Origin of the sequence: Nocardioides pelophilus (assembly GCF_014180685.1) — a bacterium.
Lineage (GTDB): Bacteria > Actinomycetota > Actinomycetes > Propionibacteriales > Nocardioidaceae > Nocardioides > Nocardioides pelophilus.
In genome coordinates this window covers 1-43,466 of the sequence record NZ_JACEHF010000017.1, presented here as the reverse complement: position 1 = coordinate 43,466, position 43,466 = coordinate 1, and the positions used below count along the sequence as shown (strand labels likewise).

The 43,466-nt window shown below is 71.5% G+C and carries 44 protein-coding genes; 15 read left to right on the top strand and 29 right to left on the bottom strand.

What is annotated here, in order from left to right; all coding sequences use genetic code 11:
• The 5 genes from H0488_RS05775 to eno form a co-directional block, all read right to left on the bottom strand.
• Positions 1 to 502 (bottom strand): protein kinase family protein (locus H0488_RS05775; protein ID WP_512698535.1); only part of this gene is annotated, 502 nt, incomplete at its 3' end.
• A 57-nt stretch (positions 503 to 559) separates the two neighbouring features.
• Positions 560 to 1,501 carry a Ppx/GppA phosphatase family protein gene (locus tag H0488_RS05770; protein ID WP_312856227.1) on the bottom strand — a complete coding sequence of 314 codons (942 nt, stop codon included), beginning with the start codon at positions 1,499 to 1,501 and terminating at the stop codon, positions 560 to 562.
• A gap of 1 nt (position 1,502) precedes the next feature.
• On the bottom strand, positions 1,503 to 2,018 hold the full coding sequence (locus tag H0488_RS05765) for a DUF501 domain-containing protein (RefSeq protein ID WP_183098333.1): 516 nt from the start codon (positions 2,016 to 2,018) through the stop codon (positions 1,503 to 1,505).
• The gene (locus tag H0488_RS23945; RefSeq protein ID WP_183098332.1) at positions 2,015 to 2,602 is read right to left on the bottom strand and encodes an FtsB family cell division protein; all 588 of its coding nucleotides are present in this window, start codon (positions 2,600 to 2,602) and stop codon (positions 2,015 to 2,017) included. Before H0488_RS23945 ends, H0488_RS05765 begins: the two co-directional genes overlap by 4 nt.
• Positions 2,603 to 2,640: 38 nt before the next feature.
• Positions 2,641 to 3,918 carry a phosphopyruvate hydratase gene (eno, locus tag H0488_RS05755; RefSeq protein ID WP_183098331.1) on the bottom strand — a complete coding sequence of 426 codons (1,278 nt, stop codon included), beginning with the start codon at positions 3,916 to 3,918 and terminating at the stop codon, positions 2,641 to 2,643.
• A gap of 119 nt (positions 3,919 to 4,037) precedes the next feature.
• Here eno and H0488_RS05750 point away from each other — a divergent pair, with 119 nt between their 5' ends.
• Positions 4,038 to 4,943, top strand: a complete 906-nt coding sequence (locus H0488_RS05750; RefSeq protein ID WP_183098330.1) for a sterol desaturase family protein — start codon at positions 4,038 to 4,040, stop codon at positions 4,941 to 4,943.
• A 1-nt stretch (position 4,944) separates the two neighbouring features.
• Here the strand turns inward: H0488_RS05750 and H0488_RS05745 are convergent, their stop codons facing one another.
• Both H0488_RS05745 and H0488_RS05740 read right to left on the bottom strand, forming a co-directional pair.
• Entirely contained in the window at positions 4,945 to 5,388 is a 444-nt protein-coding gene (locus tag H0488_RS05745) for a nuclear transport factor 2 family protein (protein WP_183098329.1), read from the bottom strand.
• 18 nt (positions 5,389 to 5,406) lie between these two features.
• The gene (locus tag H0488_RS05740) at positions 5,407 to 6,129 is read right to left on the bottom strand and encodes a ferritin-like fold-containing protein (RefSeq protein ID WP_183098328.1); all 723 of its coding nucleotides are present in this window, start codon (positions 6,127 to 6,129) and stop codon (positions 5,407 to 5,409) included.
• A 110-nt stretch (positions 6,130 to 6,239) separates the two neighbouring features.
• Between H0488_RS05740 and H0488_RS05735 the strand changes: the two genes are divergently transcribed.
• A complete protein-coding gene (locus tag H0488_RS05735) occupies positions 6,240 to 7,835 on the top strand; it encodes a DEAD/DEAH box helicase (RefSeq protein ID WP_183098327.1) in 1,596 nt (531 codons plus the stop codon).
• 181 nt (positions 7,836 to 8,016) lie between these two features.
• On the opposite strand, the gene H0488_RS05730 is transcribed toward H0488_RS05735, so the two are convergent.
• From H0488_RS05730 to H0488_RS05715, 4 genes are read right to left on the bottom strand one after another with little or no spacing between them, the layout of a single operon-like run.
• Positions 8,017 to 8,940 (bottom strand): phosphotransferase family protein, encoded by a 924-nt coding sequence (locus tag H0488_RS05730; RefSeq protein WP_183098326.1) that lies wholly within the window; start codon positions 8,938 to 8,940, stop codon positions 8,017 to 8,019.
• Between the two features lie 2 nt (positions 8,941 to 8,942).
• On the bottom strand, positions 8,943 to 10,232 hold the full coding sequence (locus H0488_RS05725) for an MFS transporter (protein ID WP_183098325.1): 1,290 nt from the start codon (positions 10,230 to 10,232) through the stop codon (positions 8,943 to 8,945).
• Positions 10,233 to 10,285: 53 nt separating this feature from the next.
• Positions 10,286 to 11,071: a L,D-transpeptidase gene (locus H0488_RS05720; RefSeq protein ID WP_183098324.1), complete on the bottom strand. Its 786-nt coding sequence runs from the start codon at positions 11,069 to 11,071 to the stop codon at positions 10,286 to 10,288.
• A 2-nt stretch (positions 11,072 to 11,073) separates the two neighbouring features.
• Complete coding sequence (locus H0488_RS05715) at positions 11,074 to 11,865, bottom strand: ParA family protein (protein ID WP_183098323.1); 792 nt, start codon at positions 11,863 to 11,865, stop codon at positions 11,074 to 11,076.
• 61 nt (positions 11,866 to 11,926) lie between these two features.
• Between H0488_RS05715 and H0488_RS05710 the strand changes: the two genes are divergently transcribed.
• The gene (locus H0488_RS05710; RefSeq protein WP_183098322.1) at positions 11,927 to 12,688 is read left to right on the top strand and encodes an SDR family NAD(P)-dependent oxidoreductase; all 762 of its coding nucleotides are present in this window, start codon (positions 11,927 to 11,929) and stop codon (positions 12,686 to 12,688) included.
• 323 nt (positions 12,689 to 13,011) lie between these two features.
• Here H0488_RS05710 and H0488_RS05705 read toward each other — a convergent pair whose 3' ends face one another.
• Both H0488_RS05705 and H0488_RS05700 read right to left on the bottom strand, forming a co-directional pair.
• On the bottom strand, positions 13,012 to 13,626 hold the full coding sequence (locus H0488_RS05705) for a MarC family protein (protein WP_183098321.1): 615 nt from the start codon (positions 13,624 to 13,626) through the stop codon (positions 13,012 to 13,014).
• Positions 13,623 to 14,492 carry a PHP domain-containing protein gene (locus H0488_RS05700; RefSeq protein ID WP_183098320.1) on the bottom strand — a complete coding sequence of 290 codons (870 nt, stop codon included), beginning with the start codon at positions 14,490 to 14,492 and terminating at the stop codon, positions 13,623 to 13,625. Before H0488_RS05700 ends, H0488_RS05705 begins: the two co-directional genes overlap by 4 nt.
• Positions 14,493 to 14,521: 29 nt before the next feature.
• Between H0488_RS05700 and H0488_RS05695 the strand changes: the two genes are divergently transcribed.
• Positions 14,522 to 15,589, top strand: coding sequence for an NAD(P)H-dependent amine dehydrogenase family protein (locus tag H0488_RS05695; protein ID WP_183098319.1), 1,068 nt, complete (start codon positions 14,522 to 14,524; stop codon positions 15,587 to 15,589).
• 6 nt (positions 15,590 to 15,595) lie between these two features.
• Here H0488_RS05695 and H0488_RS05690 read toward each other — a convergent pair whose 3' ends face one another.
• On the bottom strand, positions 15,596 to 16,243 hold the full coding sequence (locus H0488_RS05690) for a DUF6758 family protein (RefSeq protein ID WP_183098318.1): 648 nt from the start codon (positions 16,241 to 16,243) through the stop codon (positions 15,596 to 15,598).
• 113 nt (positions 16,244 to 16,356) lie between these two features.
• Here H0488_RS05690 and H0488_RS05685 point away from each other — a divergent pair, with 113 nt between their 5' ends.
• On the top strand, positions 16,357 to 16,845 hold the full coding sequence (locus tag H0488_RS05685) for a DUF6174 domain-containing protein (RefSeq protein WP_183098317.1): 489 nt from the start codon (positions 16,357 to 16,359) through the stop codon (positions 16,843 to 16,845).
• Between the two features lie 40 nt (positions 16,846 to 16,885).
• Here H0488_RS05685 and H0488_RS05680 read toward each other — a convergent pair whose 3' ends face one another.
• From H0488_RS05680 to H0488_RS05650, 7 genes are all read right to left on the bottom strand, one after another.
• Positions 16,886 to 17,941, bottom strand: coding sequence for a MaoC family dehydratase (locus tag H0488_RS05680; protein ID WP_183098316.1), 1,056 nt, complete (start codon positions 17,939 to 17,941; stop codon positions 16,886 to 16,888).
• A 27-nt stretch (positions 17,942 to 17,968) separates the two neighbouring features.
• Positions 17,969 to 18,748 carry a MerR family transcriptional regulator gene (locus tag H0488_RS05675; RefSeq protein WP_183098315.1) on the bottom strand — a complete coding sequence of 260 codons (780 nt, stop codon included), beginning with the start codon at positions 18,746 to 18,748 and terminating at the stop codon, positions 17,969 to 17,971.
• Between the two features lie 4 nt (positions 18,749 to 18,752).
• Complete coding sequence (locus H0488_RS05670) at positions 18,753 to 19,547, bottom strand: ABC transporter permease (protein ID WP_183098314.1); 795 nt, start codon at positions 19,545 to 19,547, stop codon at positions 18,753 to 18,755.
• Positions 19,544 to 20,461 (bottom strand): ABC transporter ATP-binding protein, encoded by a 918-nt coding sequence (locus tag H0488_RS05665; RefSeq protein ID WP_183098313.1) that lies wholly within the window; start codon positions 20,459 to 20,461, stop codon positions 19,544 to 19,546. Before H0488_RS05665 ends, H0488_RS05670 begins: the two co-directional genes overlap by 4 nt.
• Positions 20,462 to 20,507: 46 nt before the next feature.
• Positions 20,508 to 20,690, bottom strand: a complete 183-nt coding sequence (locus H0488_RS05660; RefSeq protein WP_183098312.1) for a DUF5302 domain-containing protein — start codon at positions 20,688 to 20,690, stop codon at positions 20,508 to 20,510.
• Positions 20,691 to 20,763: 73 nt separating this feature from the next.
• Positions 20,764 to 21,885 (bottom strand): hypothetical protein, encoded by a 1,122-nt coding sequence (locus H0488_RS05655; protein ID WP_183098311.1) that lies wholly within the window; start codon positions 21,883 to 21,885, stop codon positions 20,764 to 20,766.
• A gap of 16 nt (positions 21,886 to 21,901) precedes the next feature.
• The gene (locus tag H0488_RS05650) at positions 21,902 to 22,792 is read right to left on the bottom strand and encodes a glycosyltransferase family protein (protein WP_183098310.1); all 891 of its coding nucleotides are present in this window, start codon (positions 22,790 to 22,792) and stop codon (positions 21,902 to 21,904) included.
• Positions 22,793 to 22,844: 52 nt separating this feature from the next.
• Between H0488_RS05650 and H0488_RS05645 the strand changes: the two genes are divergently transcribed.
• Together H0488_RS05645 and H0488_RS05640 are read left to right on the top strand one after the other, a co-directional pair.
• The gene (locus tag H0488_RS05645) at positions 22,845 to 23,906 is read left to right on the top strand and encodes a hypothetical protein (RefSeq protein WP_183098309.1); all 1,062 of its coding nucleotides are present in this window, start codon (positions 22,845 to 22,847) and stop codon (positions 23,904 to 23,906) included.
• Between the two features lie 93 nt (positions 23,907 to 23,999).
• On the top strand, positions 24,000 to 25,199 hold the full coding sequence (locus tag H0488_RS05640) for an acyl-CoA dehydrogenase family protein (protein WP_183098308.1): 1,200 nt from the start codon (positions 24,000 to 24,002) through the stop codon (positions 25,197 to 25,199).
• A gap of 60 nt (positions 25,200 to 25,259) precedes the next feature.
• Here H0488_RS05640 and H0488_RS05635 read toward each other — a convergent pair whose 3' ends face one another.
• Positions 25,260 to 25,790, bottom strand: coding sequence for a hypothetical protein (locus H0488_RS05635; protein WP_183098307.1), 531 nt, complete (start codon positions 25,788 to 25,790; stop codon positions 25,260 to 25,262).
• A gap of 142 nt (positions 25,791 to 25,932) precedes the next feature.
• On the opposite strand from H0488_RS05635, the gene H0488_RS05630 reads away from it, so the two are divergent.
• The 4 genes from H0488_RS05630 to H0488_RS05615 are packed head-to-tail and all read left to right on the top strand — an operon-like array spanning position 25,933 to position 29,286.
• Positions 25,933 to 27,192: a magnesium transporter MgtE N-terminal domain-containing protein gene (locus tag H0488_RS05630; RefSeq protein ID WP_183098336.1), complete on the top strand. Its 1,260-nt coding sequence runs from the start codon at positions 25,933 to 25,935 to the stop codon at positions 27,190 to 27,192.
• Positions 27,185 to 27,706, top strand: a complete 522-nt coding sequence (locus tag H0488_RS05625; RefSeq protein ID WP_183098306.1) for a DUF1003 domain-containing protein — start codon at positions 27,185 to 27,187, stop codon at positions 27,704 to 27,706. Before H0488_RS05630 ends, H0488_RS05625 begins: the two co-directional genes overlap by 8 nt.
• Positions 27,707 to 27,740: 34 nt before the next feature.
• A complete protein-coding gene (locus H0488_RS05620) occupies positions 27,741 to 28,916 on the top strand; it encodes an Mrp/NBP35 family ATP-binding protein (protein WP_183098305.1) in 1,176 nt (391 codons plus the stop codon).
• A 34-nt stretch (positions 28,917 to 28,950) separates the two neighbouring features.
• A complete protein-coding gene (locus H0488_RS05615; RefSeq protein WP_183098304.1) occupies positions 28,951 to 29,286 on the top strand; it encodes a sec-independent translocase in 336 nt (111 codons plus the stop codon).
• A gap of 63 nt (positions 29,287 to 29,349) precedes the next feature.
• On the opposite strand, the gene H0488_RS05610 is transcribed toward H0488_RS05615, so the two are convergent.
• The gene (locus H0488_RS05610; protein WP_183098303.1) at positions 29,350 to 29,892 is read right to left on the bottom strand and encodes a hypothetical protein; all 543 of its coding nucleotides are present in this window, start codon (positions 29,890 to 29,892) and stop codon (positions 29,350 to 29,352) included.
• A gap of 102 nt (positions 29,893 to 29,994) precedes the next feature.
• On the opposite strand from H0488_RS05610, the gene H0488_RS05605 reads away from it, so the two are divergent.
• The 3 genes from H0488_RS05605 to H0488_RS05595 all read left to right on the top strand — a co-directional run bounded on the left by H0488_RS05605 (position 29,995) and on the right by H0488_RS05595 (position 32,554).
• The gene (locus H0488_RS05605) at positions 29,995 to 30,681 is read left to right on the top strand and encodes a LysM peptidoglycan-binding domain-containing protein (RefSeq protein WP_183098302.1); all 687 of its coding nucleotides are present in this window, start codon (positions 29,995 to 29,997) and stop codon (positions 30,679 to 30,681) included.
• A gap of 44 nt (positions 30,682 to 30,725) precedes the next feature.
• The gene (locus H0488_RS05600; RefSeq protein WP_183098301.1) at positions 30,726 to 31,232 is read left to right on the top strand and encodes an Rv3235 family protein; all 507 of its coding nucleotides are present in this window, start codon (positions 30,726 to 30,728) and stop codon (positions 31,230 to 31,232) included.
• Positions 31,233 to 31,351: 119 nt separating this feature from the next.
• Positions 31,352 to 32,554: an SGNH/GDSL hydrolase family protein gene (locus H0488_RS05595; RefSeq protein ID WP_183098300.1), complete on the top strand. Its 1,203-nt coding sequence runs from the start codon at positions 31,352 to 31,354 to the stop codon at positions 32,552 to 32,554.
• 97 nt (positions 32,555 to 32,651) lie between these two features.
• On the opposite strand, the gene secA is transcribed toward H0488_RS05595, so the two are convergent.
• From secA to H0488_RS05575, 4 genes are read right to left on the bottom strand one after another with little or no spacing between them, the layout of a single operon-like run.
• Positions 32,652 to 35,582: a preprotein translocase subunit SecA gene (gene secA / locus H0488_RS05590; RefSeq protein WP_183098299.1), complete on the bottom strand. Its 2,931-nt coding sequence runs from the start codon at positions 35,580 to 35,582 to the stop codon at positions 32,652 to 32,654.
• Between the two features lie 24 nt (positions 35,583 to 35,606).
• Positions 35,607 to 36,008 (bottom strand): DUF4233 domain-containing protein, encoded by a 402-nt coding sequence (locus H0488_RS05585; protein ID WP_312856226.1) that lies wholly within the window; start codon positions 36,006 to 36,008, stop codon positions 35,607 to 35,609.
• The gene (folC, locus tag H0488_RS05580; RefSeq protein ID WP_183098298.1) at positions 36,005 to 37,375 is read right to left on the bottom strand and encodes a bifunctional tetrahydrofolate synthase/dihydrofolate synthase; all 1,371 of its coding nucleotides are present in this window, start codon (positions 37,373 to 37,375) and stop codon (positions 36,005 to 36,007) included. Before folC ends, H0488_RS05585 begins: the two co-directional genes overlap by 4 nt.
• 34 nt (positions 37,376 to 37,409) lie before the next feature.
• On the bottom strand, positions 37,410 to 38,312 hold the full coding sequence (locus H0488_RS05575) for a GNAT family N-acetyltransferase (protein WP_183098297.1): 903 nt from the start codon (positions 38,310 to 38,312) through the stop codon (positions 37,410 to 37,412).
• Positions 38,313 to 38,425: 113 nt separating this feature from the next.
• Between H0488_RS05575 and H0488_RS24945 the strand changes: the two genes are divergently transcribed.
• Positions 38,426 to 40,525 carry an AfsR/SARP family transcriptional regulator gene (locus tag H0488_RS24945; protein WP_183098296.1) on the top strand — a complete coding sequence of 700 codons (2,100 nt, stop codon included), beginning with the start codon at positions 38,426 to 38,428 and terminating at the stop codon, positions 40,523 to 40,525.
• Positions 40,526 to 40,540: 15 nt separating this feature from the next.
• Here the strand turns inward: H0488_RS24945 and metG are convergent, their stop codons facing one another.
• Positions 40,541 to 42,334 (bottom strand): methionine--tRNA ligase, encoded by a 1,794-nt coding sequence (gene metG / locus H0488_RS05565; RefSeq protein ID WP_183098295.1) that lies wholly within the window; start codon positions 42,332 to 42,334, stop codon positions 40,541 to 40,543.
• A 227-nt stretch (positions 42,335 to 42,561) separates the two neighbouring features.
• A partial coding sequence (locus H0488_RS05560) for an N-acetylmuramoyl-L-alanine amidase (protein WP_183098294.1) occupies positions 42,562 to 43,466 on the bottom strand: 905 nt, incomplete at its 5' end.

Genomic DNA, 43,466 nt, shown 5'->3' with positions numbered 1-43,466 from the left:
CTCCGGTCGCCAGCACGATCACCGGGACAGCACCGACCGCGCCGACGGTGCCGACCAGTCCGGCAGCGTGTCGCCAGTCGGGACCGTGCCGTTGCTCGGCCAGCTGGTCGAGCGCGGTCACCATGCCGGCCGCCGACGAGGGGCGCGTCGTGGGATCGGGGGTCAACACGGGCCCGAGCAGCCAGGCGACACCCGGATCGAGGTCGGCCACGGTCGGCGGCAGCGTGGGCCGGCCGCGGAAGAGGTGGGCCAGCAGCGCCGCCGCGGAGTACAGGTCGCTGGCCGCGGTGGGAGCCTGTCCGCTCAGCACCTCGGGGCTGGCGTAGGCCTGGTCCACCGGCCCTTCGACCAGACGGACCGCACCCTGGTCGTCCACGAGCACGGTGGCCGGGCCGATCGCGCCACTCACCTGACCGGCGTCGTGCAGTCGCGCGAGCTCGGTCAGGAGGGCGCGGCCCACGGCGAGCTTCTGGGGCTCCGACAGGCCTCCCGGGGCACTCATGATCGGGAACCTACGCGCGCCCGGACCGCCGCGCAGAGGATTCGGCGGACTGGTGGCTCAGGTCACCAGGGACCAGGCGATCCCGTCGAGGATGTCGGTCTCGGCCACCGTGATCGACGCGACCGTCGTGCGGCGCAGCACCCTCGACAGGATCAGCGCACCCGCATCGATCACGTCGACCCGCCCCGGGTGCACGTAGCCGAGCGCCAGCCGCTCGGCGCGGGTCGCCGCCACCAGGTCGTCGACGGTGCGCTGGACCGCGTCGACGTCGAGCACCCGGCCGTGGATCAGGTCGCGGTCGTAGGCCGGCAGCCCGAGCACCCCTGCCGCGACGGTGGTGATCGTCCCCGCCACGCCGATGACCGCCGCGGCGGCAGCGGGATCGACCGGGCAGTCGTCGAGGGCCGCGTCGATCGCGGCCACGCACGCCGAGAGCTGCTCGGGTGTTGCCGGGTCGCCGCCCAGCAGGCGCTCGTGCAGCCGGACCGACCCGATGTCCATCGAGTACGCCGCCGGCGGGCCGGTCGCGTGCTCGCCGAGGATCAGCTCGGTGGAACCGCCGCCGATGTCGATCACCAGCACCGGCTCCGGTAGCGGCTCCTCGTGCCCGCCGCTCAGGGTGAGCCCGCGCACCGCGCCGGCGAAGGCGAGCCGCGCCTCCTCGTCGCCCGAGAGCACCTCCGGGTCGATCCCCAGCCGGGCCCGCACGCCAGCGGTGAACTCGGCGGCGTTCTCGGAGTCGCGGGTGGCCGACGTCGCGCAGAACCGGACCCGCTCGACACCGTGGTCGGCGATGAGCTCGGCGTACTCGTCGATCGCGGCGAACGCCCGCTCCAGCGCGTCGGGGGCGAGCCGTCCCGTCCGGTCGACGCCCTGCCCCAGCCGCACCATCCGGCTCTCCCGCAGCGCCACGTCGGGAAGCTTGCCGATGAGCAGCTTGATGGTGTTGGTGCCGCAGTCGATGGCCGCGACCGGTTTCGAGGCTCGCTCCGCTCGCACCTCAACCACCGTCGGCGGCCGCCTCGACGCACGGACCGGACGCCCACCACTCGCCCAGCAGCTCGAGCACCTCGTCGCCGAACGGGTTGACCCCGGGGCCGGCCGCGAGCGCGTGCGCGGCCAGGACGTGCAGGCACTTCACCCGCACGGGCATCCCGCCCGCCGAGATCCCTTCGATCTCGGGCACGTCGAGCCCTGCGGCCTCACCCACCGCGGCCCGGTCGGCGAGGTAGGCCTCGTGCGCGCGCTGGTAGGCCGCCGCGAGGTCGGGATCCGTCGCGAGCCGGTCCTCCATCGTGCGCATCAGTCCCGACGCCTCGAGCGTCCCGATCCGGGAGTTCACCCGCGGGCAGGTCAGGTAGTACGTCGTCGGGAACGGCGTGCCGTTCGGCAGCCGCGGCTCCGTCGTCACCACGTCCGGGTTGCCGCACGCGCACCGGTGCCCGATCGCGTGGATGCCGCGCGGCGGCCGACCGAGCTGTGCGGCGATCACCGCCTCGTCGCTCTGGTCGCTCACTCGTCCTCCGACCCCACGATCCGCTTCTTGGGCTGGGGCGGGATCTTCGTCGGCGGGTCGCCGGCGACCTTGACCGAGGACCAGACGCCGGAGTACCAGGTCGGGGACTCGCCCTCCCCGGCCGACGAGGGGTCGTCCAGCTCGGACTCGGTCAGCGGGTTGCCGTCGGCGTCGACGACGACGTACGGGGTCTCCCCCGGCACGACGAAGCCACGCTTGCGCGCCTCCTGCATGACGAAGGCGGGGTCGTCCCACCGCTCCTTCTCGCGCTCCAGCTCGCCGATCGACGACTCCCGCTCCGCGATCTGGGCCTCCAGCGAGTCGATCTGGTCGCGCTGCTGCAGGTAGGCCCGCAGCGACGACGCGTAGGACACGGCCAGCACCGCGAGCACCAGCACGAGGATCGCCGCCCGGCCGGTCAGCCGGGACCGCTGCCGCTCCTCGGCGCGGGCGCGGGCGACGGTGGCGACCCGGTCGCGCTCCGCACGCTTGCGCTCCGGACGACCGGCAGCGGTCGGACCGGAACGACCGGGGCTGCGCGGCCGTCGGCCAGGGGTACGACGGTCGCCGGGTGTGGCAGCCACTCGCTTCCCCCTTCGGTCCGGTCGTCGGTGGTGCTGGGTCAGCCCTGGTAGCGCGGGAAGGCGGCGGCGCCGGCGTAGCGCGCCGCGTCGCCGAGCTCGTCCTCGATCCGGAGCAGCTGGTTGTACTTCGCGACCCGCTCGGACCGCGCCGGGGCGCCGGTCTTGATCTGGCCGCAGTTGGTCGCCACGGCGAGGTCGGCGATGGTGGTGTCCTCGGTCTCTCCCGACCGGTGGCTCATCATGCAGCGGAAGCCGCTGCGGTGCGCCAGGTCGACGGAGTCGAGGGTCTCGGTCAGCGAGCCGATCTGGTTGACCTTCACCAGCAGCGCGTTGGCCTGGCCGCCGGTGATGCCGCGCTGCAGGCGCTCCACGTTGGTGACGAAGAGGTCGTCGCCGACCAGCTGGGTCTTGGCGCCGAGGGCGTCGGTGATGGCCTTCCAGCCCTCCCAGTCGTCCTCGTCGAGCGGGTCCTCGATGCTGACGATCGGGTAGGCCGCGACCAGCTCGCTGTAGTAGGCGATCATCTCGTCGGCCGACTTCTTGGCGCCCTCGAAGGTGTAGGCGCCGTCCTCGCAGAACTCGCTCGCGGCGACGTCCAGCGCGAGCACGACGTCCTTGCCGAGCTCGTAGCCGGCCTTGTCGACAGCCTCGGCGATCAGGTCGAGGGCCGCGCGGTTGGACTCGAGGTCGGGCGCGAAGCCGCCCTCGTCGCCGACGCCGGTGGCGAGGCCGCGGCTCTTCAGGACCGACTTCAGCTGGTGGTAGACCTCGGCGCCGACCCGGAGGGCGTCGCGGAAGGTCGGGGCGCCGATCGGCGCGATCATGAACTCCTGGATGTCGACGTTGGTGTCCGCGTGGGCACCGCCGTTGAGGATGTCCATCATCGGCACCGGCAGCAGGTGGGCGTTGGGACCGCCGACGTACCGGTAGAGCGGGAGGTCGGCCGAGTCGGCGGCCGCGCGCGCGACCGCGAGCGAGACGCCGAGGATCGCGTTGGCGCCGACCTTGGCCTTGTTGGGGGTGGCGTCGGCGTCGATCATCGTCTGGTCGATCAGCCGCTGGTCGGCGGCGTCGAGGCCCTCGATCGCCGGGCCCAGGGTGTTGATCACCGCGCTGACGGCGTTCTGCACGCCCTTGCCGAGGTAGCGGTCACCGCCGTCGCGGAGCTCGACCGCCTCGAAGGCGCCCGTCGACGCGCCGCTGGGCACCGCCGCCCGGGCGAAGGACCCGTCATCGAGGAGAACCTCGACCTCGACGGTGGGGTTGCCGCGCGAGTCGAGGATCTCGCGGGCGCCGACGGCTTCGATCGCTGCCACGTCTGTGCTGCTCCTGGGTAGTCCGGGTCCGTACGTCGTACTTACGTCGACTGAGCCTAGTCCCGCCCAACCCTTGGTTCGGGCACCACCCACCGGGCGAGCCGCTTACCATCGTGGGCGTGCAAGACCTGCTCGACCCGTGGAAGAACCCGGTGACCTATGCGATCCCGTTCTTCCTGCTGACCATCGCCATCGAGCTGGCCGCGTTGAAGTGGCTCGACCACGACGACGACGTGAAGCCGCCGACCGGCTACCTCGGAAGGGACGCGCGGACGAGCATCGGCATGGGTGCGATCTCCTTGGTCTTCAGCCTGGCGCTGAAGGTCGGGTCGTTCCTCGTCTACATCGTCGTGTTCGAGCTCGTCACACCCGAGGCGCTCAAGATGCCGACCGACACCTGGTGGTACTGGGTGTTGCTGATCGCCGCGGTCGACCTGTCCTTCTACCTCTCGCACCGGTTCGTGCACCGGGTCAACATCGGCTGGGCCGCCCACCAGGCGCACCACTCCAGCGAGTACATGAACTTCGCGACCGCGCTGCGGCAGAAGTGGAACCCCTGGTTCGAGTTCGTCTTCTGGCTGCCGCTGCCGTTCCTCGGCTTCTCCCCGTGGACGATCTACGTCGCCTTCGGCTTCAACCTGATCTACCAGTTCTTCACCCACACCGAGATGATCGGCAAGCTTCCCCGGCCCATCGAGCTGGTGATGAACACGCCGTCGCACCATCGGGTGCACCACGGCTCCGACCCGGAGTACCTCGACAAGAACTACGCCGGGATCTTCATCATCTGGGACCGGATGTTCGGCACCTTCGTGGAGGAGAAGCAGCGCCCGACGTACGGGCTCACCAAGCCGGTCGGCACCTACAACATGATCAAGCTGCAGTACGGCGACTACGCGAAGATCGGGCGCAACGTGCGCACCGCCCGGAGCTGGCGGGAGCGGCTGGGCTACCTGTTCGGTCCGCCCGGCTGGGAGCCCGCCGGAGGTCCAGCAGGTCGCGAAGCGACCGTCACGAGACCCTAGGTCATCCCAGCAGGTGCTGACTGAGGTCGCCGGTCAGGTCGGCGAGCATCGTGCGTGACGCGAACCACCAGGTCCCGTCGATCCGGTGGAACGTGTCGCGGTAGCGGCCGCTGATGATCGCCTGCAGCGGCAGCGCGTCCGTCGCCTGGAACACCGTGTACGACGACCGGCTGGTCGCGACGCCGGCCTCGGCGTCGACCTCGATGATCGGGTTCGTGGTGACGTGGCGGGTGCGGGGCGTGCCGTCGTCGTACAGGCGGACCAGCGAGCGGTAGAACGCGGCGACCGCGTCGGCGCCCTCCGCGAGCGTCATCGGTCCGTTGCCGCCGATCCCGGCGATGCCCCCGTGGCGGAACAGCTCGCCGACAGCGGCGAAGTCCCCGGCGTCGATGGCCTCGGCGTAGCGGTAGAGCAGGTGCTCGATCTCCCGCGCGGGATCGGTCATGCGTCGGTCACGGGCCGGTCAGGCGTCCAGGCCGAGCTCGGCCATCCGCTCCGAGTGGCGCTCGGTCAGCCGGGTGAGCATCCGGCCCAGGGCGGCCAGGTCGAGCCCCGGCCGGTCGACGCCGCCGACCAGCAGCGCGGTGAGGGCGTCGCGGTCGGCCGCGACCCGCTGGGCCTGGGTCAGCGCCTCGCCCATGATCCGGCGGCCCCAGAGCGCGAGCCGGCCGCCGAGCGGCGGGTTGTCGGCGATCGCCTGGCGGAGGTGGTCGACCGCGAAGGCAGCGTGGTTGCCCTCGACCACCGAGGAGACGACCAGGTCGCGGGTGTCGGGGTCGAGGTAGGCCGCGATCTCGCGGTAGAAGTCGCGGGCCAGGCTGTCGCCGACGAAGGCCTTGACCAGGCCTTCGTACCAGTCGGAGGGAGCCGTGTGGGCGTGGAACTCGTCCAGCGCCGCGTGGAACGGAGCCATCGCGGCGAACGGGTCTCCGCCCAGCTTCGTGATCCGGTCGATCAGCGGCTGCACCTTCGCCAGCTCGGCGCCGGCCATCTGCGCCAGGGCGAGCTTGTCCTCCAGCGCCGGCGCCAGCTTGGCGTCCTCGACGAGCCGCTCGAAGGCGGACAGCTCGCCGTACGCGATGACGGCGAGCAGGTCGACGACGGCCTCGCGGTAGTCCGGGTCGGCGAGGGCGACCGGGAGCTCGTTGGACGCGACCGCGTTGGACCCAGCGTCGGATTCAGCCATGCGGGCAGGGTACCGATACCATGGAGCGAGCGAGCCAATGCTCCGAGCGCCCCAACCTCGCGGTGGCGCCACGTATGTGCGCGGCTGAGTGTGAATCAGCCGCATCCGAAATGAACTCGGCCCCGGCTGATCTCACTCACGAAAGCGACAAGACGCTGACTAGCGACACCACCCCCGAAAGCACCACCGACACCGACGCGACCGCCACCGAGACGGAGGCGCCCAAGCCGACGTTCCGCGACCTCGGCGTGCTGCCCCAGATCTGCGACTCGCTCGCAGAGGCCGGGATCATCCACCCGTTCGCGATCCAGGAGATGACCCTCTCCGTCGCACTGATGGGCACCGACCTGATCGGCCAGGCCCGCACGGGCACCGGCAAGACGCTGGCCTTCGGCATCCCGGTCATCCAGCGCAGCGTCGCGCCCGGCGACCCCGACTACATCGAGATCCCGCAGGGCAAGCCGCAGGCGCTGATCGTGGCCCCGACGCGTGAGCTCGCGATCCAGGTCTCCAACGACCTCCACCTCGCCTCCCGCGGCCGCGGGATGCGGGTGCTCACGATCTACGGCGGCGTCGGCTACGAGCCGCAGCTCGAGGCGCTCGAGTCCGGCGTCGACATCGTCGTCGGCACCCCCGGCCGGCTGCTCGACCTGGCCAACCGCAAGGCCCTCGACCTCTCCCACGTGCACGCGCTCGTCCTCGACGAGGCCGACGAGATGCTCGACCTCGGTTTCCTCCCGGACGTCGAGCGGCTGCTCAAGCAGACCCCCGAGACGCGGCAGACGATGCTCTTCTCCGCGACCATGCCGGCGGCGATCGTCGCGCTGGCGCGCACCCACATGCGGCACCCGATGAACATCCGCGCCGAGTCGTCGTACGAGAACGCGACGGTGCCGGCGACGGCGCAGTTCATCTACCTCGCCCACGACCTCGACAAGCCGGAGATCATCGGGCGCATCCTGCAGGCCGAGGACGCCGACAAGATGATCGTCTTCACCCGCACCAAGCGGCAGGCGCAGCGGATCGCCGAGGACCTCGCCGAGCGCGGCTTCAAGGCCAGCCCGCTGCACGGCGACATGGCGCAGGTGGCGCGCGAGAAGGCGCTCACCCGGTTCCGCGAGGACAAGATGAAGGTCCTGGTCGCCACCGACGTCGCCGCGCGCGGCATCGACGTGTCCGGCGTCAGCCACGTGGTCAACTACACGTGCCCCGAGGACGACAAGACCTACGTCCACCGGATCGGCCGCACCGGCCGGGCCGGCGCCTCCGGCATCGCGATCACGCTCGTCGACGCCACCGACGTGCACCGCTGGAAGATGATCAACAAGGCGCTCGACCTGCCCTTCGAAGAGCCGCTCGAGACCTACTCGACCTCCGAGCACCTCTTCCACGACCAGGGCATCCCCCCGGGCACGAAGGGTCGGATCGTCCCCGCCGCGCCGGTGGAGCGGAAGCCGCGCGAGGACCGGGGCGAGCGCTCCGGCGACCGCAACCGGGGCGAGCGCTCCGGCAACCGCGACCGCAGCCGCACCCGCACCCGGAGCGGCCAGCCGGCCGGCAGCGCCCCCTCGGGCGAGGCGGCCACCACCTCCGAAGCGGGCAGCACCACCCCCAACCGCAACCGCCGCCGTCGGCGGAGCCGCTCGGGTGGATCCGGTGGCCAGGGCGGCAGCGCGCCCCAGAACCCGGCACCGACCGGCGCCTGATCGGGCTGTAACACGCTGTTCGCCGTACCGGCGGGGCAATCACGGCTGTAACACGCTGTCCGCCGACCTGGGCGACCCCTTACGTCGCTGGGAGCCCGCTGCAACGGGGCCGCAGCAACGTCAACGTCCTGCCAGATCCGCGAACAACGTGTTACATCACCGCTTGCGTCGCCGAACCCCCCTACGCCCGGCCGTCCAGGAACATCCGGAGGCGGGGGCCGGGGTCGTCGCCGGGCACCATCCCGTTGACGAAGCGGCAAGCCCAGCCAAGCCGCAGCGCCGCCTCGGTCGCGGCCAGCAGATCGGCCCGGGCGAGGTGGGGGTAGGCGGCGGCGTACGGCGCCAGGTAGGCGTCGCGGAACGGGGCTGTGTCGACGGAGCCCTCGACGTCGTCCAGGCCCCAGCTGATGACGCCCTCGAGGGTCACCGACAGCGTGAAGAACGGGTGCGAGATGCAGGCGTCGCCCCAGTCCATGACCAGGTCGGCGCCGTCCTTCACGTAGACCTGCGCGTCGTGCAGGTCGTCGTGCTGCAGGGTCTCGCGGATCCCGAAGCCGGCGAGCCGGTCGCACAGCTCCTGGACGTACGGCGTCGCCGCGCGGAACCGGGGCTCGAGGTCGAGCTCGTGCGCCAACCGGTCGTAGGCCTCCGGCAGCGTGGCGAGCCGCAGGTCGGGGACCCCGAGCGCGAGCAGCTCGTCGACCGCGTCCTCGCAGACGAGCTGGATCTCCGCGACCGTGCCGAGCACGCCGAGCCACCGGTCGACCGACCCCTCCTCGGGCAGCACCTCGCGCAGGCGACGGCCGGCGTCGGCCATCAGCATCCAGCCGCGGTCGACGTCGGCCGCGAGCAGCGGCGGCACGTTGCCGGGATGCCGGGCAGCGAGCAGCGCGGTCACCCCCGCCTCGTGCCGGAGCGAGCCGTCGTTGGCCTTGAACCACACCGGCCCCTCCGCGGTCGGGACCCGCAACACCGTCGACCACTTCGTGATGTGCGGCTGCTCGACCTCCCCGGCCACCGCCCGCCCCAGACCGGCGAGCTGCTCGTCGATCCAGGCGCGCGCCGGGAGCAGGAACTCCGGACCGGTCCATCGTGCGGCATCCATGGTCACGCCTCCCCGGCCGCGGCGCGGGACTCGCGCTCCGCGATCGCGTGCTCGTCGGTGCGGTCGTCGTACGACCAGAAGTCGCGCAGCCACAGCGCGGTGATCGCCACGCCACCGACGCACGCCACACCACCGCTGGAGATCGCTCCGCGCACCGTCCACAGGTCGGCGGTGATGCCGGCCCGCACCTGGCCGCCGAGCGGGCCGAGGGAGTAGGACAGCATCTCGATGCCGGCGAGCCGGCCACGCATCGCCTCGGGGATGGTCTGGCTCCAGACCGTGCTGCGGAAGATCCCGGAGATCATGTCGGCCGCGCCGGACAGGGCGAGCATGACCACGACCAGCCAGAACGACGGCATCACGCCAGCCACGGCCACGCACCCGCCGTACGCCGCCGCGGCGATCACGATCGCTCGGCCGTGGTGGTGGACCCGGGTGGTCCAGCCCGACAGCGCCGTCGCGACCACCGCCCCGACGGTCTCGGACGCGTAGAGGAGGCCGATCAGCTCGGGCCGCTCGAAGACCTCCTCGGCGAGGGCCGGGAACAGCACCACCGGAAGCGCGAGCAGCATCGCCGCGATGTCGACCAGGTAGGTGCCGAGCAGGTCGCGCCGGCTGAACGCGTAGCGCATGCCCTCGCTGATGCCGGCCAGGCTCGGCGGGGTGGTCTCGGCGCGGTGCGGGTAGTGCCCCATCATCCGGTAGAGCAGGGTGGCGACCAGGAGGCCCGCGACGTCGACGACGAAGCACCAGCCGATGCCGACGTAGGCGACGAGCAACCCACCCAGCATGGGGCCGGCCAGCACCCCCACCTGGATGCCGAAGCTGAACAGCGCGTTCGCCGCGGTCAGCTGGTCGTGAGCGACGGTCCGCGGCATCAGCGCCTCGCGGGACGGACGCTGCATGGCGGCGGTGCTGACCAGGAACCCGGCCACCACGAAGATCAGCCACACGCTGGGCTCGTCGCGGAACGCGTTGGCCGCGAGTACGGCGGTGAGCACCGCCTGCGCCACTCCCAGCGACACCAGGAGCTTGCGCCGGTCGACGTGGTCGGCGAGCGCGCCGCCGTACAGGCCGAAGACGACGAGGGGGACGAGCTCGACCAGACCGATCGCGCCGACGGCGAAGTTGGAGCCGGTCAGCGTGTAGACCTGGTACGGGATCGCGACGTAGCTGACCATCGACCCGAAGTAGAAGACGGTGCCGGCGACCAGCAGCAGCCGGTAGTCGCGGGAGGCTCGCCACGGGGTGAGGTCCATCCGCAGCGCGCGCAGCCGGTCCGCCCAGCTCATCGGTTGATCACAAGCCGGAAGGATGGCACCGAACGGCGCCGCTCACGACCGATTTAGTCGGTGACGACGACCGTCGTCCCGATCGGCGCGAACTCCCACAGCGCGACCGCGTCGGGGGTGCGCTGGCGGATGCAGCCGTGCGAGAGCGGGGTGCCGAGCTGGGCGACGGTCTGCACCCGCTCACCCTCGTCGACCGGGATGGTGTGGAACCCGATCGCGGCCCCCGCGTCGCCGTGGGTGAAGCGGACGAAGTACTCCATCGTCCCGGAGTCGTCGATGCCGACGGCGTGGCGCGAACGCGAGAAGACCTGGTAGGTGCCGGGATCCAGGTTGTCGGTCGCGCTGCCGGACACCAGGTAGGTGCGGGTGACCTCGCCCGAGAGCCCGACCAGCCACACCCGCTGCTGGCTCTCGCTGAACACGATGCGGCGGCCGGCGCCTGACCCGGGCGGCAGCGCCGCGGGGCGACTCGCGGTCGTCGTCGCCAGGGTGGCCGTGCTGCCACCGGTCGGGGCGGTCCGGGTCCGGGGTGCCTTCTGCTCCACGGCCGTACGGCGCTGGCGGGTCGCCGCCTTCCCGTCACTTCCGGAGTCGCGGTCGGCGTCGTTCTTCGCGAGTCCGGTGACGAGCCCGCTCGAGGATGCGCTGGCGTTCTCCGGGCCGGACGGGATCAGTCCGAAGCCGCCGAGGACGGCGATCCCGCTGACCGTCGCCGCAGCGGTGAGGACGGCGATCCGTCCGTAGCGGGGCCGGACGTCGGCCCGCCGCTTCCCCTTGGGCGCACTGCGACGCCGCCCGGACGGGGCCCGGTGCAGTCCTGGTTGCCGGGTCGGTGGCACCGTCAACGCTTCGCTCGCGCGATCAGGTTGCCGGCGACCTCGCGATACGCCTGCGCGCCCTTGCTGCTCCGACTGGTGGCGAGGATCGAGCGGCCGGCGGCCGGGGCCTCGGCGAACTTGATCGTCTTCGGGATCGGCGGCTCGATGACCTCGAGGTCGTAGGTCTCCGAGATCGTGTCGAGGACCGCGCGCGCGTGGTTGGTGCGTCCGTCGTACAGGGTGGGCAGGACGCCCCACACCTGAAGGTCCCGGTTGGTGAAGCGGCGTACGTCGTGCACGGTGTCGAGCAGCTGGCCGACGCCCCGGTGCGAGAGGGTCTCGCACTGGAGGGGCACCAGCACGCCGTCGGCCGCGGTGAGCGCGGCGACCGTCAGCACGCCGAGCGACGGCGGGCAGTCGAGCAGGATCCAGTCGTAGTGGGTTCCCGAGGCCACCATGTCCTCCAGCACGCCGCGGATGACGTGCTCGCGGCCGGTGCGGGTGAGCAGGTCGGCCTCCGCCCGGGCGAGCTCGATGGTCGCCGGCAGAAGGTCGACGCCGTCCTCGGTCGCGAGGATGACCTCGGTCGCATCGACGCCCTTCGTGAGCACGTGGTGGATCGAGATCTCGAGGTCCTCGGGGTCGATGCCGAGCGAGAAGGTCAGGCACGACTGGGGGTCCAGGTCGACGAGCAGGACCGTCTGGCCGAGCTCGACGAGCGCGGCGCCGATCGATGCGACGCTCGTGGTCTTCGCGACGCCGCCCTTCTGGTTGGCAACCGCGAGGACAGTGGGGCGGGGGTCCCTGGTGCTCATCGAGGTCCATCATGCCGGACACCCGGATGCCCGTGTGGCACCGACCTGTTTGACTTTCCGTATGTCGACCTCACTCGTCACCGGCGCGACTGCCGGCATCGGCCACGAGTTCGCGCGCCAGCTCGCCGCCCGCGGCGACGACCTGGTCCTCGTCGCCCGCAGCACCACCCGCCTGGAGGAGGTCGCGGCCGAGCTGCGGTCGGCGTACGGCGTGGCGACGGAGACCCTCGCCGCCGACCTCACCGACCCCGACCAGCTCGCTCTGGTCGAGGCCCGGCTCGCCGACGGCGACCGTCCGGTCGACCTGCTCGTCAACAACGCCGGGTTCGGGCTCAAGGGTGCGTTCCTCGACAACGACGTGGACACCGAGCAGCGACAGCAGGACGTGCTGGTCCGCGCCGTGCTCCGGCTCACGCACGCCGCCCTTGGCGGCATGGTCGAGCGCGGCCACGGCGGCGTCATCAACGTCTCGAGCGTCGCCGCCTTCCTCCCCCGCGGCACCTACAGCGCCGCCAAGGCGTGGGTGAACAGCTTCAGCGCCTGGGCGCACAACGAGTACGCCGGCCGCGGCGTCACCGTGATGGCGCTCTGCCCCGGCTTCGTGAAGACCGAGTTCCATCAGCGGCTCGGCGTCGACCGCGACTCCACCGCGCCGAAGGCGCTGTGGCTGGAGCCCGACCGTCTCGTCCGCGACGCCCTCGCCGACTTCGACAAGGGCCGGTCCCTCTCGATCCCCAGCAAGCGCTACAAGGCCATCGTCACCGCGACCCGACTGGTGCCGCACACGATGCTGCAGCGCTACCAGTCCTGGGGTCGCAAGTAAGCCGCCAACGAACCGCCACCACGGACTGCGCCAACTGCGGGCCGGCAGCGTGTCGCACCGCGGCGAAGCCGCACGGTGCGAAGGCCGCGGGCCGAGCGGAGCGACGGCCCGTGCGCCGAGCACCGTCTGCGACACGCTCGGCCAATCAGGCTCTGCGGTCGTGGCGCCGCAAGCCGCCGACGAACCGCCACCACAGACTGCGCCAACTGCGGGCCGGCAGCGTGTCGCACCGCGGCGAAGCCGCACGGTGCGAAGGCCGCGGGCCGAGCGGAGCGACGGCCCGTGCGCCGAGCACCGTCTGCGACACGCTCGGCCAATTGGGCTCAGCCCTCGCCGGCGATGAAGGCGCGGACGGCGTCGGCGACGAGCTGGACGGCGATCGCGGAGAGCAGAAGACCGGCGATCCGGGTCACCAGCATGACGCCGCCGTCGCGGATGACCTTGAGGATCGGCAGGGAGTAGCGCATCGCGGCCCACAGCGCGAGGTGGACGCCGATGATGCCGAGCGACACCGCGGTCAGCTCCTTGGTGCTGTCGATCTCCTTGACGAACAGCATGGTGGCGACGATCGCGCCGGGGCCGGCGAGCAGCGGGGTGCCGAGCGGCACCAGGGCGACGTTGGAGTCCTGGTTGGCCGTCGGCTCGCCCTCCTTGCCGGTGAGGAGCTCGAGGGCGACGAGCAGCAGGAGCAGCCCGCCGGCGCACTGCAGCGCGGGCAGCGAGATGTGCAGGTAGCTCAGGATCTGCTGGCCGAAGAAGGCGAACGCGGTAATCACCAGGAACGAGACACTGACCGCCTGCCAGGCGTAGCGCCGCGAGGTCGCCGCGCTCCGACCGCTCGTCAGCGTCAGGAAGATCGGCACCGTGCCGACCGGGTCCATGATCACGAACAGGGTCACGAAGACCTCGACCAGGAGCACGCCGTCGACCAGGTTCATGCCGCACCGACCAGGGTGGTCGGGGAGCCCAGCTCGGCAGCTCGGTCCAGGATCCGCTCGAGCTGGTCGGGGGCGGTGGTCTCGACGCCGAGGTCGTGGTCGACCTTGCCGGTGCCGTGGTGGTCGCTGGAGCCGGTGACGACCAGTCCGAGGGCGGCGGCGATCGCGCGCAGCCGGCTGCGCTGGGCCGGGTCGTGGTCGAGGTGGTCGACCTCGATCCCGAACAGACCCGCAGCCGCGAGTACGGCGAACGCGTCCTCGTCGAGCACGCCCGCACTCCCCCGACCCCACGGGTGGGCGACCACCGGCACGCCGCCGGCCCCGGTCACGACGCCCAGCATCCGCACCAGGTCGGCGGCGTACCTGTCGACGTAGGCGGGCCGGCCCTCGGCGAGGTAGTCCGCGAACGCCTGGTCACGGTCGCTGACGGCACCGAGCCGCACCAGCAGGTCGGCGACGTGCGGGCGACCCGTGGCTGCCGCGTCGACGGTCACCTCGGCGAGGGCCTCCTCGGTGGCGCCGTCGATGCCGAGGGCGCGCAGCCGCTCGAGCATCGCCGGGACCCGCTGGTCGCGGCCGGCGAGGATCCGGTCCAGCTCGGCGCGGAGCGTCGGGTCGCCGGGATCGGGCAGGTAGGCGAGCAGGTGGACGCCCCGTCCGTGGAACCGGGTGCTGATCTCGATCCCCCGCACCAACGCGATCCCCGCGGAGTCGGCGGCGGTGGACGCCTCGTCCCAACCCGCGGTGATGTCGTGGTCGGTGAGGGCGACCACGTCGAGACCGGCCGTGGCTGCGGCCCGTACCAGCTCCGTCGGCGACTGGGTGCCGTCGCTGACCCGGGAGTGGGTGTGAAGGTCGATCCGCACCAGAGCAGGCTAGTGCTAGAACAACCCCCATGGACTACGGCACCACCCGCCCGCTGCGGGTCATCCAGTGGACGACCGGCAACGTCGGCCGGCGGTCGCTGCACGCGATCCTCTCCCGACCCGACCTCGAGCTGGTCGGGGTCTTCGCGCACGGTCCCGACAAGGTGGGCGTCGACGCCGCCGAGCTGGCCGGGCACCCGGAGCCGTCGGGGGTGCTGGCCACCGACGACGTCGACGCGCTGGTCGCGCTGCGGCCCGACGCGTGCGTCTACAACCCGCTGTGGTCGTCGACCGACGAGCTCGTCCGTCTGCTCGAGGCCGGCATCAACGTGTGCACGACGGCCGGCTGGATCAACGGCACCAAGCTCGACCCGGCCGAGCGGGCCCGCATCGAGGACGCCTGCAAGCGCGGCGAGTCCTCGATCTTCGGCAGCGGAGCCCATCCGGGCATGACCAACATCGTCGCCCTGACCCTGACGGCGAGCTGCGCGAGCGTCGACCACGTCCGGATCACGGAGTCCGTCGACTGCTCGACGTACGAGTCGGCCGAGACGCAGGGCGCGATGGGGTTCGGCAAGGACCCGGCGACGCCCGGGCTGGCCGAGTCGGTCCGCCGTGAGAGCGAGGTCTTCGCCGAGTCGGTCGCGACGATGGCCGACGCCATGAAGGTGACCCTCGACCGGATCGACTTCGACGTCACGTTCACCGCCGCGACCGGCGACACAGACCTCGGGTTCATGACGATCCCGGCCGGCACCGTCGGCAGCGTCTACGGCTACCACCGCGGCTGGGTCGGCGACCGCAACCTGATCAGCGTCGGCTTCAACTGGACGATGGGCGACCACGCCCACCCGCCGAAGCCGCTCAAGCACGGGCACGACATCCAGGTCTTCGGCGCTCCGAACATGCGCACGGTCATCCACTGCCTCCCCCACGACGGGTGGGACGAGGACGGCTTCATGGGCCTGGGCATGATCTACACGGCGATGCCCGTCACCAACGCGGTGCCGAGCGTCGTCGCCGCCCCGCCCGGGATCGTGACGCTGGCCGACCTCCCGGTCATCACCGGCCGGTTCCCGGCCACGCCGACCACCTAGCCCCGGTCACCAGGGCGGCGCGGGTCCCCCGAACGGCAGCGCCACCAGCTGCGGACCGGTCTCGGACACGTCGCGCAGGATCCAGTCGTCGCGCAGCAGCAGGATCGCGGAGGCCGGCCGGAGCACCAGCCACATCCACCGGCCCTCGGCCTCGCCGACGACGACCGATCGGTCCCACTCCCCGCCGGACCCGCTCACCGACACCGGCCACAGGCCGACGGGGAAGCTGCCGATCCGCACCTTCACGGTCGGCGGCCCGTCGCCGACCTCCTCGCCCGGATCGGTCCGGCCGGTCAGCCCCAGGCCGGCGATCCGCGCACCGAGGCCGGTGCCGGGCTCCTCGCTGATCACGATGACGTCGACCGGCCCGTCCAGCGCGCTGGTGCCGGACACGCAGGTCATCGTCGCCCGCCCACCACGGGTCTCGTCGGCGACGACGGCGAAGTCCGTCACGGTCCAGCCCGGCCCGAGCGGCCACGGCAGGTAGGTCGGAAACCCGTCCGCATGGCCGAGGTGGCTGGCGAAGTCGTCGTACGACGCCGTCGCGGGTCGCCACAGCGGCACCACGACGCCGTGCTCGGGGCACGCCCAACCACCGTCGCCGTCGTCAGCCACCGGCGCCGCGCAACGGGGGCATCCGACGCGCAGAGACATGGGTCACACCGTGCTGTGACTCGGCGCGCTCGTCAAGCCGACAGGCAGGCGGACCGACCTGTCACCCGGCCTGCCCGGCGGAACCGGCCGGCAGCGGATAACGTCGTACCACCATGAAGATCCTGCTCGGCGCGGCCGCCACCGTTCTCGCGATCACCGCTCTCGCCGGCTGCAGCGGCGACGACGACGGGGACACCGCGCGGGACCCTGCATCGAAGTCGCCGACGACGACGGCGCCCACCGACCCGGCGACGGTGGGCACCTACCCCGAGCTCGACGCGGACGACTACTCCTTCCTGCTCGAGCAGCTGTGCTACTGCCCCGTCACCGGTCCGGTGCTGGTCACCGTCGAGGACGGCGAGGTCGTCTCCGCCGTCATCACCAAGGGCGGCCACGGGATGAAGAAGGGCAGCGACGCGCCGGTCTACCTGCAGCTCACCATCAACGACGTGATCGCGCGCGCCAACGACACCGACGCGGCCGAGGTCGTCGTCGACTGGCCCGACGGCCAGGACTGGCCGAACTCCGTGGCGGTCGACCAGGTCGAGAACGCCGTGGACGACGAGATCACCTACGTGATCCGCGACGTGCAGGTCTCCTGACGGTCGCTGGCGCGACCTCCTCGACCACCGACCGTGGTCGTCAGCGCGGGATCAGGGCCCAGTAGTCGAGGTCGAGCAGCACGCCGTCGGCGTACTTGCCCTCGTCGTTGCGCAGCGTCATCGACTCGTCCCGCCCCTTGGTCGCGACCAGCCGCAGGCGCAGCGCGCCGATGCTCTCGTTGCTCCCGGGCAGCTCCGCGCTGTCGAGCACCTCGGACCAGGCGTAGACGGTGTCGCCGGCGAACGCGGGGGCGACGTGGGAGCCGCCGTTGATGGCGGCGATCAGCTGGGCGTTCGCGAGCCCGTTGAACGACAGCGCCCGCGCCATCGAGATCACGTGACCGCCGTAGATCAGCCGGTTGCCGTCGGGACGGGCCTCGGTGTTGAAGTGCACCTTGGCGGTGTTCTGCCACAGCCGCGTGGCGAGCATGTGCTCGGGGTCGGTCAGGGTGACGCCGTCGACGTGGTCGATCCGCTCGCCGACCGCGTAGTCGGCGAAACGGTGCGGCTCACCCGCGGCGGCGAAGTCGTACGACGAGAAGTCGAGGCCGGCGGGCACCACCAGGTCCTCGGGGGCGAGCGTCTTCTTCAGCTCGGGCAGCACGGTCTCGGGCGCCGGCAGCTCCTGGTCGCGCTTGTGGACCATGACCCAGCGGCACCAGTCCAGCGCGACCTCGCCACGCTGGTTGGTGGCGGTGGAGCGCACGTAGACGACGCCGGACCTGCCGTTGGAGTTCTGCTTGAGGCCGATGACCTCGGACCGCGTCGACAGGGTGTCCCCCGGCCGTACGGGCTGGTGGAAGCGGAGCTCGGCGTAGCCGAGGTTGGCCACGGCGTTGAGCGAGATGTCCGGCACGGTCTTGCCGAAGGCGATGTGGAAGGCGATCAGGTCCTCGACGGGGTGCGGGTCCAGACCGACCGACGCGGCGAACGCCGCCGAGCTCGGGACGGCGAACCGGGTCGGGTAGAGCGCGCCGTACAGCGCGCGGTCACCCTCGGTCACCGTGCGCGGCGTCGCGTGCTCGATCACCTGACCGACGGTGAAGTCCTCGAAGAAGTTGCCCGGGTTCGTCTTGGACGCAGTCGTCTCGCTCACGGGCGGACATTCTGCCGCGTGACGCGGTCAGGCCTGCCGCCGGTCCACGCGTTCGAGCTTCGTCCAGCCGGCCCAGCCCCGCTCCTCGACCAGCCGCATCAGCTCGCGTGCGACCGGCACCTGGCCGACGAACATCGAGTCGAGCAGGGCCACGAGGTCCTCGGACATCCCGCCGTCGGCCGCGAACGCCTCCCACTCCGCCTCGTCGACCGACTCGAGCTGCGCGACGATCCGGTCGGCCAGCGCCGGGAGCCTGGGGTCGCCGGGCGCCCAGTCGATCATCTCGTCCAGGTCGCGGTAGAACTCGACCACCGCAGGGTCGTCGAGCTGGTCCCGCTTGCTCCGGATGTACAGCTCCATCCGCTCCGGCAGGTGCGCCGCGACCAGGATCCAGGCATCCCGCTCGCCCTCGATCATGCGTTCCGGGATCCCCAGCTCCCGGAGCCGGTCGAGGTAGGCGACCGCCTCCGCCGGCAGGGCGAGGCTCTCCCCGGCCGCGAGACGGGCCATCCGCTCCCGGTGTCGCTGCCGCTCCCGGATCTCGGCCCGCAGCCGGCGGTCGATCTCCTCGACCGCCGCGCCGAACTCCTCGTCCCCGGCAGCGAGCAGCTGCTTGACCCGCGACAGCGGTACGCCGGCATCGGCGAGGGTGCGGATCCGGATCAGCTCCACGACCGCCGCGGCGTCGTACCGCCGGTAGCCCGAGTGGTCACGTTCCGGCTCCGGCAGCAGCCCCTTGGCGTGGTAGTGCCGCACGGCACGCACCGTGACGCCGGCGTACGACGCGAGCTCACCGATGGTCAGCATGGGATCAGCGTGCCGGAACCTTGGTGTACTGGCGACGCGCCCAGAGGTATCCGGCCAGCGCGATGAGCAGGCACCAGGCGATCGCCAGCCACAGGTCCGACCCGGGCGAGGCGCCGGAGGTCAGCGCCCGGAGGCTGTCGATCATCGGCGTGAACGGCTGGTGCTCCGCGAAGTGCCGCAGGCCCCACGGCATCTCGTCGGTGGGCACGAACCCGCTGCTGATGAACGGGAGCAGCACCAGGAACATCGGCGTGTTGCTCGCTGTCTCGACGCTGTCCGCGGCCAGCCCCATGGCCACGGTGAGCCAGGTCAGCGCGAAGGCGAGGAGCAGGATCACCCCGAACGCCGCCAGCCACTCACCCACCCCTGCGTCGGAGCGGTAGCCCAGCAGGACGGCGACCGCCAGCGTGATCACGGTGGTCAGCAGGGTCTTGATCACCGCACCCAGCACGTGGCCGGTGAGCACCGAGACCTTCGCGATGTCCATGGTCCGGAACCGGGCGATGATGCCGCCACTCATGTCCATCGCCACCGAGATCGCGGTGCCGAGAGCCACGCTGGCCACGGCCATGATCAGGATCCCGGGAGTGATGTAGCCCAGGTAGTCGGTGCGATCGCCCCCGCCCGGGACGCCGGGAAGCCCGGCGCCCAAGGTGCCGCCGAAGACGTAGACGAACAGGAGCAGGAACAGGATCGGCTGGGCGACCAGCATGATCGCCAGGGACGGGTAGCGCTCCCAGTGCAGCAGGTTGCGCCGCAGCATGGTCACGGAGTCGCGGACGACGTACGTCGTGCTCATGCGAGCACCCCCTGGGCGTCGGCCTCCGCGTCGTTTCCGGGATCCACAGTCGGGTGGCCGGTGAGCGCCAGGAAGACGTCATCGAGGTCGGCGGTCCCGACGGTCACGCCCGCGACCTCGCGGTCGTCGAGTCCGTCGAGGATCCGGCGCAGCGAGGCGACGCTGCCGTCGCTGGCGATCCGCTCGCTGCGCCCGTCGGTGAACTCGACCTGCACGTGACCGCCGGGAACCTGCCGCTTCAGCTCGGCGGGCGTGCCCTCGGCCACCAGCCGGCCACCGTCGAGCACGGCGACCCGGTCGGCGAGCGCGTCGGCCTCCTCGAGGTACTGCGTCGTCAGCAGCACGGTCACCCCGTCCGCCACCTGCTCGCGCACGATGGCCCACACCTCGCGACGGCTGCGCGGGTCGAGACCGGTGGTCGGCTCGTCCAGGAAGATCAACCGGGGCCGGGTGATCAGGGTCATCGCCAGGTCGAGGCGCCGCTTCATGCCGCCCGAGTAGGTCTGAGCACGCCGGTCGGCGGCATCACCGAGGTCGAGACGCTCGAGCAGCGCGTCGACGCTCGCGGCCACCGTCGCCCGGTCGAGGTGGGCCAGGTCGGCCATCAGCCGCAGGTTCTCCCGGCCGGTGAGCAGCTCGTCGATCGCTGAGAACTGGCCGGTCACACCGATCACGGACCGGACCCGGTCGGACTCGGTGATCACGTCGAGACTGGCGACGCGGACCACGCCCGCGTCGGCGGACAGCAGGGTCGAGCAGATGTTGACGACGGTGGTCTTGCCGGCGCCGTTGGGGCCCAGCAGCGCGTGCACCGTGCCCTCGGGAACGGTCAGGTCGACGCCGTCGAGGACGGTGAGGTCGCCGTACGACTTGCGCAGTCCGGCAACCTCGATCGCAGGGGTTCGATTGGTCATGAACCCATCGTGGAAGGTTGACGCTGCGTCAGGGTCAAGCCCCGGTCTACGAACCCCCGCCGCCGGCCTTGCGGCGGTGCATCTTCGGGGCGCCGCCGACGACCTCCGAGCCGTGCGCCTTCTCCTGGACCGGACCGTCGGCGTGGACGCCCTGCTCCCGGTTGTTCTTGCGGTCGAGCGCGGCCCGCATCTTCGCCTTCAGGTCCTCGTTGGGGTCCTGCTCAGCCATGGCTGCTCCTTCTCGCGTGAACCGGAATGGTCCATCCACCCTGACACGCGACCCAAGCGATGACCAGCGGATATCAGCTTCCCTTGCGGGCCTTGCGGCGCGCGGCCGCCCGGAGCTGCCGCACCTCGGCCCGCAACGCCTCGTAGCGCTCCTCCAGCTGGTGGACCTGAGCGACGTGGCGGTCGGCGAGGTCGGCGATCGTCTCGACCGCCACCCGGGCGATCTCCTCGTCACTGACCTCGAGCGGTCCGGTCGGGGCGTCGGCGGCCGGGAGCAGGTCCTCGGCCCGGCCGACCAGGTCGAAGCCACTGGCGAGGATCGCGTCGAGCTGACGCTGAGCCTCTGCCACGGCCCACGCGGCGCACTCCGTCGGCAGCCGGATCGAGGAGCGCTCCTGCTTCATCAGGCCGCCCCGGACCACCCATCGCCTGATGGCCTCCTGGTAGTGGCCGCCCGTCAGCGGCAGCCGGTCGCCCAGGACCGTGTTCACCCGGCGGACCAGCTCGGCCTGGCCGAGCGAGAGCGACGTGTTGAGGTCGCCGCCGGGCATCTCCAGCAGCTCCGGGTCGAACCCGACGACGCCGCAGAACAGGTCGACCAAGGTCGCTCCGGTCGTCGACCGCGGTGGCACCGCCACCACGTGGACCTGGTCACGAGGCAGCAGCGACCCCCACCGCTCGACGATGTCGGGGACGTCCTGCCGCGCCAGGAACCCAGCCGCGGCGTCGCCGCGCTCCTGGATCGCGGTGACGAAGTCGGGGAGCGTGATCTTGAGCCGGCTCTTCACGCCCTGCTGCCACTCCGACGGGACGGTGAGACCCCAGTGCCGCGCCGTGACCACGACGTGCACCTCGAGCCCGGCCAGCCCCTCGACCACCAGGTCGGTGACCGTGCGCGGCATCTCCGCGAGCGTCTCGACGGACAGCAGGTGGGTCGCGGCGTCGTGCGCCTCGATCTCCTCGCGCAGGGCGCGCACGGCGGCGCGCACGCCCTCGCGGGCCTCGGCGGTGTCGGCGGAGCGCAGGGTGCGCAGCGGCTCCATCAGCTGCCGCCGGGCGACCTCGCGGTCGGGCAGCAGCAGGTGCACGCCGTGCTCGTCGAGGACGCCGGCCGACGCGATCAGCGCCTGCTGGAGCGAGGTCGTGCCGCTCTTGCGGGCGCCGACGTGGAGGTAGACCCTCCTCGCCCCCGCCATCACAGGGCCCCCGACATCACAGGGCCCCGGAGATCCGGGTCGGGATCCGCACCAGCGGCTGCTTGCGCAGCGCGGCGATCTGGCCCTGCTTCGGGGTGCGATGCCGGCCGTTGAGGAAGATCACCATCTCGTCGAGGTCGACGGAGGCGGGGTCGAACTCGGGTACGGCGGCGGGGTCGACGTCGGCGACGACCTGGTCGAAGACCGCCAGCACCTCGTCGGCCGCCCTGCCCCAGCTGGCCTCCTCCGCCCGGCCGTCCGCCTTGCTGACCGCGTTGCGGAGCGCGGCGACCTCCGCGAGCCGGGACCGGTCGGCGAACTTGAGGTGGAGCATGAACAGCTCGGGGTCGATGGAGTACGGCGCCTTCAGCCCGTGTGACGACACCGCCCAGCCCGCGTTGATCCGCTTGACCGACGGCTTGCACATCAGCGGCGTGAACTTGGCGAAGCTGCGCTGCTCGAGCAGGGGACGGCCCAGGTCGAGCGGCTCCGGCTCGGCGCTCGGGACGTGCACCACGTTGAGGCCCATCGCGCCGATCGCCTCCGGGCGGCCGCGGTCCTCGAGCAGGTCGGGCAGGGTCGGGTAGACGTCGGGGTCGGTCACCAGGAACTCGTCGACGTCGACGAACACCACGTAGTCGTAGACCGCCAACAGGCCGGAGGCGAGGCCGTTCATCAGCCGCATCCGCACCGGCTCGAAGTCGAGGCCCCCCTTGAGCTCCGGCACCCGGTGCACGGTGCAGCCCAGCCCCTCGGTCGACCCGTCGACCGAGTTGTCGTCCAGCACCACCAGGTTGTCGATGCCGACGTGGCGTGCGTAGTGGGACACCCACAGCGGCAGCAGGTCACCCTCGTCGCGCGCCATGGTGATCACGGCGACCTCCGGTCGCTGCGTGGTCGAGCCCATCCCGCCCCCTCTCTCGCTCGTCTGCGGTCGGAAGTCTGGCACGCTAACGCGCGTGACCCATCAACCGGACGCCCCCGGACGCCGCCCGTTGTGGATGCACGTCGGCTGCAGCAAGACCGGCACGTCGTCGCTCCAGGCGGGCCTCTGGATGTCCGTCGACGAGCTCGCCGGCGAAGGGGTCGGGCTCCCGTACGTCGGGCGGCCCGCCCACATCGCCGGCCTGCTGCGTCCGCTCGGCTGGCGCCCGGTCGAGGGCTTCGCGGGCGAGCACCGCGCCCCGGCGCTGCGCAAGGTGCCCGCGACCATCCGCGAGACCGCGGGTGACGTGCTGCTGGTCAGCAACGAGGACCTCGCCGAGGTGCGCCCCGAGGACGTCGACACCATCGCGGCGCTCTGCGACGAGGCGGACGTCGACCTCCACGTGGTGCTGACCGTGCGCGACTGGACGCAGCAGGTGCCGTCGGACTACCAGCAGTTCCTCAAGCACCGGCTCGCCGACAGCTACCCGACGTTCCTGGACGACGTGCGCGAGCGGCGGGGGACGTGGGCCGAGCAGTTCTGGCGCCGTCAGGACCCGATCGACATCCTCGACCGCTGGGGGCGGGCGGTCGACCCGTCCCGGATGCACCTGATCGTCGTCCCGTCGTACTCCCAGGATCCGGAGGGCGTCTTCGACCTGATGGGCGAGGTGGTGGGCTTCCCCAGCTCGGCCGTCACCCGCCCGAAGGGGTCGGTCAACGCCTCGTTCGGGGTCGTCGAGTCCGAGGTGTTCCGGCGGGTCAACGCCGCCCTCGGCGACCGGCTTCCCGACTACAAGTCGGACTACACCGAGGCGGTCCGGTGGCCGTTCGCGCACGGCGTCCTGGCCCGCAGCGCGAGCCCGAAGCTGACCCTGCCGCCGGAGCACCTCGGCTGGGTGCAGGAGCACGCCCGGCGGACCGTCGCCACCGTCCGGGAGCGCGGCTACCCGGTCCACGGCGACCTCGACGCACTGGTGCCCGACGAGACCAGCGCGCGCCCGCTTCCGCCGTACGACGAAGCGGCGGTCGCTGAGGCGTCGATCACAGCCCTGGCCAACTACGCGGCGGGCGCGGCGCGTCGGCGGCGCGGCTGACGTCTCGGATGCGGCCGCGGGGGCGGCGAACCCGCTACCCGCCGGTAGAGTCGGATGGATTCTTCCAACCCTGCCGGAGCGAAAGAGGAACCGATGCCCCGCCTGTGTGAGACCGACGGCCTGACCGAGGACCAGACTGAGATCCTCAAGGCCGTCCGGGTTTTCGTCGACGAGCAGATCATCCCGGTGGCCCAGGAGCTGGAGCACGCCGACGAGTACCCCACCGAGATCGTCGAGGGCCTCAAGGAGCTCGGCGTCTTCGGCCTGATGATCCCCGAGGAGTACGGCGGCCTCGGCGAGTCGCTCCTCACCTACGCCCTGTGCGTCGAGGAGATCGCCCGCGGCTGGATGAGCGTCTCCGGCGTCATCAACACCCACTTCATCGTGGCCTACATGGTGATGCAGCACGGCACCGAGGAGCAGAAGCAGAAGTACCTGCCCCAGATGGCCACCGGCGAGATGCGCGGCGCCTTCTCGATGTCCGAGCCGGGCCTCGGCTCCGACGTGTCGGCCGTCTCCACCAAGGCGGTCAAGCAGGACGACGGCTCCTACAAGATCACCGGCACGAAGATGTGGCTGACCAACGGCGCGGAGTCGAAGCTGGTCGCCACCCTCTGCAAGACCGACGAGGGCGCCGACTCGGTCTACCGCAACATGACCACCTTCCTCATCGAGAAGGAGGCCGGCTTCGGCGAGACCGCTCCCGGCCTGACCATCCCGGGCAAGATCGACAAGATGGGCTACAAGGGCGTCGAGACCACCGAGATGGTCCTCGAGAACCACGTGGTCCGCGCCGACCAGGTCCTGGGCGGTGAGCCCGGCAAGGGCTTCTACCAGATGATGGACGGGGTCGAGGTCGGCCGCGTCAACGTCGCCGCCCGCGCCTGCGGGCTGGCCTGGCGCGGCTTCGAGCTCGGCGTGGCCTACGCCCAGCAGCGCCAGACCTTCGGCAAGCCGATCGCGGCCCACCAGGCCATCCTCTTCCGCATCGCAGAGATGGCGACCAAGGTCGAGGTCGCCCACACGATGATGGTCAAGGCCGCCCGGATGAAGGACAGCGGTCAGCGCATGGACGTCGAGGCCGGCATGGCCAAGATGGTCGCCTCCGAGTACGCCCACGAGGTCGTCGAGGCCTCCTTCCGGATCCACGGCGGCTACGGCTACTCCAAGGAGTACGAGATCGAGCGCCTCTACCGCGAGGTCGCCTTCATGCTCATCGGCGAGGGCACCACCGACATCCAGAAGATGATCATCGGTCGCGCCATGCTCGAGGACTACAAGCTCAAGGGCTGAGCACCGCCCGGCGGACCACGGAGCCGGCGACCCGCACGGGTCGCCGGCTCCTTGCGTCGGTCACGGGGCGCGGACCACCCACTGGCCGTCGGCGTAGCTGGAGGACCCGTTGACGCTCCAGTAGATGCGGACCCCGTAGTTGGCGACCGCCGGGGAGTTGTAGCTCTGGTCGTAGATGCAGCAGAGGTCCACACCCGAGCTCTGCCCCTCGTAGAAGCACATCCACCCGCGCTTGGCGGAGCCCGGGCCGGGGCACCGGGTGGTGAACGGGTCACCCTGCGCGAGGTACTGGACGTGGTTGTTGTTGAAGCCCGCAGGCAGCTTCGCGGGGAAGGTGATGCCCTCCCCGATGTAGCCGGTCGTGCCGTCCGAGCCGCCGGCGGCGTAGTAACCGACCATCGTCTTGCCCGACCGCAGCACCGGCTGGGCAGCCGCGCCGGCCAGCTGTGCCGAGGCGATGCCCTGCTTCGAGGCCGCGCTGTCGTTCCCGAACCGCGCCGCGGCGTACCCGGTCCCGCCCGTTGCCACCACTAGGGCGAGGATCGCGACCGCCATCGTCGGCGAGAGAGACTCTTTGAAGAAGCGTTTCATCCGGCTCATCCGTTCGTCCCGCAGCCGGCTCCGCCGCCGGCCGTCCTTCGATGTTCTACTCCGGTCGATGGGGGGTGGCAACGGCCCCGAGCCGTCGGCGGCGCACCTTCGGGGAATCTCCTGTCGCGACCGATAACCTCGGATCGTGAGCACCCCCTCCCGCGTCTACGCCGCCCGGCTGGTGGGCCTGCCGATCTTCGACCCCCAGGGCGACCAGGTCGGCAAGGTCCGCGACCTGGTGGTCACCATGCGGCTGGAGGGTGCGCAGCCGCGGGTGCTCGGCATGGTCGCGGAGGTCTTCGGCCGGCGCAGCGTGTTCCTGCCGATGACCCGGGTGACCACGATCGACAGCGGGCAGGTCTACACGACCGGGCTCCTCAACATGCGCCGGTTCGAGCAGCGCTCGACCGAGACCCTGGTGATGGGCGAGATGCTCGACCGCACCGTCACCGTCAAGAGCACCGGTGTCACCGGCTCGGTCTACGACGTCGCGATGGAGCGCTCCCGCACCCGCGACTGGGTGCTGAGCCGGGTCGCGATCCAGGAGCCGTCCAAGGGTCTGCGTCGCCGCGGGCAGACCCACGTCGTCGAGTGGAACGACGTCGTCGGCCTGTCCCGCACCGACGACCGTCAGGGAGCGACCCACCTGGTCGCGGCGATCAACGAGATGCACGCCGCGGACGCGGCCCAGATGCTCCACGACCTGCCGACGGAGCGCCGTACTGCCGTCGCCATGGCGCTCGACGACGAGCGGCTCGCCGACGTCCTCGAGGAGCTGCCCGAGGAGGACCAGGTCGGCATCCTGGAGCAGCTCGACTCCGAACGGGCCGCCGACGTGCTCGAGGAGATGTCGGCCGACGACGCGGCCGACCTGATCGCCGACCTGCCGCCGGAGACCCAGGAGATCCTGCTGCAGCTGATGGAGCCGGATGAGGCCGAGGACGTCCGCCGGCTGATGAAGTACGTCGAGAACACCGCCGGCGCGATGATGACGCCGGAGCCGGTGATCCTCGGTCCGGACGCGACCATCGCCGACGCGCTCGCACACGTCCGCAACCCGGAGCTCACCCCGGCGCTGGCTGCCCTCGTCTACGTCTGCCGCCAGCCGCTCGAGTGCCCGACGGGCAAGCTGATCGGCATCGCCCACATCCAGCGCCTGCTGCGCGAGCCGCCGTCGACGCTGGTCGCCGGCGCGCTCGACGACGAGCTCGAGGTGCTGCGGCCCGAGGCGACCATCGACGAGGTCGCGGCGCACCTGGCGACCTACAACCTGGTCGCGGCCCCGGTGGTCGACGAGAACCGGCGCCTGCTCGGCGCGGTCACGGTCGACGACCTGCTCGACCACATGCTCCCGGACAACTGGCGCGAGCGCGCCGCGTCGTCGAGGGACAGCGATGGCTGAGCCGCGCCGGCCCGGAGACCGGCTCGACACCCCGCGGGCCCTCCGCCGTCAGTTCGTGCGGAGACCGTCGTACGACACCGACACGTTCGGGATCTTCGCCGAGCGGTTCGCTCGGTTCATGGGCACCGCGAAGTTCCTGATGTGGATGACCCTGTTCGTCATCGCCTGGGTCGCCTGGAACTTCCTGGCGCCGGAGGAGTGGCGCTTCGACAGCTACCCGCTGATCTTCCTGACCCTGATCCTGAGCCTGCAGGCGTCGTACGCCGCTCCCCTGATCCTGCTCGCGCAGAACCGCCAGGAGGACCGCGACCGGGTCATCGCGACCCAGGACCGCGACGCGGCGACCCGGGCGCACGCCGACATGGAGTTCCTCACCCGCGAGGTCGCCTCGCTGCGCATGGCGCTGGGCGAGGTCGCCACCCGCGACTACCTGCGCTCGGAGCTGCGGGCGCTGCTGGCAGAGCTCGAGGAGCGCGACGCCGAGGGTGGGGCGTCTCACGAGGGCCGCGAGTAACGACCTGCAGCCGTCGCTCCGTAGACTCGTGACGATGAGTACGACGCACACCCTCCCCACGCTCGACCAGGTGCAGGCCGCCCTGGCCACTGTGAACGACCCCGAGATCAAGCGGCCGATCACCGATCTCGGCATGGTCGACACCGTCTCCGTCGAGGACGACGGCACGGTGAAGGTGCGGGTGCTCCTGACCGTCGCCGGCTGCCCGCTCAAGGACACGATCAACCGCGACGTGACCGCCGCCGTCAGCGCCCTGGCGGGGGTCACCCGGGTCGACCTCGACCTCGGCGTGATGACCTCCGAGCAGCGCGGCTCGCTGCACGAGCAGCTCCGCGGCGGCCAGGCCCAGCGCGAGATCCCGTTCGCGCAGGCCGGCTCGCTCACCAAGGTGTTCGCGATCGCGAGCGGCAAGGGCGGCGTCGGCAAGTCGTCGGTCACCGTCAACCTCGCCCTCGCGCTGGCGAACGCCGGTCGCAAGGTCGGCATCGTCGACGCCGACATCTACGGACACTCCATCCCCGCCATGCTCGGGGTGGCCGACGCCCGACCCACCCAGGTCGAGGACCTGATCATGCCCGTGCCGACCGCCAGCGGCGTCTCGGTGATCTCGGTCGGCATGCTCAAGCCCCGCCGCGACCAGGTCATCGCCTGGCGTGGCCCGATGCTCGACCGGGCGCTGGTCCAGATGCTCTCCGACGTCTACTGGGGCGACCTCGACATCCTGCTGCTCGACCTGCCCCCCGGCACCGGTGACATCGCGATCTCGCTCGGCCAGCACCTCCCCGGCGCCGAGGTCGTCGTCGTGACCACCCCGCAGGAGGCTGCCACCGAGGTCGCCGAGCGGGCCGGCACGATGGCCTCGATGATGCACCAGCGCGTGGTCGGCGTCGTCGAGAACATGAGCTACCTCCCGTGCCCCCACTGCACACCCGAGGGCAAGGACCACCGGCTCGACATCTTCGGCACCGGGGGCGGCGACCGGGTCGCGGCCACCCTCTCGCAGCGGTTCGGCTACGACGTGCCCGTGCTCGGTCGGGTCCCGCTCGACATCGCCCTCCGTGAGGGTGGGGACGACGGCAAGCCCGTCGTCGAGGCCGACCCCACCTCGCTCTCCGCAGCGGCGCTCACCGAGATCGCCGACCGGCTCGACGGCCGCAACCGCGGGCTCGCCGGCATGCAGCTGGGCCTGACCCCGAGCAACCGGTTCTGACCGGCTAGCGGGCGCGGGCAGCGGGGGGGCAGCGGTGTTCGGGATCGGATTCGGCGAGCTCGTCGTCATCGCGTTCCTGGCCGTCCTCGTCTTCGGGCCCGACCGGCTGCCGGAGCTGGCCAAGCAGGCCGGACAGCTGGCGCGCAAGGCCCGCAACTTCGCCAACAACGCCCGCGACGAGCTGCGCTCCGAGCTCGGCCCCGAGTTCGCCGACCTCGAGCTGCGGGACCTCGACCCCCGCGAGATCGTGCGCAAGCACATCGCCGAGGCGCTCGCCGAGGAGGAGGACGGCGTGGCCGTCGGCCCGAGGCCCGAGCGCCGTCCGCTCGAGCTGGGCGAGCGGCCGCCGTACGACCTCGACGCGACGTAGGCCGGCCCTTTCGAGCTGGCCGTCCTAGCCGGGCGTCCTAGCTGGGCGTCCTAGCTGGCCGTCCTAGCCCTCCGCGCGGGACTGGGCAGCGGCGAGGGCGCCGAACGGCACCAGGATCATCCGCCGGTCGTCGCCCTCGACGAGCTCGCAGAAGTCCACGCCGATGCGGCGCAGGGTGCCCTCGTGGCGCGACCCGTCGCGCAGGTGCAGGAGGCAGCGCTCCCCCGCCTCGGCGATCCGGCGCAGGGCCGCACCGAGGCCGAGCCGCGCCAACGGCGACCAGGCGACCTCCGGGATGGACCGCACCGACGCGCGCTCGACGGTCATCACCGCGTCGGCGCTGATCACCCAGTCGTGCTGGCCGGCGGAGACCAGCAGCCAGTCGCTCGCGACCCGGTCGACGGTGCCGGTGAGGGCGCCGACGCCGGTGACGGTCAAGGTGAGCTCGGTGCCGACGGAGGCCATCAGGCGGCTGGCGAGGGTGACGGTCTGGTACTCCGCGCGGCTGCGGTCGGCGTGCTCCGCCCCCCGCTCAGCCGCCGCGAGCGCGCCCGCCTGACCTTCGAGGTCGTCGAACAACGCGAACAGCTCGTCCTCCCAGCTCATGGGCCAATGTCACCACACCGGGGCTGTGGAGAGCGCATTGACCCGTCGCGATGAACGCAGGCAGACTGAAGCAAACGCAAGCAAACGCAAGGTTCTCGGGGAATGTTCGTTTCTGCACGCGACTCAGTTCGGCTACGCGGGCTCGCGCTCTGGTGCGCGGCGACCGCGGGGGCCACCGGCGTCCTCCTGGCCAGCCTCCCGGCGCTCGCGGCGGTGCCCCGGCTCATGGGCTCCCGCCCTGCCTTCGCCGAGGTCCTGGTCACCGCCTGCGCGGCGACGTCCGTGGTGGCCGCCGGCTGGTTGTGGGCGATCACGACGGACGTGGTCGTCGGCGTCCTCCGAGCCCGGGCCGACGGCGTACGACGTCCGCTCCGTCGGACGGGGCCGCTGCGCCTGCTGCTGCTGGCCGCATGCGGGGTGGTCGCCCTCAGCAGCCCGGCCAGCGCCGACGACCGGCAGCCGGGCGCGCCCCCGTCCCTCGCGGGGCTCCCCCTGCCCGACCGCCCCACCGGCGACGCTGCTCCCCCAGCCGACCGGACCGACCGGACCGACCGGGCCGACCGGGCCGACCGGTCCGGCCGAGACCTCGGGGACTCCCGCGACCGGGTCCGGGTGCGGCCGGGCGACTCGCTGTGGAGCATCGCCGAGACGCGGCTCGGGCCGCGGGCCACCGTCGTCGAGCTCGTCGACTACTGGCACCGCACCTACGAGCTCAACCTGGCGGTGATCGGTCCCGACCCCGACCTGATCCTGCCCGGCCAGCTGCTGGAGCTGCCTCCGACGCGATGACCTGACCCGCCCACCCGCCGAAGAGTCCACTCGAGGAGGACCGCATGAGCACCACGCTGCATCCGCTGAAGGGAGTTCGCCTTCCCGTTCCCGTCGCCGCGACCCAGGGCACTCTCGCGCTCGCCCTGCTGCCGCGCAGCGAGCCACCGGTCCCTGCCGACGATGCCCATCTCGGCATCGCCGGTGCGCCGATCGACCGGCGCCAGCAGGCGGTCGTCGAGGAGTGGACCCGCCGCTTCGTCCAGGCCGCGGTCGAGATCGTCGGTGGCGACCGGCCGGTGTCGCAGCTCCTGCGCTGGACGCTGCCCGAGGTCTACGACGACCTGCGCCGGCGCGCGCTGCTGGTAGCCCGCGCCGCCGGCCACCAGCCCGGCCTGGCGCGGGTGCAGCCCGTTCGCCCCCGGGTCCTCAGCGTGCACACCTGCTTCCTGCGGTCCGACGCGGTCGAGGCAGCCGTGCACGTGCGCTACGGCGAGCGCTCGCGCGCCCTGGCCGCCCGGTTCGAGCGGATCGAGCAGCGCTGGGTTTGTTCCGCCCTGGACTTCTCCTGACCCGGTTCTCCTGGCCTCAGCGGTTTCGGCCGCAGATCTTCCCATTTGTGACGGGCGTCACTATCTTCGGCGCGGGTCCAAGCGGACCTCTGGGGAGGGAAGACCCGAGGAGACGATCTATGTTCCGCACGCTCGTGGCCGCCCTGGCGGTCGTCGCAGCCACCTTGCTCGCCCCCCTCCCCGCACCGTCGGCCCACGCCGACGGACCCGGGTCCGGCACGCCCTGGGTGGTGTCGGTCGGCGACTCCTACATCTCCGGCGAAGCCGGACGCTGGGCGGGATCCTCCAACTCCAGCAGCTCTCGCGCGGACGCGCTCGGCGCGTCGGCGTACTGGGACAACGCCTCGGGCACCGGTGAGGCGATCAACCGCTGCCACCGCAGCAAGAGCGCGGAGATCCACGTCGGCGGGGGTGTGAACAGTCTCAACCTCGCCTGCTCGGGCGCCAAGACCGCGACCGCGACGGGCGAGTACTTCAAGCCGGGCCTCGACTTCTACTCCGGCACCGCCGGCGTCGGCCAGGCGCGGGCGCTGCAGACGTTCGCCGCGACCCACAACGTGCGGATGGTCGTCGTCAGCATCGGCGGCAACGACTTCAACTTCGCCAGCATCGTCCAGCAGTGCGTCACCAACTTCCTCGCCTCGCCGTCGTGGTGGCCCGACTACTGCAAGGACGACAGCAGCGTGACCAGCAACTTCACCAGCAGCAACGTCAGCACGGTGAAGACCCGGATCGCCAACGCGCTCGTCAACGTGCGCACCGCGATGCGCAACGCCGGGTACGCCGACTCGCAGTGGACGATGCTCGTGCAGACCTACCCGTCGCCGATCCCCAACGGGTCCGGATTCCGCTACAGCCAGAGCGGCTACACGCGGCAGAGCACCGGCGGCTGCGGCTTCTGGAACGCCGACGCCGACTGGGCCAACAGCTACGCGCTCCCCACCATCAACAACGCCGTGACCGGTGCGATCACGCAGGCCGGCATCGGCAACGCCAAGGTGCTCAACCTCGCGAACACCCTCAACGGTCGTCGGCTGTGCGAGTCGGGCGTCGGGCTCTACGAGGAGGTCGGCCTCGCCAACTGGCAGTCGGCCGGCGCGGTCGACCGGACCGAGTGGGTCAACCAGATCCGCACCGTCTCGACCTGCTGCTCGAGCAGCCCGTACTACATCCAGGAGTCGTTCCATCCCAACTACTGGGGTCAGCTCGCCGTACGCTCCTGCGTCCGCCAGGCCTACAACGGCGGCACCCCCCGCGGCGGCACCTGCACCCGCAGCGGCACCGGTCTGCTCAACGGCGAGCCCCGGATGACCCTCCAGTAGCCGACCCGGCACAAACTCCGCTCGAAATCCCGCCGCCCCGTCAGAAAGTTTCTGACGGGTCGGCGTGGTTGTGGGCTGAGTTCGAGCCGGGTCAGCGTCAGCTGATGCGGGCGGTGAGGCCGGTCGGCCCACCCGGGGCTCCGTGGCAGCGCTTGAACTTCTTGCCGGAGCCGCAGGGGCACAGCTGGTTGCGGCCGATGTCGGCGAACTCGTCGTCGGCGTTGGACACCGTCGTCGACCGGACCTCGGGCTCCCCCGTCACGTCGCTCGGCGCGGAGTAGGACAGGAACTGGGGCTGCTTGGGCGCCTCGAGTCCCTTGGCCTTGATCAGCGGCGCGTTGGACTGCGACGGGAGCTCGCGGCGCATCGGCTCCTCCTCGTCGGCCTCCGACGACTTGAGGGCGGCGGCGATGTCGCCGAGGCCGGGCCCCTGCGCACCGACACCGACCGGCGGCTCGGCGAGGGCGCCCTCGTGCATCGGGCCGGCGTGGCGGGAGCCGTCTGCGTGGTAGTGGAACTCCGGCTCGTCCTCCTCGACCTGGACCTCCAGGTTGAAGAGGAACCCGACGGTCTCCTCCTTGATGCCGTCCATCATCGCGGCGAACATGTCGTAGCCCTCGCGCTGGTACTCGACCAGCGGGTCACGCTGCGAGTAGGCACGCAGGTAGATGCCCTCGCGGAGGTAGTCCATCTCGTAGAGGTGCTCGCGCCACTTCCGGTCCAGGACCGAGAGCAGCACCCGGCGCTCGAGCTCGCGCATGACCTCCTCGCCGACCTCCTCCTCGCGGCGGTCGTAGGCGGCGTGGGCGTCGGCCTTGAGCTTCTCGATCAGGTCGTCCTTGTGGAGCACGGCGTGGCTGCCGATCTCCTCGCGGGTCGCCTCAAGGTCGAGCGAGACCGGCCAGAACTGCTTGAGGTCGGTCCACAGCTGCTCGAGGTCCCACTCCTCGGAGAACTGGTCGAGCGAGCCGCTGACGAAGCCGGTGACGACGTCGTCGATGAAGGTCCGGATCTGGTCCTCGAGGTTGACGCCCTCGAGCACCTCGCGGCGCTCGGCGTAGATGACCTTGCGCTGCCGGTCCATCACGTCGTCGTACTTCAGGACGTTCTTGCGGGACTCGAAGTTCTGCGACTCGACCTGGCCCTGGGCGTTGGCGATCGCGCTGGTGACCCGCTTGTTCTCGATCGGGACGTCGTCCGGGATCTTGAGCATGAGGAGCACCCGGTCGACCCAGTCGGACTTGAAGAGCCGCATCAGCTCGTCCTGCAGCGACAGGTAGAAGCGGGACTCGCCCGGGTCGCCCTGTCGGCCGGAGCGACCGCGCAGCTGGTTGTCGATGCGGCGGGACTCGTGCCGCTCGGTGCCGATCACGTAGAGGCCGCCCAGCTCGCGGACCGCGTCGTGCTCGGCAGCGACCTCGTCCTGGATCCGCTCGACCATCGCGGGCCATGCGGCGTCGTACTGGTCGGCGGTCTCGCCGGTCGGCTCGAGGCCCTGCTTGCGCAGCTCCTGGTCGGCGAGGAACTCGACGGACCCGCCGAGCATGATGTCGGTGCCGCGACCGGCCATGTTGGTCGCGACCGTCACCGCCCCCTTGTGGCCGGCCAGCGCGACGATCTTCGCCTCGTCGGCGTGCACCTTGGCGTTGAGGACCGAGTGCGGGACGCCGCGCTTGGTCAGCGCCTGGGAGAGGTACTCCGACTTCTCGACCGAGACGGTGCCGACGAGGACCGGCTGACCCTTCTCGTGTCGCTCGACGATGTCGTCGACGACGGCGTTGTACTTGGCTTCCTCGGTTCGGTAGACGAGGTCGGACTGGTCCATCCGGACCATCGGCTTGTTGGTCGGGATCGGGACCACGCCGAGGCCGTAGATCTTGTCGAACTCGGACGCCTCGGTGAGCGCGGTGCCGGTCATGCCGGAGAGCTTCTTGTAGAGGCGGAAGTAGTTCTGCAGGGTGACCGTCGCGAGGGTCTGGTACTCCTCGCGGACCTTCACACCCTCCTTTGCCTCGATCGCCTGGTGGAGCCCGTCGTTGTAGCGGCGGCCGGCGAGCATGCGGCCGGTGTGCTCGTCGACGATGAGCACCTCGCCGTTCATGACGACGTACTCCTTGTCGTTGCGGAACAGCTCCTTGGCCTTGATGGAGTTGTGCAGGAAGGAGATGAGAGGCGTGTTGGCAGCCTCGTAGAGGTTCTCGATGCCGAGGTGGTCCTCGACGACCGTGATGCCCGGCTCGAGCACCGAGATCGTGCGCTTCTTCTCGTCGACCTCGTAGTCGACGTCGCGGGTCAGCTTCTGGGCGATCTTGGCGAACTCGCCGTACCACTTGACCTCGTCCTGGGTCGGACCGCTGATGATCAGCGGGGTCCGCGCCTCGTCGATGAGGATCGAGTCGACCTCGTCGACGACGGCGAAGAAGTGGCTGCGCTGGACGCAGTCCTCGATCGACCCCGCCATGTTGTCGCGCAGGTAGTCGAAGCCGAGCTCGTTGTTGGTGCCGTAGGTGATGTCGCAGGCATAGGCCTCGCGCCGCTGCGCGGGCCGCATCTGCGGCAGGATCACGCCGGTCGTCAGGCCGAGGAAGTGGTGGATCCGGCCCATCCACTCGGCGTGGTACTTCGCCAGGTAGTCGTTGACCGTGACCACGTGGACGCCCTCGCCCGCGAGCGCGTTGAGGTACGACGGCAGCGTGGCGACCAGGGTCTTGCCCTCGCCGGTCTTCATCTCGGCGATGTTGCCCATGTGCAGCGCCGCGCCGCCCATGATCTGGACGTCGAAGTGTCGCTGGCCGATGACCCGCTTCGCGGCCTCGCGGACCGTCGCGAACGCCTCCGGCATGATGTCGTCGAGCGTCTCACCGTCGGCCAGGCGCTTCTTGAACTCGTCGGTCATCCCCCGCAGCTCGTCGTCCGACATCGCGACGAAGTCGTCCTCGATGGCGTTGACGGCTTTGGCGACCGTCTCGAGCTGGCGGAGGATCTTGCCCTCTCCGATGCGGAGGAGCTTGTCGATGATCACTGGCACGGCGGCAACTCTACCCAGCGCGGGTTAGGACTCCGATTCGTGATCGGGCTCACGATCCGGCTCACCGGCAGCCTCGCCCGCCGCGAACGCGGCGTACGCCTCCGCGCGCTCCCGCTCGATCTTGCGGCCGAGGCCGAACGCGGTGCCCCAGAGCAGCGCGAAGAGGGGGCCGAGCACGAACATGAGGGACACGACGAAGCCGAGGGCGACCGCCGCGACCTGGACCGCGTGCCCGAGCCAGTAGGCCCACTCGGCGCGCAGCATCCCGGCGACGACGAGACAGGCGACCGCGAGGCCGAGGCCGAGGGTCAGTGCGGTGCCCCGCGGGACGTCGGCGAGAGTGATCATGACCGGCACGGTCAGGCCGACCGTGATCGCCTCGAGCGCGAGCACGGCCGCGCACAGGGAGCGCCGGGGCGACCTCACTTGCGACCGCCGAGCAGCGTGCGCGCCTCGCCCACCGTGATCACGGACCCGGTCACCAGGACCGCCCCGGACGCGAGCGAGTCGTTCGCTCCGGCTTCGGCCCGGGCGGCCGCCTCGTCGATCGCGTCGGCGAGCCGCGGCACCACCGTGACCCGGTCCTCGCCAAAGACCTGGACCGCGGTCACGGCGAGCTGGTCGGCGGGCATCGCGCGGGCGGTGGAGTTCTGGGTGACCACGACGTGGGCGAGGTGCGGCTCGAACGCGGCGAGCAGCCCCTCGGCGTCCTTGTCGCTCATCACGCCGACGACCCCGATCAGCGGGTCGAACCGGAAGGAGTCGTCGAGCGCGGCAGCGGTGGCCTCCGCGCCCGCCGGGTTGTGGGCGGCGTCGAGCACGATGGTCGGGCTGCGGCGGACGACCTCGAGCCGGCCGGGCGACGTCATCTCCGCGAAGGCGTGGCGGACGACGTCGTCGGACAGCGGCTCGGCGCCGCCGATCAGCGCCTCGACGGCCGCCAGCGCGGTCGCGGCGTTCTGCGCCTGGTGGGCGCCGTAGAGGGGGAGGAAGAGCTCGTCGTACTCCCCGCGCAGGCCGCGGATGGTGACGGCCTGGCCGCCGACCGCCGGCACCCGGGCCACGACCCCGAAGTCGAGACCCTCACGGACGACGGTCGCGCCGACCTCGGCCGCCCGGGCGAGCAGCACCTCGGCGACCTCGGGCGTCTGCTGCGCGAGCACGGCGGTGGCACCGGGCTTGATGATCCCGGCCTTCTCGAGCGCGATCGCCGCCGCCGTCGTGCCGAGGTACTGCGTGTGGTCGACCGCGATCGGGGTCACGACCGCGACATCGGCGTCGATCACGTTGGTCGCGTCCCAGGACCCGCCCATGCCGACCTCGACGACCGCGACGTCGACGGGCGCGTCGGCGAAGGCCGCGTACGCCATCCCGACGACGGTCTCGAAGAACGAGAGCGGGTAGGGCTCGCTGGCGTCGACCAGGTGCGTGTACGCCGCGATCTCGTTGAACGCCCGCACGAACGCCTCGTCGTCGAGCGGCTCGCCGTCGATGCTGATCCGCTCGCTCATCCGCTCCACGTGCGGACTGGTGAACCGGCCGGTCCGCAGCTCCAGGGTCCGCAGCAGGGTGTCGACCATGCGCGCGGTGGACGTCTTGCCGTTGGTTCCGGTGAGGTGGATCGAGCGGTAGGTGCGCTGCGGGTCGCCGAGCAGCTCGGTGAACGCGCGGATCCGGTCGAGGGACGGCTCGAGCCGGGTCTCGGGCCAGCGGCTGAGCAGCGCGTCTTCCGCCTCGGCGAAGGTCTCGGCGAGGCGGGCGGGCGCGGCGGACTCGTCAGGGGTGTCGGTCATGGCGAGGGCTGAGTCTAGGGCCGCCCACCTCCGACTACTGGATCGTCAGCTCCACCATGTCGACCACGGGCTCGAAGCCGAGCGCGACATAGATCCGGTTGGACGTGGGATTCGCCTGGTCCGTGAACAGGCTGACCCGGATGCCGTCCGCCTGCAGCAGCCGCGACACCTCGGCCACCGCGGCGCTCGCATAGCCGCGGCCACGGTGCTCCTTGGGCGTGTAGACCGGTCCGATCCGGGACACGCCGTACGCCGGCGGGTTGGCCCCGGTCAGGTGGCGGGGCGTGTCACCGTCGTCGACCCACATCCAGATCCGGCCGTTCCGGATCCGGTCGCGGACGTCGTCCATCGTGGTGCCCTCGGCGCGGCTGGCGTGCCCGTGGTGGCCCGCCTGCTCGTCGGCGTCGACGTGGAACCGGTGGAACCAGTCGAGAGCGAGGGGGGCCTCCTCGTCGTACGCGAGACGGAGCCGACCGCGTGCCGGCGCCGGGTCGACGAGCGTCCCGAGCTCGAACAGCCGGGTGTGCATGCGCACCTCGACGTCCCCGCCCGAGCGGTCGACGATGCGCGCGGCGAACGCCTCCGTCGCCGGCAGCGCGCCGTTGGCGCCGCCGACCTCCTCGCCCCGGTCGACCAGCGCGTCGGCGAGGGCCGCGGCGGCGCCGTCGGGCATCGCCAGCAGGTAGGGCGGGTACGGCGCGAACGGGGCGGTGCGCATCGCGACCCCGGCGATCTCCCCGGCGGCGTCGGTCACCACCGCGAACCAGGAGTACGGCGCGTCCAGGATGCGCGCACCTGTCCTGGCGGCCTGTGCCAGCCGCTCGGCGATGGTCGCAACGACGGTGGACACGACCGGCTCGGCCGCGAGCCAGGCACCCGCCCGCTCGAGGAACCGAGCGGGGTCGTCGTCGAACGTGACCTCGAACTGGCTCGCCATGCCTGTGAGCGTCACACCCACCGATTCCGACGAGCAACCGAATTCCGCAAACACGGCGGTATCCATCGGTTTAGTCTCCTTGGCGAAGCCCCCTCTCAGGACGGACTGGTCACGTGTCCGCAGAGCTGTCAGACCGCGACGCCGCTTCGCCGGCGGCCGCGGCTGAGGCGTTGGCGCGCACCTACGGCGACGAGCTGATCGGCGGCACCCGAGGCGACCTGCTGGAACGGGCGGCCGTGCTGCTGGGCGAGGTCCTCGCGAGTGGCTCCGTGCTGCCGATGGCGGCCGGTTGGCGGATCGGGACCGCCCACCACTACCGCGGCGAGTACTCGACCGCGCTCACCTACTTCGAGGCCGCCGCCGCGGATCCCGACCCCGACCCCGTCGACCGGGCCCGGTTCCTCGCCGGGCACGCGTCGGTGCTGTGGGCCCAGGGCAACTCCGAGGAGGGCCGCCGACTTGCCGAGGCGGCGATGGAGGCGGCGCAGGCGTGCGGCGACGAGGGCGCCCTCGGCGCGGCCTGGGTGGCGACCGGACTGGTGTCGGCGCACGCCGGCGACCGGGCCGCCAACCTGATCGCCTACCAGAAGGCGCTGGTGCACGCGGAGCGGGCGGGCGACGCGGTCACCGTGGTGCGGGTGCGCAACAACCTCGGCTCCCGGTACGTCGAGACCGGGCGGTTCCGGCAGGCGCTGGACGAGCTCGACCACGCCGTCGCGGTGAGCGAGGACCATGCCGTCGGTCTGGCCAGCGCGATGGTCAGCGTCAACCGCGCCGAGGCGCTGCTGGGGCTCGGTCGGCTGGAGGAGGCCGTCGGCGAGATCGCGATCGCGACCGACCAGTTCCGGCAGGCCGACGCCGCCCACCTGCTGGCCTTCGCCCTGCTGCTCGAGGCCGACGCCCACCGGGTGCGGGGCAACGCGACCCGCGCGAACGCGAAGTACCGCGAAGCCGTCGAACGGGCCGAGGCCGCCGGCAACGCGCAGGTGCTCGGGCCGGCGTTGGCAGGACTCGCCGAGACCGTCGTCGCCGACGACCCGCCGGCGTCGCACTCCTACGCCAAGCGGGCGCTCGACCAGCCGCACACCGTCGGCGACGTGATCGTGCTGCGCGCCGCCGGCTGGATCGCGCTCGGGCAGGGCGACCTCGAGGCAGCCGAGATGTGGGCGGACCGCGCGCTCTCCGAGGCCGGCCGCCGCGACCAGCTCGCCGAGCTCGCCGACGCGCTCGAGCTGCGAGCGCTCACCCGCTGGTCCAGCACCGGCGACGCCCATGCGGCGCTCGGCCAGCTCGCGGAGGCCGCCGACGCGTGGCACGAGGTCGGCAGCGCGATCCGGAGCGCGGTCAACCGGATCGTCACCGCGCGGCTGTCCGGCGACCGCGGAGCCGAGGAGGCCGGCCGACAGGCGCTCAACGCCCTGGGTGTGCGCTCCGACGCCGACCGGATCGCGGGTCCGCTGCACGTGATCGGCGCGGCCACCGCACCCGAGGTCGCGATCCGCACGTTCGGCACCTTCGCCGTCTCGGTCAACGGCACCGCGGTTCCCGCGTCGGCGTGGCCCTCCCGCAAGAGCCGGCAGCTGGTCCAGGTGCTGGCCGCCCGCCGGGGGCGGGCGATGAGCCGCGCCGCGCTGGCCGAGCTGCTGTGGCCGGGCGTGCAGGACACCTCGGGCCGGCTGTCGGTGGCGCTGTCGACAGCACGGGCCGTCCTCGACCCGGAACGCAGGTACGACGCCGACCGCTACCTCGCCTCGGACCGGAGCCACGCCCGGCCCGATCCGGCCACCGTGAGCATCGACATCGTCGAGTTCGAGCGGGTCGCGCGGGCCGCGCTCGACGCAGCACGCGCGGGATCGGCGGACGCCGTACCCCTCCTGCAGGCGGCGGCGTCCCTCCACCCGGCGCCGTTCCTGGCCGACGAGACACCCGAGGGCTGGGCGGAGGACACCCACGACGAGCTGCTCCGGCTCGCGGTCGAGGTCAAGCGGACGCTGACCGGACGGCTGGTCGAGGCCGGCGAGACCGAGCAGGCCGTCGGCTGGCTGATGGCCGTGATCGCCGAGGACCCGTACGACGAGCCCACCCACCTCGACCTGGTCCGGGTGCTCTCCCAGGCGCGTCGCCACGGCGAGGCCCGGCGGGCGTACCGCGCCTACGCCGCGCGGATGGCCGAGCTCGAGGTCGAGCCGACGCCGTTCGACGCGATCGGCTGACCCACCCGGCGGCGGTCAGCCCTCGAGCCGGGCGAGCTCCTCGTCGACGATCGCGGGGTCGAGCTTGGTGAAGACCGGCGTCGGCTTGCCCACCGGCACGCCCGGCTCGATCCGGTGGCGTCGCCACTCGGGGAAGCCGCTGTAGTCACCGGTGATGATCGGGTACGGCGCACCGCCGTCGAGGTCGTCCGCCTCCTCGATCCGCGGCATCGGGGCGACCGCGCCCGGGCCGCCGAGCGCCCGGTCGACGTCGTTGGCGGAGAACGGGAGGAACGGCGACAGCACCAGGTTGAGGTCGGCGACGCACTGGGCGGCGACGTGCAGGATGGTCGCGAGCCGCTCCCGCTCCTCCTCGCCCTTCAGCTTCCACGGCTCGTGGTCGGAGACGTACTTGTTGACCTCGCCCACCGCGCGCATCGCCTCGCCGATCGCCTGCCGCATCCGGTTGCGGCCGATCAGGTCACCGACCGTCGCGAACGCTGACTCAGCCGCAGCCAGCGCCTGCTCGTCGGCCTCGGTCAGGGTGCCGGGCGCCGGGATCTCGCCGAAGTTCTTGTGGATCAGGGTGGCCGTGCGGTTGACCAGGTTGCCCCAGCCGGCGACCAGCTCGTCGTTGGTACGACGGACGAACTCCGCCCAGGTGAAGTCGCTGTCCTGGTTCTCCGGACCGGCAGCGGCGACGAAGTAGCGGAACGCATCGGGCTGGTAGCGGCTGAGCAGGTCGCGCACGTAGATGACGACCTTCTTGGACGACGAGAACTTCCTGCCCTCCATGGTGAGGAACTCCGAGCTCACGACCTCGGTGGGCAGGTTCAGCTCGCCGTACGGGCCGGCGGTGCCGCCCTTGTCGCCCTTGCCGGAGTAGGCCAGCAGCTCGGCGGGCCAGATCTGGCTGTGGAAGGTGATGTTGTCCTTGCCCATGAAGTAGTACGACACCGCTTCCGGGTCACCCCACCACTCGCGCCAGCGCTCGGGCTCGCCGGTGCGGCGGGCCCACTCGATGGACGCGGAGAGGTAGCCGATGACCGCGTCGAACCAGACGTAGAGCTTCTTGGTCGGGTTGTCGCGCCAGCCGTCGAGCGGGATGGTGATGCCCCAGTCGATGTCGCGGGTCATCGCGCGCGGCCGGATCTCCTCGAGGATGTTCTTGGAGAAGCGGATGACGTTCGGCCGCCACAGGCCGGTCGCCTCGCGCTCGTCGAGCCACGCGCCGAGGGCGTCGGCCAGCGCCGGCAGGTCGAGGAAGAAGTGCTGGGTCTCGACGAACTCCGGAGTCTCGCCGTTGATCCGGCTCCGGGGGTTCTTGAGGTCCTGCGGGTCGAGCTGGTTGCCGCAGTTGTCGCACTGGTCGCCCCGGGCGCCGTCGTAGCCGCAGATCGGGCAGATGCCCTCGATGTAGCGGTCGGGCAGGGTGCGGCCGGTCGACGGCGAGATCGCGCCGTAGGTGGTCTGCTCGAGGAAGTAGCCGTTCCTGTGGACGCCGAGGAACATCTCCTGCACCACTGCCTCGTGGTTGTGCGTGGTGGTGCGCGTGTAGAGGTCGTAGCTGAGCCCGAGGGCGACGAAGTCCTCGACGATGAGCCGGTGGTTGCGGTCGACGAGCTGCTGCGGCGCGATCCCCTCCTCGTCGGCAGCGATCAGCATCGGGGTGCCGTGCTCGTCGGAGCCCGAGACCATCAGCACGTCGTGGCCGGCCATCCGCATGTAGCGCGAGAAGACGTCGGAGGGCACGCCGAAACCGGCGACGTGGCCGATGTGGCGGGGGCCGTTGGCGTAGGGCCAGGCGACGGCGGACAGGACTCGACTCATGGGCCGAATCCTAGGGGTGGTTTCGAGGCTCGCTTCGCTCGCACCTCAACCACCGGCAGCAGCATGCTTCGCTCGCACCTCAACCACCGGCAGCAGCATGCTTCGCTCGCACCTCAACCACCGGCAGCAGCATGCTTCGCTCGCACCTCAACCACCGGCAGCAGCATGCTTCGCTCGCACCTCAACCACCGGCAGCAGCATGCTTCGCTCGCACCTCAATCACCGGCTCAACGGCGAAACTGCCTCATCCGCCGGGCGGTACGGCGACGCACCCGCGGCAGGGCGACGTACAGGTCGCCACCGGGGCACGCGGTGTCGTTGGTGTCGCGGTGGCCGTCGATGGTGGGGAGCTCGACGAGCTTCCCGTAGCGGAACTTGTCGCTCCCCGACGACTTGATCCACACGGTGCGGCGGGGGTCGCGGTCGCCGTACATGTCGAGCTTCCACGCGGCCACCCGCACCAGGGCGCGGACGACGGCCTTCGGCACGCGGCCGTCCTCGAAGTTGCCGATCGCCGCGACTCCGACTGAGGCGTGGTTGAAGCCGAGCGTGTGCGCACCCCGCACCGGACGCCGCGGACCGCCTGCCCGGCCCTCCCACAGGCGGCCGAACCGGTCGACGAGGAAGTTGTAGCCGATGTCGGACCAGCCGAGGTTGCGGGTGTGGTAGCGGTACATCGCCCGGATCAGGCCGGGCACGTCGGCGCGGGCGTAGTCGTTGCTGTTGACCGTGTGGTGCACGTGCACCTGCCGGATCCGTCGGTTGTACTCCGGCCGGCCGTTGCGCAGCCGCGGGTCGGGGTTCCACGCCCTGCGGTAGTAGAGGCCCGGCATCGGGACCCCGCCCTCCTCCCGGGCACCGGGCTCGTGAGCCTGGGTCGCCGGCCGGGCGAGCGCGTCCTTCGCGCGCCGACGCGGGAGCAGCAGCGCGAGCACCGGGTCGCGCTGGTCGCCGGTCACCTCGACCTGGACGGCGTCGCTCGGTCCCGTCCAGACCAGGTCGGTCGCCGGGGTGGCGGCCGCAGCCTCGACCGAGTCGGCGTCCGGTCCGTGCACGAGTCGCGGCAGGCGGTGCCACTCGGTCCAGCCACCGGTCTCGCGACGCCAGCGGGCGCGGGCCCGCCCGTCCCCGC

Coding starts and splice junctions, on each gene's coding strand:
- H0488_RS05745 (WP_183098329.1), bottom strand. CDS start 5,388: ATGACCGATCCCGCGCGGGAGATCGAGCACCTGCTCTACCGCTACGCC.
- H0488_RS05740 (WP_183098328.1), bottom strand. CDS start 6,129: ATGGCTGAATCCGACGCTGGGTCCAACGCGGTCGCGTCCAACGAGCTC.
- H0488_RS05735 (WP_183098327.1), top strand. CDS start 6,240: ATGAACTCGGCCCCGGCTGATCTCACTCACGAAAGCGACAAGACGCTG.
- H0488_RS05730 (WP_183098326.1), bottom strand. CDS start 8,940: ATGGATGCCGCACGATGGACCGGTCCGGAGTTCCTGCTCCCGGCGCGC.
- H0488_RS05725 (WP_183098325.1), bottom strand. CDS start 10,232: ATGAGCTGGGCGGACCGGCTGCGCGCGCTGCGGATGGACCTCACCCCG.
- H0488_RS05715 (WP_183098323.1), bottom strand. CDS start 11,865: ATGAGCACCAGGGACCCCCGCCCCACTGTCCTCGCGGTTGCCAACCAG.
- H0488_RS05710 (WP_183098322.1), top strand. CDS start 11,927: ATGTCGACCTCACTCGTCACCGGCGCGACTGCCGGCATCGGCCACGAG.
- H0488_RS05705 (WP_183098321.1), bottom strand. CDS start 13,626: ATGAACCTGGTCGACGGCGTGCTCCTGGTCGAGGTCTTCGTGACCCTG.
- H0488_RS05695 (WP_183098319.1), top strand. CDS start 14,522: ATGGACTACGGCACCACCCGCCCGCTGCGGGTCATCCAGTGGACGACC.
- H0488_RS05690 (WP_183098318.1), bottom strand. CDS start 16,243: ATGTCTCTGCGCGTCGGATGCCCCCGTTGCGCGGCGCCGGTGGCTGAC.
- H0488_RS05685 (WP_183098317.1), top strand. CDS start 16,357: ATGAAGATCCTGCTCGGCGCGGCCGCCACCGTTCTCGCGATCACCGCT.
- H0488_RS05675 (WP_183098315.1), bottom strand. CDS start 18,748: ATGCTGACCATCGGTGAGCTCGCGTCGTACGCCGGCGTCACGGTGCGT.
- H0488_RS05670 (WP_183098314.1), bottom strand. CDS start 19,547: ATGAGCACGACGTACGTCGTCCGCGACTCCGTGACCATGCTGCGGCGC.
- H0488_RS05665 (WP_183098313.1), bottom strand. CDS start 20,461: ATGACCAATCGAACCCCTGCGATCGAGGTTGCCGGACTGCGCAAGTCG.
- H0488_RS05660 (WP_183098312.1), bottom strand. CDS start 20,690: ATGGCTGAGCAGGACCCCAACGAGGACCTGAAGGCGAAGATGCGGGCC.
- H0488_RS05655 (WP_183098311.1), bottom strand. CDS start 21,885: ATGGCGGGGGCGAGGAGGGTCTACCTCCACGTCGGCGCCCGCAAGAGC.
- H0488_RS05650 (WP_183098310.1), bottom strand. CDS start 22,792: ATGGGCTCGACCACGCAGCGACCGGAGGTCGCCGTGATCACCATGGCG.
- H0488_RS05640 (WP_183098308.1), top strand. CDS start 24,000: ATGCCCCGCCTGTGTGAGACCGACGGCCTGACCGAGGACCAGACTGAG.
- H0488_RS05635 (WP_183098307.1), bottom strand. CDS start 25,790: ATGAAACGCTTCTTCAAAGAGTCTCTCTCGCCGACGATGGCGGTCGCG.
- H0488_RS05625 (WP_183098306.1), top strand. CDS start 27,185: ATGGCTGAGCCGCGCCGGCCCGGAGACCGGCTCGACACCCCGCGGGCC.
- H0488_RS05620 (WP_183098305.1), top strand. CDS start 27,741: ATGAGTACGACGCACACCCTCCCCACGCTCGACCAGGTGCAGGCCGCC.
- H0488_RS05610 (WP_183098303.1), bottom strand. CDS start 29,892: ATGAGCTGGGAGGACGAGCTGTTCGCGTTGTTCGACGACCTCGAAGGT.
- H0488_RS05605 (WP_183098302.1), top strand. CDS start 29,995: ATGTTCGTTTCTGCACGCGACTCAGTTCGGCTACGCGGGCTCGCGCTC.
- H0488_RS05600 (WP_183098301.1), top strand. CDS start 30,726: ATGAGCACCACGCTGCATCCGCTGAAGGGAGTTCGCCTTCCCGTTCCC.
- H0488_RS05595 (WP_183098300.1), top strand. CDS start 31,352: ATGTTCCGCACGCTCGTGGCCGCCCTGGCGGTCGTCGCAGCCACCTTG.
- folC (WP_183098298.1), bottom strand. CDS start 37,375: ATGACCGACACCCCTGACGAGTCCGCCGCGCCCGCCCGCCTCGCCGAG.
- H0488_RS05575 (WP_183098297.1), bottom strand. CDS start 38,312: ATGGCGAGCCAGTTCGAGGTCACGTTCGACGACGACCCCGCTCGGTTC.
- metG (WP_183098295.1), bottom strand. CDS start 42,334: ATGAGTCGAGTCCTGTCCGCCGTCGCCTGGCCCTACGCCAACGGCCCC.